General features: G+C 62.6%; 54 protein-coding genes and 1 tRNA gene (1 of these 55 only partly in view). 23 read left to right on the forward strand and 32 right to left on the reverse strand.

The features are described from left to right. The first annotated feature begins 93 nt into the window (after positions 1-93). The 15 genes from BMY31_RS07120 to hflX all read left to right on the forward strand — a co-directional run bounded on the left by BMY31_RS07120 (position 94) and on the right by hflX (position 17,768). A complete protein-coding gene (locus BMY31_RS07120; protein ID WP_078687627.1) occupies positions 94-1,755 on the forward strand; it encodes a ribonuclease J in 1,662 nt (553 codons plus the stop codon). Continuing rightward, positions 1,756-4,371, forward strand: a complete 2,616-nt coding sequence (locus tag BMY31_RS07125; protein WP_091009371.1) for an FtsK/SpoIIIE family DNA translocase — start codon at positions 1,756-1,758, stop codon at positions 4,369-4,371. 1 nt (position 4,372) lies between these two features. After that, complete coding sequence (locus BMY31_RS07130; RefSeq protein WP_091009373.1) at positions 4,373-5,935, forward strand: helix-turn-helix domain-containing protein; 1,563 nt, start codon at positions 4,373-4,375, stop codon at positions 5,933-5,935. Positions 5,936-5,948: 13 nt separating this feature from the next. Further along, entirely contained in the window at positions 5,949-6,446 is a 498-nt protein-coding gene (locus tag BMY31_RS07135) for a YajQ family cyclic di-GMP-binding protein (RefSeq protein ID WP_078687630.1), read from the forward strand. Next, a complete protein-coding gene (rimO, locus tag BMY31_RS07140) occupies positions 6,412-7,773 on the forward strand; it encodes a 30S ribosomal protein S12 methylthiotransferase RimO (protein WP_091009375.1) in 1,362 nt (453 codons plus the stop codon). Before BMY31_RS07135 ends, rimO begins: the two co-directional genes overlap by 35 nt. Before the next feature lie 7 nt (positions 7,774-7,780). After that, complete coding sequence (gene pgsA, locus BMY31_RS07145) at positions 7,781-8,377, forward strand: CDP-diacylglycerol--glycerol-3-phosphate 3-phosphatidyltransferase (RefSeq protein ID WP_078687632.1); 597 nt, start codon at positions 7,781-7,783, stop codon at positions 8,375-8,377. Position 8,378: 1 nt separating this feature from the next. Then, a complete protein-coding gene (locus BMY31_RS07150) occupies positions 8,379-8,900 on the forward strand; it encodes a CinA family protein (protein ID WP_091009378.1) in 522 nt (173 codons plus the stop codon). A 147-nt stretch (positions 8,901-9,047) separates the two neighbouring features. Continuing rightward, the gene (recA, locus tag BMY31_RS07155; RefSeq protein ID WP_078687634.1) at positions 9,048-10,142 is read left to right on the forward strand and encodes a recombinase RecA; all 1,095 of its coding nucleotides are present in this window, start codon (positions 9,048-9,050) and stop codon (positions 10,140-10,142) included. Between the two features lie 134 nt (positions 10,143-10,276). Then, entirely contained in the window at positions 10,277-10,831 is a 555-nt protein-coding gene (locus BMY31_RS07160; protein ID WP_180371378.1) for a regulatory protein RecX, read from the forward strand. Positions 10,832-11,113: 282 nt separating this feature from the next. Next, positions 11,114-12,664, forward strand: a complete 1,551-nt coding sequence (gene rny / locus BMY31_RS07165; protein ID WP_091009383.1) for a ribonuclease Y — start codon at positions 11,114-11,116, stop codon at positions 12,662-12,664. A 15-nt stretch (positions 12,665-12,679) separates the two neighbouring features. Then, complete coding sequence (locus BMY31_RS07170; protein ID WP_091009386.1) at positions 12,680-13,750, forward strand: ATP-binding protein; 1,071 nt, start codon at positions 12,680-12,682, stop codon at positions 13,748-13,750. Positions 13,751-13,854: 104 nt separating this feature from the next. After that, a complete protein-coding gene (locus tag BMY31_RS07175) occupies positions 13,855-14,172 on the forward strand; it encodes a stage V sporulation protein S (protein ID WP_078687638.1) in 318 nt (105 codons plus the stop codon). Next, positions 14,172-15,539 (forward strand): tRNA (N6-isopentenyl adenosine(37)-C2)-methylthiotransferase MiaB, encoded by a 1,368-nt coding sequence (gene miaB, locus BMY31_RS07180; RefSeq protein WP_091009389.1) that lies wholly within the window; start codon positions 14,172-14,174, stop codon positions 15,537-15,539. Before BMY31_RS07175 ends, miaB begins: the two co-directional genes overlap by 1 nt. Further along, positions 15,536-16,465: a tRNA (adenosine(37)-N6)-dimethylallyltransferase MiaA gene (gene miaA / locus BMY31_RS07185; protein WP_078687640.1), complete on the forward strand. Its 930-nt coding sequence runs from the start codon at positions 15,536-15,538 to the stop codon at positions 16,463-16,465. Before miaB ends, miaA begins: the two co-directional genes overlap by 4 nt. 1 nt (position 16,466) lies before the next feature. Then, positions 16,467-17,768, forward strand: coding sequence for a GTPase HflX (hflX, locus tag BMY31_RS07190; RefSeq protein WP_091009391.1), 1,302 nt, complete (start codon positions 16,467-16,469; stop codon positions 17,766-17,768). A gap of 39 nt (positions 17,769-17,807) precedes the next feature. Here hflX and BMY31_RS07195 read toward each other — a convergent pair whose 3' ends face one another. Both BMY31_RS07195 and lexA read right to left on the reverse strand, forming a co-directional pair. Beyond that, the gene (locus tag BMY31_RS07195; RefSeq protein WP_257612390.1) at positions 17,808-18,569 is read right to left on the reverse strand and encodes a DUF1624 domain-containing protein; all 762 of its coding nucleotides are present in this window, start codon (positions 18,567-18,569) and stop codon (positions 17,808-17,810) included. Positions 18,570-18,585: 16 nt separating this feature from the next. Further along, positions 18,586-19,230, reverse strand: a complete 645-nt coding sequence (gene lexA, locus BMY31_RS07200; RefSeq protein WP_091009394.1) for a transcriptional repressor LexA — start codon at positions 19,228-19,230, stop codon at positions 18,586-18,588. 183 nt (positions 19,231-19,413) lie between these two features. Here lexA and BMY31_RS07205 point away from each other — a divergent pair, with 183 nt between their 5' ends. The 6 genes from BMY31_RS07205 (at position 19,414) to trxB (ending at position 24,706) form a co-directional block, all read left to right on the forward strand. Then, the gene (locus BMY31_RS07205; RefSeq protein ID WP_091009397.1) at positions 19,414-19,842 is read left to right on the forward strand and encodes a LysM peptidoglycan-binding domain-containing protein; all 429 of its coding nucleotides are present in this window, start codon (positions 19,414-19,416) and stop codon (positions 19,840-19,842) included. A 107-nt stretch (positions 19,843-19,949) separates the two neighbouring features. Beyond that, positions 19,950-20,402, forward strand: coding sequence for a transcriptional regulator NrdR (gene nrdR / locus BMY31_RS07210; RefSeq protein ID WP_078687645.1), 453 nt, complete (start codon positions 19,950-19,952; stop codon positions 20,400-20,402). Continuing rightward, positions 20,395-20,841 carry a dUTP diphosphatase gene (gene dut / locus BMY31_RS07215; RefSeq protein WP_078687646.1) on the forward strand — a complete coding sequence of 149 codons (447 nt, stop codon included), beginning with the start codon at positions 20,395-20,397 and terminating at the stop codon, positions 20,839-20,841. Before nrdR ends, dut begins: the two co-directional genes overlap by 8 nt. A gap of 82 nt (positions 20,842-20,923) precedes the next feature. Then, the gene (locus BMY31_RS07220; RefSeq protein ID WP_078687647.1) at positions 20,924-22,237 is read left to right on the forward strand and encodes an NCS2 family permease; all 1,314 of its coding nucleotides are present in this window, start codon (positions 20,924-20,926) and stop codon (positions 22,235-22,237) included. Between the two features lie 68 nt (positions 22,238-22,305). Next, a complete protein-coding gene (locus BMY31_RS07225; RefSeq protein WP_091009400.1) occupies positions 22,306-23,595 on the forward strand; it encodes a uracil-xanthine permease family protein in 1,290 nt (429 codons plus the stop codon). Between the two features lie 163 nt (positions 23,596-23,758). After that, positions 23,759-24,706 (forward strand): thioredoxin-disulfide reductase, encoded by a 948-nt coding sequence (gene trxB, locus BMY31_RS07230; protein ID WP_091009402.1) that lies wholly within the window; start codon positions 23,759-23,761, stop codon positions 24,704-24,706. Positions 24,707-25,587: 881 nt separating this feature from the next. On the opposite strand, the gene BMY31_RS07235 is transcribed toward trxB, so the two are convergent. The 9 genes from BMY31_RS07235 to BMY31_RS07275 form a co-directional block, all read right to left on the reverse strand. Then, positions 25,588-27,276: a ClC family H(+)/Cl(-) exchange transporter gene (locus BMY31_RS07235; RefSeq protein ID WP_091009404.1), complete on the reverse strand. Its 1,689-nt coding sequence runs from the start codon at positions 27,274-27,276 to the stop codon at positions 25,588-25,590. Between the two features lie 108 nt (positions 27,277-27,384). Next, a complete protein-coding gene (locus BMY31_RS07240) occupies positions 27,385-27,909 on the reverse strand; it encodes an adenine phosphoribosyltransferase (RefSeq protein ID WP_078687651.1) in 525 nt (174 codons plus the stop codon). A 9-nt stretch (positions 27,910-27,918) separates the two neighbouring features. Further along, a complete protein-coding gene (gene ftsR, locus BMY31_RS07245) occupies positions 27,919-28,647 on the reverse strand; it encodes a transcriptional regulator FtsR (RefSeq protein ID WP_078687652.1) in 729 nt (242 codons plus the stop codon). Between the two features lie 3 nt (positions 28,648-28,650). Further along, positions 28,651-29,085 carry an FHA domain-containing protein gene (locus BMY31_RS07250; RefSeq protein ID WP_078687653.1) on the reverse strand — a complete coding sequence of 145 codons (435 nt, stop codon included), beginning with the start codon at positions 29,083-29,085 and terminating at the stop codon, positions 28,651-28,653. Between the two features lie 49 nt (positions 29,086-29,134). After that, positions 29,135-29,515, reverse strand: coding sequence for a RidA family protein (locus BMY31_RS07255; RefSeq protein WP_091009407.1), 381 nt, complete (start codon positions 29,513-29,515; stop codon positions 29,135-29,137). Between the two features lie 2 nt (positions 29,516-29,517). Beyond that, positions 29,518-30,750 carry a MalY/PatB family protein gene (locus tag BMY31_RS07260; protein WP_091009410.1) on the reverse strand — a complete coding sequence of 411 codons (1,233 nt, stop codon included), beginning with the start codon at positions 30,748-30,750 and terminating at the stop codon, positions 29,518-29,520. Between the two features lie 140 nt (positions 30,751-30,890). Beyond that, positions 30,891-31,748, reverse strand: a complete 858-nt coding sequence (locus tag BMY31_RS07265; RefSeq protein WP_078687656.1) for a hypothetical protein — start codon at positions 31,746-31,748, stop codon at positions 30,891-30,893. Then, positions 31,745-32,974, reverse strand: a complete 1,230-nt coding sequence (locus tag BMY31_RS07270) for a D-alanyl-D-alanine carboxypeptidase family protein (protein ID WP_257612391.1) — start codon at positions 32,972-32,974, stop codon at positions 31,745-31,747. The genes BMY31_RS07265 and BMY31_RS07270 overlap by 4 nt, the downstream gene beginning before the upstream one ends. Then, positions 32,974-33,711 carry a CDP-alcohol phosphatidyltransferase family protein gene (locus tag BMY31_RS07275; RefSeq protein WP_091009413.1) on the reverse strand — a complete coding sequence of 246 codons (738 nt, stop codon included), beginning with the start codon at positions 33,709-33,711 and terminating at the stop codon, positions 32,974-32,976. The genes BMY31_RS07270 and BMY31_RS07275 overlap by 1 nt, the downstream gene beginning before the upstream one ends. Positions 33,712-33,937: 226 nt before the next feature. Between BMY31_RS07275 and BMY31_RS07280 the strand changes: the two genes are divergently transcribed. Next, on the forward strand, positions 33,938-34,216 hold the full coding sequence (locus BMY31_RS07280; protein ID WP_091009415.1) for a DUF1292 domain-containing protein: 279 nt from the start codon (positions 33,938-33,940) through the stop codon (positions 34,214-34,216). Between the two features lie 145 nt (positions 34,217-34,361). On the opposite strand, the gene BMY31_RS07285 is transcribed toward BMY31_RS07280, so the two are convergent. After that, a tRNA-Pro gene (locus BMY31_RS07285) sits at positions 34,362-34,438 on the reverse strand. A 193-nt stretch (positions 34,439-34,631) separates the two neighbouring features. On the opposite strand from BMY31_RS07285, the gene BMY31_RS07290 reads away from it, so the two are divergent. Continuing rightward, positions 34,632-34,976 carry an MGMT family protein gene (locus tag BMY31_RS07290; RefSeq protein ID WP_078687692.1) on the forward strand — a complete coding sequence of 115 codons (345 nt, stop codon included), beginning with the start codon at positions 34,632-34,634 and terminating at the stop codon, positions 34,974-34,976. 69 nt (positions 34,977-35,045) lie between these two features. Here BMY31_RS07290 and BMY31_RS07295 read toward each other — a convergent pair whose 3' ends face one another. The 20 genes from BMY31_RS07295 to BMY31_RS07390 form a co-directional block, all read right to left on the reverse strand. Further along, a complete protein-coding gene (locus BMY31_RS07295; RefSeq protein ID WP_091009419.1) occupies positions 35,046-35,768 on the reverse strand; it encodes a Crp/Fnr family transcriptional regulator in 723 nt (240 codons plus the stop codon). A gap of 143 nt (positions 35,769-35,911) precedes the next feature. Beyond that, a complete protein-coding gene (locus tag BMY31_RS07300) occupies positions 35,912-36,298 on the reverse strand; it encodes a DUF1667 domain-containing protein (RefSeq protein WP_257612392.1) in 387 nt (128 codons plus the stop codon). Between the two features lies 1 nt (position 36,299). Then, entirely contained in the window at positions 36,300-37,625 is a 1,326-nt protein-coding gene (locus BMY31_RS07305) for an NAD(P)/FAD-dependent oxidoreductase (RefSeq protein WP_257612393.1), read from the reverse strand. After that, the gene (locus BMY31_RS07310; RefSeq protein ID WP_219334862.1) at positions 37,618-39,087 is read right to left on the reverse strand and encodes an NAD(P)/FAD-dependent oxidoreductase; all 1,470 of its coding nucleotides are present in this window, start codon (positions 39,085-39,087) and stop codon (positions 37,618-37,620) included. The genes BMY31_RS07305 and BMY31_RS07310 overlap by 8 nt, the downstream gene beginning before the upstream one ends. 147 nt (positions 39,088-39,234) lie before the next feature. Next, the gene (locus BMY31_RS07315; protein ID WP_091009425.1) at positions 39,235-41,121 is read right to left on the reverse strand and encodes an ABC transporter ATP-binding protein; all 1,887 of its coding nucleotides are present in this window, start codon (positions 41,119-41,121) and stop codon (positions 39,235-39,237) included. Next, a complete protein-coding gene (locus tag BMY31_RS07320) occupies positions 41,122-42,858 on the reverse strand; it encodes an ABC transporter ATP-binding protein (RefSeq protein ID WP_091009428.1) in 1,737 nt (578 codons plus the stop codon). A 27-nt stretch (positions 42,859-42,885) separates the two neighbouring features. After that, positions 42,886-44,712 carry an ABC-F family ATP-binding cassette domain-containing protein gene (locus tag BMY31_RS07325; RefSeq protein ID WP_091009430.1) on the reverse strand — a complete coding sequence of 609 codons (1,827 nt, stop codon included), beginning with the start codon at positions 44,710-44,712 and terminating at the stop codon, positions 42,886-42,888. A 5-nt stretch (positions 44,713-44,717) separates the two neighbouring features. After that, a complete protein-coding gene (locus BMY31_RS07330) occupies positions 44,718-45,587 on the reverse strand; it encodes a deoxyribonuclease IV (RefSeq protein WP_078687668.1) in 870 nt (289 codons plus the stop codon). Beyond that, on the reverse strand, positions 45,574-46,794 hold the full coding sequence (coaBC, locus tag BMY31_RS07335; protein ID WP_078687669.1) for a bifunctional phosphopantothenoylcysteine decarboxylase/phosphopantothenate--cysteine ligase CoaBC: 1,221 nt from the start codon (positions 46,792-46,794) through the stop codon (positions 45,574-45,576). The genes BMY31_RS07330 and coaBC overlap by 14 nt, the downstream gene beginning before the upstream one ends. Further along, positions 46,794-47,513 carry a zinc ribbon domain-containing protein gene (locus tag BMY31_RS07340; protein ID WP_091009432.1) on the reverse strand — a complete coding sequence of 240 codons (720 nt, stop codon included), beginning with the start codon at positions 47,511-47,513 and terminating at the stop codon, positions 46,794-46,796. Before BMY31_RS07340 ends, coaBC begins: the two co-directional genes overlap by 1 nt. Before the next feature lie 44 nt (positions 47,514-47,557). Continuing rightward, positions 47,558-48,736, reverse strand: coding sequence for a cysteine desulfurase family protein (locus BMY31_RS07345; protein ID WP_091009435.1), 1,179 nt, complete (start codon positions 48,734-48,736; stop codon positions 47,558-47,560). Continuing rightward, positions 48,736-49,416 carry a ribulose-phosphate 3-epimerase gene (rpe, locus tag BMY31_RS07350; protein ID WP_091009438.1) on the reverse strand — a complete coding sequence of 227 codons (681 nt, stop codon included), beginning with the start codon at positions 49,414-49,416 and terminating at the stop codon, positions 48,736-48,738. The genes BMY31_RS07345 and rpe overlap by 1 nt, the downstream gene beginning before the upstream one ends. Positions 49,417-49,474: 58 nt before the next feature. Beyond that, positions 49,475-50,494, reverse strand: coding sequence for an NAD(P)H-dependent glycerol-3-phosphate dehydrogenase (locus BMY31_RS07355; RefSeq protein WP_091009441.1), 1,020 nt, complete (start codon positions 50,492-50,494; stop codon positions 49,475-49,477). Positions 50,495-50,497: 3 nt separating this feature from the next. Beyond that, entirely contained in the window at positions 50,498-51,181 is a 684-nt protein-coding gene (gene plsY, locus BMY31_RS07360) for a glycerol-3-phosphate 1-O-acyltransferase PlsY (RefSeq protein ID WP_234970792.1), read from the reverse strand. Next, positions 51,182-52,501, reverse strand: a complete 1,320-nt coding sequence (der, locus tag BMY31_RS07365; RefSeq protein WP_091009444.1) for a ribosome biogenesis GTPase Der — start codon at positions 52,499-52,501, stop codon at positions 51,182-51,184. A gap of 99 nt (positions 52,502-52,600) precedes the next feature. Next, positions 52,601-54,040 (reverse strand): DUF512 domain-containing protein, encoded by a 1,440-nt coding sequence (locus BMY31_RS07370; RefSeq protein ID WP_078687675.1) that lies wholly within the window; start codon positions 54,038-54,040, stop codon positions 52,601-52,603. A 32-nt stretch (positions 54,041-54,072) separates the two neighbouring features. Then, a complete protein-coding gene (ispH, locus tag BMY31_RS07375; RefSeq protein ID WP_091009447.1) occupies positions 54,073-54,954 on the reverse strand; it encodes a 4-hydroxy-3-methylbut-2-enyl diphosphate reductase in 882 nt (293 codons plus the stop codon). 7 nt (positions 54,955-54,961) lie between these two features. Further along, positions 54,962-56,542, reverse strand: a complete 1,581-nt coding sequence (gene cmk / locus BMY31_RS07380; RefSeq protein ID WP_091009450.1) for a (d)CMP kinase — start codon at positions 56,540-56,542, stop codon at positions 54,962-54,964. After that, the gene (locus BMY31_RS07385) at positions 56,543-57,229 is read right to left on the reverse strand and encodes a histidine phosphatase family protein (protein ID WP_180371379.1); all 687 of its coding nucleotides are present in this window, start codon (positions 57,227-57,229) and stop codon (positions 56,543-56,545) included. Then, positions 57,222-57,671 carry the 3' portion of a pseudouridine synthase gene (locus BMY31_RS07390; RefSeq protein WP_374057312.1) on the reverse strand. It continues 384 nt past the right edge of the window, so only the last 450 of its 834 coding nucleotides appear in the window; the start codon falls outside the window, past its right edge — the gene reads right to left on this strand; its stop codon occupies positions 57,222-57,224. The genes BMY31_RS07385 and BMY31_RS07390 overlap by 8 nt, the downstream gene beginning before the upstream one ends.

Consider the following 57,671-nt stretch of genomic DNA (forward strand, 5'->3'; position numbering starts at 1 on the left):
ATATGACCAGCATGGTTTGGTCCTTCTTTCAAAGGTTAGGCGGGCTTCCGCCTTTGATATCGCAGTTAAAACGTCGAAAGGATTTTTCAACCAATGGCAAAAAAGCAGACTCCCCTGAGGATCATTCCGCTGGGTGGACTCGACGGCATCGGCAAGAACATGACCGCCTTCGAGTACGGCAGCGACATGATTCTGGTCGATGCCGGTCTCATGTTCCCCGATGACGAGCAGCCTGGCATAGACCTCATCCTGCCCGACTACTCCTACGTCCTCGAGAACGAGGAAAAGCTTCGCGGCATCATTATTACGCACGGCCACGAGGACCACACGGGCGCGCTGCCGTACGTCCTGATGGACCTCGCCAAGAAGGTCCCCATCTACTCCTCGAAGCTGACCCTGGGCATCATAGAGGGCAAGCTCGCCGAGCACAAGATCAACTCGCCCAAGTTCCGCGACGTCTCCAACGGCACGCACATCAACCTGGGTGCTTTCAGCATCGACTTCTTCTCGATGACACACTCCATCCCGGGCGCGCTGGGCGTCTATATGCGCACGCCGGCGGGCTCTGTCATGCACACGGGCGACTTCAAGCTCGACCAGACCCCGATTGACGGCGTCACACCCAACTACCAGGCCATCAACAGGTTCGCTACCCTCGGCGTTGACCTGCTCATGTCGGACTCGACCAACGCCACGCGTCCCGGCTTCACGAAGAGCGAGTCGGCCGTGGGCCCCGCCATCCGACACATCATCAAGAACGCCAAGGGCCGCGTCATTGTCGCGTCCTTCTCGAGCCACATCCATCGTCTGCAGCAGATTTGCGATGCCAGCACGGCCGTCGGTCGCAAGGTCGTTGTCACCGGCCGCTCGATGGTGCAGAACACCAAGATCGCCCGTGAGCTGGGTTACCTGAAGATCGATCCCGACGACATCATCGACGGCTTCGAGGTCGAGGACATCCCCGACGACAAGATCGTCGTCATGTGCACCGGAAGCCAAGGCGAGCCCATGAGCGCCCTCTCGCGCATGGCCAATGGCGACCACAAATCTTTCACCATCACGGCCGATGACACGGTCATCATCTCGGCCAACCCCATCCCGGGCAACGAGAAGAGCGTCCAGGGCATAATAAACTCGCTGTCCAAGATCGGGTGCGCCGTCTATGACAAGAGCACAACGCTTGTCCATGTCTCGGGCCACGGCTCCCAGGAGGAGCTCAAGCTCATGCTGGCCATGGCAAAGCCACGCTTCTTCATGCCTGTTCACGGCGAGGCCGTGCACCTGAGGGCCCACGCGAAGCTCGCCCAGGAGATGGGCATGCGCGCCGACCACATCTTTGTTGCCGACAACGGCGATACGCTCGAGATGGTCAACGGCAAGGTCGGCTGGGGCCGACCCGTCGAGTCCGGTGTCGTGTACGTCGACGGCCTCTCCATCACCGACGCGAACCCCGTCGTCTTCCGCGATCGCCAGAAGCTCGCGAGCGATGGCATCGTCACCGTCGTCTCTACCGTCTCCAAGCGCAGCCGCGCCGTCGGCAACGTCGAGATCTCCTGCCGAGGCGTCTCCTTCTCGGTCGACGACATCGCGAACGAGGCCCAGGAGACCGTCAGGCAGACGCTCCAGCGCATGGCGAGCAAGGAGGGCTCGAACGTCGAGTCCCTGCGCAAGAGCTCCCGCAACAGCCTTTCCAACTACCTTTGGAACAAGACGCGCACGCGACCCATGGTCATTCCGGTCGTGATGGAGGTTTAAATGCCCTCTAAAAGCAGATCAAACGCAAAAAAGAGGCGTAGTTCGTCCCGCGGCGCCGCGAACGGATCGGCCCTCGAGCATCTTCTGCCCGAGAGGGGCTCCGCGGTCTTCGACATCATGGGAGTTTGTATCATCGTGGTTGCCATAGCGATGGTCTTAGCGCTTGTATCTCCCAGCAACGCTCCTGTGACGAAGGCAGTCGGCGAGTTCCTGGTGCTCTGTTTTGGCGTGGGTGCCCTGCTCTGCCCGATTTCGCTCATCATATTCGCGGCCACGCTCTTTTTGGGGGAGGACGAGCCCATAGGCCACAAGGTCGCTCTTGGCCTTTTCCTCATCATCGTCTCGATTCTGGGCATGATCTCGCTGACCGTTCCCGGAACTCTCGAGAGGCCCTACATGGTCGTCGCCGAGGAGATTGTTGGCAGCTATGGCGGATACGTCGGCGGTTGCGTGGCGTATGCCCTGCTGAGCACCGTCGGCCGTGACGTGGGCTACGTCATTCTCGCTGGCGTCATCGTCGTCGGCGCGGTCATCTGTGGCTTCTCCATCTCTGGTGCCGTTGCCCGTATCCGCGGCAAAGCCGAGCAGGTCGGTGACTCCATCAGGCTCGCCCGAGAGCGCAAGCGCGAGGCCTCCCTTGCCGAGTCCGCCCGCGGCCTGCAGTCTGACGACAATCTGGCAGACGACGACGTCGAGGCTCCCACCAGCTTCATCGGCTCCAGGCGCACCAGCGTCCTTCTGCGCGGACGCCACTCCAGGGGCCGTGTCGAGGACGCTCCGACCGTCAGACTCGACGATGTCCAAGCCGATGGGAACCTCGAGGCTACCCAGCCAAAGACCCGCCTGCTCAGGCGCAAGAAACATCCCGACATCGACACGGACGTCACTCAGCCCGCCATCGACTTCGGCGGCGAGCTCGCCGGAGAAGGCGAGCCCTTGTGTGACGTGCGCGTCCAGCCCGAGCCGGACGACGAGGAGAGCGTTCCTGCCGCCGTGCCTGACTTCATTCGCAACGCACGCAGCTCTCGCGCGACCGTCGACAAACCCCATGAGGACTCCGCCAAGAGGGGCAAGCCCGCCAAGCAGGCCGTCGCAAAGCAGAAGACGACGCGCGCGAAGGCCTCGGGTTCGCGTCCTGGAGACGATGTCGACGGATATGAGCTTCCTCCGTTCAACATGCTGAGCAGCAACCCCCACAGTGCCAACGCCGCGGCCTCCAAAGAGGAGCTGGACGAGACGCGCGAGCGCCTTCAGGGAACCTTGAGGGAGTTTGGCCTGTCGAGCCGCGTCGTGGATTATATCTCGGGCCCCATCGTCACGACCTTCCGCATCGAGATGGGCGAGGGCGAACGCGTCAGCAGGATCAAGAACCTCGAGGACGATATTGCTCTTACGCTTGCCGCCGAGAAGGTTCGCATCTTCGCGCCCATCAAGGGCACGAGCTACGTGGGCGTCGAGATTCCTAACAGCAAGAGGTCCAACGTTCACCTGGGCGATGTCCTGCCCTATGCCACGGGCGGCCCCCTCGAGGTCGCCATAGGCCGTGACTCCGCCGGCAAGCCCGTCATAGCAGACATCTCGAAGATGCCCCACATGCTCGTTGCCGGCACCACCGGCTCGGGCAAATCCGTCATGATCAACTCGATGATCATGTCGATTCTCATGCGTGCGACCCCCAAACAGGTGCGCATGATTATGGTCGACCCAAAGCGCGTCGAGTTCTCGAGCTACAACGGGCTGCCGCACCTCTACGTCCCGGTCGTCACCGACCCACGCCAGGCTGCGAGTGCCCTGCAGTGGGCGGTCTCCGAGATGGAGCGCAGGCTCAAGGTCTTCGAGCGTGCCGGAGCTCGCAACATTCTCGTCTATAACGAGATGTGCAAAACCGGCAAGCTCTCCGAGATGGACAATCCCCCCGAGCCCCTGCCCTACATCGTTGTCGTGGTGGACGAGCTTTCGGATCTCATGATGACTGCTGGAAAGGATGTCGAGGCCTCCATCGTCCGCATCGCCCAGCTCGCGCGTGCGGCCGGCATTCACCTCGTAATTGCAACCCAGCGTCCCTCCGCCAACGTCGTCACGGGCCTCATCAAGTCCAACATCGACAGTCGCGTCGGCCTTAAGGTCGCCTCCGGCATCGACTCGCGCGTCATTCTCGATGAGACTGGCGCCGAGCGCCTTTTGGGCAATGGTGACATGCTCTTCAAGGACCGCGGCCTCGCCCCGAGGCGCGTGCTCGGCTGCTACACCTCTGACAACGAGATCGAGGAGGTCGTGAGCTTCATTCGCGACCAGGCGGAGCCTGACTACCACGAGGAGATTCTCTCCCAGGTGGTCCCCGGCATGCCTGGCGGCGGACGCGAAGAGGTCGGGGAGGACGACGACCCGCTCGTCTGGGAGGCCGCGCAGATTGTTGTGGACTCGCAGTTGGGTTCTACCTCTGGCCTCCAGCGCAGGCTCAAGGTGGGCTACGCTAGGGCAGGACGAATCATGGACATGCTCGAGGCTAAGGGCGTCGTCGGTCCACCCGACGGCTCCAAGCCCCGAGAGGTCCTTCTGGATAAAGAGGCCCTTGAGGACCTTAAGACGCAGGAAGCAAAGTATAGGGAGGTGTAGCATGGCGCGTCCTCGCTTCAGCGAGATGCTCGTCGACAGAAGACGCGAGCTCGGCCTTTCCATCAAGCAGGCGGCCAATGTGCTACGCCTGAGGGAGGACGTCCTCATGGCATTTGAGGACGGCGACTTCCAGATGATGCCCAAGTCAGGCTACGCCCAGGGTATGCTCTCCTCCTACGCTCGCTACCTCGGCCTTAATCCGCGCATGGTGACGGCACAGTTCTCGGCTGACTTGGCCGATTGGGAGCACGGTGGGTCGGGGCGCCAGATTGCCGGCCGCGGCGGCTCGCGTCGAGGGAGTGGGGGAGAAGGGCCTTCCTACGAACTTCCGGGCGAGGGCTCCGGGGACGGCCACTACGAAGGCAGTCGCGGGCTTCTTCCCACCTCGGGCGGCTATGCTGGAGACGTGTATGGCTACACGACCACGCGTGCGAGTGCGCGCGGACAGGGCTCGACGCCTCTGGTCAGCAGCCGCTCGGCGGCACGTGGCGACATTATTCCGCGTCGCTATAGCGGAAGGGACATGTCCAACTATTCTTCCGGTCGCGACGGCGGTAGGTCATCGCGCTACCGTCAGCAGGCCGATCGCTCCGGCTATGCTTCGCGCTACCGCGGATCCGAGGGCTATGCGGATCGCTCGTCTCGCGACCGCGTGAGCGTCCGCCGCGTCAACCCGAGCGAGTACCGCGACGACCTCAGATATGACAATGCTCGTCCCTATGAGGCTGCCTCGACGCTCTCGGGCAGGCAGTCCTCTCGCAACATCGCGCGCACTGACCGACCCAACGTCGCACGCCGTCGGCCGAGCGAGGACCCGCGTCGCTACAACCGCGCACGCAGGAACCCCAAGCCGCCACGCGGCGGTGTCATGGGCGTGATTGAGGCGTTCTTCTCGGATAGCCGCCGTGCCATCGGCTTCGGACTGGTTGCCTGTGCGGTGATCTTGACTGTGGTCGTAATCTCGTCCATCAACTCCTGCGTGAGCAAGGGGGCCAGCGGCTCGAAGACTGTTGAGGTCAGCTCCTCTTCGACCCAGACGCAGTCCCAGTCGAAGCCAAGTGACTCCAGTCCAGGCTCCTCGGATAGCAATTCCAAGGAAGAGGAGGAGGCCGCTGCCGAAGCCGTCGCTGCCAAGAACGAGAAGGATGAGCAAGACGCGAACACCGAGACCGACGTGGTCGTGAGCGTCGAAGACGGCGAGGTGTCCTGGGTAGAGATCGAGTGCGACGGGAAGAGCGAGGTGGCTGAGCAGATAACCGGTCCCTGGAAGAAGAGCTTCGTCGTTACCGACTCCATCACCGTGCAGGTGAGCAACACCTCCGCAGTGACGGTTAAGAAGAATGGCGAGACCCAGAAGTTCGACAACAAGACCTCCGGCATCGGTACCGTTACCATTGCGGGCACCAAGGTCGCTACCAAGTCCGACGGCGCATCTGATGGCTCGGATGCTTCCGTGACCTCCAGTGGCGATTCATCCTCAACCTCTTCGAGCGGCTCGAAGAGCGCGACTGCAAGCTCGGCCAAGGGCTCGAAGAAGACCGGCTCGAGCTCCCAGAAGAACTAGTGCGAGGGGAACCATGGCAAAGGAATCCAGCTTTGACATTGTCTCTGTGGTTGATATCCAGGAAGTAGACAATGCCTACCATCAGGCTTCGCGTGAGCTGACGCAGCGCTATGACCTGAAGCAGACCGACTCGAGCATCGAGTTTTCGAAGAGAGACGCGACCTTCAAGGTCGTCGCCCCCTCGGAGTTCGTTGTGGGGCAGGTTGTGGACGTGCTCAACTCCAAGCTATCTAAGCGCCTGATTGATCTCACCGCGCTCAGGTGGGACGACACCTGCTCTTCCTCGGGCACCTTGGTCTACCGCTGCGCCCGCATTGTCCAGGGGATTGACAAGGAGACCGCAAAGAAGATCTCAAAGGACATTCGCGATCTCAAGCTAAAGTGCAGGGTGACCGTCGAGGGCGACAAGCTCCGCGTCTCGTCCGCTTCGCGCGACACGCTTCAGAAAGTCATTAGCTCGCTAAAGGAAAGGGACTATGGCCAGCCTCTCCAGTTCAACAACTACCGATAACCCCATTCTCTACTGCCTCTACGTCACGCTTGGCTGCGCCAAAAATGAGGTCGACACCGACCGCATGCGCGCGCTTCTTAACGAGGCGGGCTTCGGCGAGGCCCACGACGTAGACGAGGCCGACGTCGTTCTCATCAACACCTGCTCGTTCCTCGCCTCGGCGACCTCCGAGTCCATTGACGCCACGCTCGACCTTGCCGATGACGTCGCCCAGGGCGTGCGCAGGCGTCCCATCGTCATGTGCGGCTGCGTGCCCTCTCGCTACGGTGACCAGCTTGCCGGACAGCTTCCCGAGGTCGCGGCCTTCGTCCGCGCTGACGAGGAGGATGGCATTGTTGAGGTTGTTCGTGGCGTCTTGGACATCGAGGGGCAGGGCAGTGAGGCCCTTGGCAATCGCGTTTTGAGGACCGTCGAAGGCGCGAGCGCCTTCGTGAAGATTTCCGACGGCTGCGATCGCTACTGTGCCTTCTGTGCGATTCCCTACATTCGCGGGCGCTACCACTCGCGTCCTGCCGCCGAGATTCTCGACGAGGTTGCCGAGCTTATGAGGGGTGGCGTGCGCGAGGTTGTTCTCATCGGCCAGGACACTGGTATCTGGGGCAGTGACATGGGTGACGGTTACTCCCTTGCATGGCTCCTTCGCAGGGTCGGCGAGGTGGTGCGTCCCTACAACGGCTGGGTTCGCGTGCTGTACCTCCAGCCCGAGGGCATGACGGACGACCTTATCGCAGCGATTCGCGACACGCCTGAGGTCCTGAACTACATCGACATACCCGTTCAGCACTGCGACGAGAAGATCCTCAAGTCGATGAACCGCTCCGGGTCTCTCGAACAGCTGCGTGCCGTCTTCGATAAGCTTCGCAGCGAGATTCCCGGCATGGTGCTCAGGACGACGGGTCTCGTCGGCTTCCCCGGCGAGACCGACGACCAGTTCGACGAGCTTCTTTCCTTCGTCACCGAGCAGGAGTTCGACTATACCTCGGTGTTTTCCTACTCGCAGGAGGACGGCACGGCCGCGGCCAAGATGGCCAATCAGGTGAGCGAGGACGTCAAGCTCGACCGCGCCCAGCAGCTTCTGGATGTCGCGGAGGAGATGGGCTTTGCTGCCACCGCAAAGCACGTGGGAGAGGAGGCCGATGTCATCATCGACGGCGTCGAGGAGACCGACGACGGCGTCGAGCTCATCGGTCACACCTGGTTCCAGGCTCCCGACTGCGACGGCGCGGTCCACATCGCCGAGGGCGAGGCCTCCGTGGGTGACGTCGTTCGCGTCAAGCTGGTCGATTCCTTCTGCTATGAGCTTGTTGGCGAGATCATTGGGGAGTAGTTAGTTCATGAGTTCCAACAAATCTATCTGGACGCCTGCAAACGTTGTCACCAGCGTCCGCGTCATATTCGTTCCCGTCTGGCTTGCCGTGGCCGAGCTGTGCCCCGCCTCGGATGGCTCTTCGGTCTCGTTTGCCGCGCTCTTCTCGGCCGTTTTCTTTATCCTGCTCTCCCTTACGGACAAGCTCGACGGTTACCTTGCGCGCAGCAGGGGAGAGGTGACCACCTTCGGTAAGTTCTTGGACCCCATCGCCGACAAGCTCGTTGTCATCGTCGCGCTTTGCTTCTTTTTGGAGAAGGGCATGACGTCTCCGTGGGTGCTGCTCGTCATCGTCTCGCGCGAGTTCCTTGTTTCTGGCCTGCGCATGGTCGTGGCTTCCGCGGGCACCGTCATCGCCGCGTCCAACCTCGGCAAGTGGAAGACTGCGACTACCATGGTCTCGCTTTCCGGTCTCATGCTGCTACGCTCTCTTCCCGCCGGTGTCCTCGCGTCGGGTCTTTCCGTCATCTCGTACGTCCTGCTGCTCGCCGCCGTCGTCCTGACTGCCTGGAGCGGCATTGATTACTTCGTAAAGAGCTGGGCTTTCATTACGGAGGGTGAGTAGCTTGTCGCTTTCCGACTCGGACATAGAGCTTCCTTCCGACGACGACCTCTCTCGCCTTGCGGAGGAGGTCGTTTTGCTTGGAGTATCCTCCGGCAGCCTTGTCGGCACCGCGGAGTCCTGCACCGGAGGGCTTGTCGCTGCGGCCCTCACCTCGGTCTCAGGCTCCTCGGCCACTGTTAGGGGTGGCGTCGTGAGCTATGCGATAGGGGTGAAGCACGACGTCCTCGGTGTCTCGAGCGACATTCTTGATACGCCCGGCATCGGTGCGGTCTCCTCTGAGTGTGCCGAGGCCATGGCCGCTGGTGCGCGTCTTGTTCTCTCCTGCGACGTTGCCGTTTCGGTCACGGGGATTGCGGGACCGACAGGCGCCGAGCCGAATAAGCCGGTGGGGTCCGTTTGGTTCGGAATCGCATCTGTTGGGTCGACGAAGAGCGAGCTGCATCTTTTCTCCGGAAATCGCGACCAGGTGAGGCGCAAGGCGACCTTTGTCGCCCTCACAATGCTGAAAGACGCGCTTGCCTAGTAGAAGCTGCGACTTTGTGCGCGCAGCTTCTAACCCCTCTCGCTGGGTCAGTTTCCCGCAAGTCCAATTTGCTTAACTGGAAGCATGGTTTGACACCGAACGGGTGTTCGACTACTATTTCGGTAGTCTTTCGAATTGGGAGTGATTATGGCCAAGAGCAAGGGATCCGCACGCGCTGTGCACGAGAAGACCTACGGCGAAGAGCGCGACAAGATGATCGACGCCACCACGTCCGAGATCGTCAAGAAGTTTGGCAAGGGCGCAATCATGAAGTACGGTGACGGCGGCGTAGACCTCGACATCGAAGCCATCCCTACCGGTTCTTTGGCCTTGGACGCCGCCCTGGGTATCGGTGGCGTTCCGCGTGGGCGCATCATCGAGATCTACGGCCCCGAGTCCTCGGGCAAGACGACGCTTTCACTCGAGATCCTCGCCGAGGCCCAGGCTATGGGCGGTGTCGTGGCTTTTATCGATGCCGAGCACGCGCTTGACCCCGGCTACGCCGCCCGCATCGGCGTCGACATCGACGAGGTCCTCATCTCTCAGCCCGATACCGGCGAGCAGGCACTCGAGATCTGTGACATGCTTGTTCGCTCCGGTGCCATCGACGTCGTGGTCGTTGACTCGGTCGCCGCGCTCGTCCCGCGCGCCGAGATCGAGGGTGAGATAGGCGACACCACCGTCGGCCTCCAGGCTCGCCTTATGAGCCAGGCGCTCCGCAAGCTTGCAGGCTCGCTCTCTAAGTCCAAGACGACCTGCATCTTCATCAACCAGCTCCGCGAGAAAATCGGCATCATGTTCGGCAACCCCGAGACGACGCCCGGTGGACGTGCCCTCAAGTTCTTCTCTTCGGTTCGCATGGACATCCGCAGGATCGATTCGATCAAGAAAGACGGCGACGTCATCGGCAATAGGGTGAGGGTCAAGGTCGTCAAGAACAAGGTCGCTCCTCCCTTCAAGCAGGCCGAGTTCGACATCATGTACGGCACGGGTATCTCCAAGGAGGGCTCCATCCTGGACATGGCTGTCGACCTGGACGTCGTCAACAAGAGCGGCGCATGGTTCACCTACGAGACGGAGAGGCTTGGCCAGGGCAGGGAGGCTGCCAAGGCCTTTTTGGCCAGCAACCCCGACCTTCGCGAGGAGATCGACCACAAGGTACGGGTGGCGTGCGGCCTTGACTTTGGTGACGAGCCTGTCGGCGTTCCAGTTGCCCTCTCGGACACCGCTGAGGCGAAGTAGTCGCGATGGGTTCATCTGGTTCGTTTGAGTGGAGCGTTTCCCTTCCTGGCTCCAAAGGCTCACGCTCCACTTTCTATAAGCCCAAGGCCTCCATCTGCGTTGATTCGGAGTCTTGTGGGCATGAGGAGCTCTTCGTGCCCGTTTCGGTCGCGAAGGTCCTCGCCCGTCACAGGAAGGACGGAGAGTCGCTTCCTGACTCACGTGCCGAGCTTATCTTTCAGTTGTCCTGGCTTGAGGAGACCGAATGCCGCAAGCGCGTAGAGGGCCTCATCAACCGCAGGGACTACTCGACCTCCGAGCTTACTCTACGCCTCCAGCGCGACGGGTACCCATCCGACGTGGTCAAGTCTGTTGTGGAGAGGATGGTTGAGGTCGGCGTCCTGAACGACTCGCGATATGCGGACGTCTTTATCAGGTCAAAGATCTCCTCCGGTTGGGGCGAGCTTCGGATTGAGCGTGAGCTTTCCCGAAGGGGCGTTGATGTTGAGACGCTCGAAGGCTGGCCTGACTCTTACTTCGACGCGACCAACGAGGCGGAGCGTGCTTACGAGCTTGCGTCTCGCAGGCGCTTCTCTGGAAGGGACCCTTACGCTAAGGCCGTTCGCTATTTGATTGGTCGCGGTTTCTCGTATTCCGTTGCATCTGATGTCGCCTCCCGCCTGAAGGACGAGGGTACGCTTCTCGGATAATGCGTTTCTTGGTTCGTCTAGCACGATTCTTTCGTGTATTTGGTACGTTTGGCGACGCTACTCGCCGTGCATGTTTGACAGTTTTCGGTATTCAACCTAGGATTTAATCGTCATTTGAGTATTTCTCGTTTGTCGGGCTCGTCGACAGGCGTTGTTTATCTTTTTTATTCCAGACAATGCACCTCCTTGGGACGAGATTCGCCTCAGATGGCGGGTTCCGCTGCGTATGCTGGCGGTTTCCTGAACAGACTTTATGCAATCTAATCATCTGAGGAGTGAACTATGGAAATTGTCATCGGGCTTGTGTGCCTGGTCATCGGTGCAGTTGCCGCGTACTTCATCGCCACGAGCGGCAGCAACTCGAAGATCCAGGAGGCGAACCGCACCCTCGAGGACGCCAAGAGCGAGGCTGCCAAGATCGTTGATGCCGCCGAGAAGGATGCGGCTACGGCGAAGAAGTCCGCACTCGTCGAGGCGCGCGAGGAGATCCTCCAGCTCAAGAATCAGAGCGAGGCTGACGAGCGCAAGAGGCGCCAGGAGCTCCAGTCGATGGAGAATCGCATCATGCAGCGCGAGGAGTCCCTCGACCGTCGCAACGACGCGCTCGATCGCAAGGAGCACCAGCTCTCCAGCCAGCAGGGCCAGATCGACCGCCGCCAGAACGAGGTCAACGACCTCTTCGCCCGTCAGACCTCCGAGCTCGAGCGTATCGCAGACCTCTCTCGCGACGACGCCCACCGCGAGCTTCTCGATCGCGTGCGAAACGAGGTCGTCCGGGACGAGGCCCAGATCATCAGGGACTCCGAGCAGAGGATCCGCGCTCAGGCCGACAAGACCGCGCGCGAGATCGTGAGCACTGCCATCCAGCGCTGCGCTGCCGACCAGGCCGGTGAGATTACCGTCACGTCCGTCCACATTCCCTCCGATGACCTCAAGGGGCGCATCATCGGCCGCGAGGGGCGAAACATCCGCACCTTCGAGCAGGTCTCCGGTGTCTCGCTGGTCATCGACGATACTCCCGAGACGGTTGTCCTCTCGAGTTTCAATCCTGTCCGCAGGGAGACCGCCCGCGTTGCCCTCGAGAATCTCATCGCTGACGGGCGCATCCACCCCGCGCGTATCGAAGAGATGTACAAGAAGGCTGAGAAGCTCGTCAACGAGCGCGTCCAGGAGGCTGGCGAGCAGGCTGCCTTCGATGCCGGCATCCACGACCTGCACCCCGAGCTCATCAAGACGCTTGGCGCACTGAGGTACCGCACCTCCTTTGGCCAGAATGTCCTTCAGCACTCCATTCAGGTCTCCGCTCTTTGCGGCATCATGGCATCCGAACTCGGTCTTGATGAGGCCATCGCCAAGCGAGCCGGCCTTCTCCATGACCTGGGCAAGGCCATTGACCACGAGGTCGAGGGTCCCCATGCCGTCATCGGCGCCGACCTCTGCCGCCGCTACGGCGAGCGTCGCGAGATCGTTCACGCTGTCGAGGCACACCACGCCGACGTCGAGCCCGATACCGTCCTTGACGTCCTGGTCCAGGCTGCCGACGCCATTTCCGCTGCACGCCCCGGTGCACGTCGCGAGTCTGCCGAGAACTACATCAAGAGGCTTGAGAAGCTTGAGGAGATTTCCAATGCCCATGAGGGCGTTGAGCGCACCTACGCTATGCAGGCCGGTCGCGAGCTCCATGTCATGGTCCAGCCCGAGAAGATCTCCGACTCCGAGGCGACGGTCCTTGCCCACGACATCGCCAAACAGATCGAGGACGAGATGGAGTATCCCGGCCAGGTTCGCGTCGTGGTCATCCGCGAGTCCCGTGCCGTCGACGTCGCGAAGTAGCTTGGGCGCGTTCGTATGACAAGCGACCTCGTTGACTTCGTTGCCTCCATGGGAGGCGAGCGCTCTCTGCGTGTCGAGGAGAACTTTGGCGACGGCTTCGTAAAGCTTCGCGTTTCCGAAGCGGAGCGCCGTCAGGCAAAGCACGACATCCGCTGCATCGAAGACGTTGTCGTCGAGATGCTGAGGAACTCTCGCGACGCAGGTGCCCGCCGCATCTTCGTCGCGACATTCAGGGACGGCTCCACGCGAAAGCTGACCATCCTCGACGATGGCTCTGGGGTTCCCGAGTCCATGCAGGACAGGATCTTCGATGCGCGCGTCACCTCAAAGCTCGAGAGCGTCCATATGGACCGCTGGGGCGTGCATGGTCGCGGAATGGCGCTCTTCTCGGTGAAGGAGAACGCCGAGTCCGCTCGCGTCGTGGACTCGGCTCCCGGCAAGGGGTCGTCCATCAAGGTCGTGACGGATGTCGAGAAGGTTCGCGAGAGGGCGGACCAGTCCACGTGGCCATCTCTGGGCAGCGACGATGACGGCAACCAGTCCGTCGTGCGCGGTCCCCACAACATCATTCGCACCTGCTGCGAGTTCGCCCTCGAGGAGCGCGGTAGGTGCGAGGTGTATGTTGGTTCGCCTGCTGAGATCGCGGCGACTGCACGCAGGAGGGTGAAGCCCTCCCTGGGAGGTTCCGACCTTCTCTTCGTCGATACGCTCTCCGAGCTCCCCGTGCTTGAGCGCTTCGCCGTTGCCGCGGACGCCTCCGAGCTCTTCGAGGTCTCTCGGGGCCTTGGGCTCGACATGTCCGAGCGCACCGCGCACCGCATCGTGAGCGGTCAGGTCAAGCCCCTTCGCAGCGTCTTCTCACGTCTCACGCATAAGGGGTCGCCCGATCCCAAGGAGGTCGACCTCCAGAAGGACCGCAGGGGGCTCAAGGTCTCCGTCGAGGACCTCGAGAACTTCTCGCGCGTGATGGAGAGGGATTTCTCGTCTATCGCCGACAAGTACTACCTGTGTCTTGCCGCTGACCCGAAGATTAGGGTGACGCGCAACAAGATTACTGTTACTTTTGAGATTGACGAGGGCGACTAGCTTGTCAGCCCCTCATATCTGAAGCTAAACTGTAAGATAATTGTTTGTAATTGAGTACCAAAACCATCGCACCGCAAGACTAGAAACGCACCCGGGAGTATCACATGGAGTTCCTTAAGGTCTCCAGCAAGTCGTCGCCCGCTTCTGTGGCAGGCGCTATCGCTGGCATGGTAAAGGACGGGGTCCCCGTCAATCTTCAGGCAATTGGCGCTGGGGCCGTCAATCAGGCGATAAAGGCTGTTGCCATCGCCAGGGGCTTCCTGATTCCCACGGGAGTCGACATCTCTTGTGCTCCCACGTTTGCAGACATAATCATTAACGGCGACAGCCGTACGGCCATCAGGATTGCCGTGTACGTACATCGCATTGTTCCGCAGACCGGCTCTGCGGACGACAGCAGCAGCTCGGAGTTGGTTTCTTAGTGTCTAGAGTCAAGCAGCTTGTAGGGAAGACCTACTTCGTCCGCACTTTCGGATGTCAGATGAACCTCCATGATTCCGAGAGGGTCGCAGGTCTCCTTGATGACTGCGGCTGCGTCCAGGTGGAGGGTCCCGCCGAGGCTGACGTCGTCGTTTTCATGACGTGCTCGGTCAGGGAGAAGGCTGACACCCACCTGTATGGCGAGGCTTCGAATCTGGTCCGTCTGCCTGCCGCCCCCTCTGGACGTCGCGTGGTCGCCATCGGCGGATGCATTGCTCAGCGCGACGGCGAGGCGCTCAAGGAGCACGTGCCCAATGTCGATGTCGTGTTCGGTACGAGCGCCCTGGCAGAACTTCCGGCACTTCTTGTCAGTGCCTTCGAGGAGAAGGGCGATGGCGTTTTCGTCGACGTCGTCGAGGAGGGCCGCGGCTTCTCCGCCGACCTCCCCAGCCACAGGGCGCAGCGCTTTCACGCCTGGGTGCCCATCATGACCGGCTGCAACAACTTCTGCTCTTACTGCATCGTCCCGTACGTTCGAGGGCGCGAGAAGAGCCGAGTGTTCGAGCGGATCGTCGCCGAGTGCGAGAGCCTTGTCGCGGACGGCGTGCGCGAGATCACGCTCTTGGGCCAGAACGTAAACTCCTATGGCCGTGACCTCTATGGCGAGCCTCGCTTCGCGGAGCTCCTAAGGGCTGTCGGTGCCACGGGCGTCGAGCGAATCCGCTTTACCTCGTCGAACCCCAAGGACCTTTCGGCCGAGACCATCGCAGCCATGGCTGAGACGCCCAACGTGATGCCTCACCTCCACCTAGCGGTCCAGTCCGGCTCTTCGCGCATCCTTAAGGCCATGAACCGTAGTTATGACCGCGACGAGTACCTGCGCCTTGCGAAGGACCTCAAGGCGGCCATCCCGGGCCTCTTCCTCTCTACCGACATCATCGTCGGCTTCCCTGGCGAGACGGAGGAGGACTTCCTCGACACGATGAGCCTCGTTCGCGAGGTTGGCTTCTCGTCTGCGTACACCTTCATCTACTCCAGGCGGCCTGGCACCCCGGCCGCCAAAATCGAAGATGACACCCCTCGCTCCGTCATTCAGAATCGCTTCGATCGCCTTGCGTCGCTCGTTGACGAGCTGGCCCACGAGGCGAACCAGGTCGACTATGACAAGGTCGTTACCTCCCTCGTGGAGGGCACATCCAAGAAGGATGACTCCGTCTTGGTGGGACACAGCGAGAAGAACCAGACCGTGCTCTTTTCGCTTCCCGAGGGTCACACCGCCGGCGAGTATGTCGGCAAGATGTGCGACGTCCACGTTTCCGAGGCCAGAACCTGGTACCTGCGCGGCGCGCTCGTCGGCGATCCTCGATGAGCCGCCCTCTGGTCGTTGCCATTGTGGGGCCGACCGCCTCCGGCAAGAGCGCCCTCGCGGACGAGCTTGCCGTCAGGCTGGCGACCAGCGTCATATCGGTCGACGCCATGCAGGTATATCGCGGGATGGACGTCGGTACGGCCAAGACTCCCGTGGAGGAGAGACGTGCGCCGCTCCTGATGATTGACGTCGCCGACGTCGGCGACGACTATTCGGTCCGTCTCTTCCAGCGCGGCGCGCGCGTCTGCATTGACGATCTCCTTTGCGCGCACAGGCTGCCCATCTTATGCGGCGGTACGGGCCTGTACCTCAATGCTGTCGTCGATCGCATGGAGTTTCCCGCCGGCGCGACCGAGAGTCCCGCCCGCGAGCGCTATGAGCGTTATCTGGAGCAGGAGGGCTCTGAGGCACTGTACGCGCTCCTGAGCGCGCGCGACCCGGCAAGCGCCGCGCTGATTCACCCCAACAACACGCGTCGCGTCGTTCGCGCCCTCGAGATGCTCGAGGGCGGGGTCTCGTATGCCGAGCATCACAAGGGCCTTCACGAGTGCAAACCCTTCTACGACGCCCGCATTTTCGGACTCGCGATGTCCCGCGAGAGACTCTACAGGCGCATCAACGAGCGCGTCGACCTCATGATGGAGCAGGGACTGCTCGCTGAGGTTGAGGCGCTTCTCGACCGCGGGCTCGGCTCATCCGCAACTGCCCGCCAGGCAATCGGCTACAAGGAGATTCTTGACTACTTGGACGGGGTTTGCTCCCTGGACGAGGCCGTCGAAACAATCAAGACTCGCTCGCGCAGGTATGCCAAGAGACAGCTTTCCTGGTTCAGGCGAGACGGGCGCGTCAGCTGGCTAGACATGGATGCGATGGACACGTTTGCGGCGGCAGACGCCGTTCTGGAGAGCTTGGGGGAGCGCGACTAGCATGGGAAGGTTCAAGCATTACGAGACTGCTTTTCGTCCCGAGCGTGCCATCCTCGTCGGCGTCGACTTCGGCAAGGGCGAATGGAGCATCGAGGAGTCGCTCGCTGAGCTCGAGCGCCTTGCGCAGACTGACGGCGCCGTTGTGGTCAGGACTATCGTGCAGCGTCTTGACGCGCCGGTTCCCAGGACGTTCATTGGCAGTGGTAAGGCGGATGAGCTCGCCCGGCTCGTGAGGGCGCTTGACATCGACGTCGTCATATTCGACGACGAACTGAGTCCTTCTCAGCAGTCGAACCTTGAGAGACTTGTCGGAGAGCCCGTGAAGGTGATCGACAGGACCGCCCTCATCCTCGACATCTTCGGAGAGCATGCCCGCACGCGCGAGGGACGCCTTCAGGTTCAGCTTGCCCAGCTTCAGTATGTGCTCCCTCGTCTCCGTGGCATGTGGAGCCACCTTGTGGGCGAGCAGACCCGAGGTGGCATCGGCAGCAGGTTTGGGCAGGGCGAAAGCCAGCTCGAGGTCGACCGCCGACTCGTCAGGAAGCGCATTTCGTGGCTTCGCAAGGAGCTCGAGCAAGTCGACGTCAGACGCCGTACCCAGGGCAAGGCGCGTTGGGACTCTGGCGTGTATCGCGTCTCACTGGTCGGATATACGAACGCAGGAAAATCCACGCTCCTCAACCACCTGACAGGGGCTGGCGTCTACGTTAAGGACGAGCTCTTCGCGACGCTCGACCCGACCACACGCTCGCTCGAGCTCGAAGAGGGACGAAAGATCACTATTACCGACACCGTCGGATTCATCCAGAAGCTCCCGACGATGCTCGTCCGTTCGTTCAAGTCCACCCTGGCCGAGGTCTCTGCCGCGGACCTCATCCTGCTGATTGTTGACGCGAGCGACCCCAACGCCTCGAAGGAAATAGCCGCCGTTCGCGCCATCCTGGAGGAGATCGACTCCGCGAGCGTTCCGTCGGTGCTGGTCTACAACAAGTGCGACCTACTGTCCGTCTCCGAACGCGAGGCTCTGGCACTTAGCAATCATGACGCCGTCTTCATATCGGCGATGACGGGGGAGGGGATCCGCTCCCTCACTTACAGGATCGTGCAGGAGGCATCTGCCGGAGACGAGACCGTGACCGCGCTGATCCCCTACGAGAAGGGACTGCTCATGAAGCTTGTCCACGAGCGCTGCCAAGTCCTTCGCGAGTCATACGAGCAGGGTGGCCTTCTGGTTACGGCCAAGGCCTCGAAGCGCATGCGAGAAACGCTCAGGCCCTACGAGATCGAAGGCGACGCCTTGTAGGCTTTCGCCCGCGCCTTGGCGCCGGGGTCGCCGCATGCGTTATGCGAAGCGTGCTATTGCATCCGCCAAGATGAGCAAGATTGGCTGGTGCGCCACGTAGATGGGCAGCGGTCGCCTGCCCACAACCTCGAGCGGTCCGATGCCGCATGAGAGCACGGCTGAAGTCGTCTTGCTCTCCTTCACCTTCGCGCCGGCTCCCCAGCCGGAAAGATAGAGGAAGAGGTAGGGGAGAAGGGGGTAGTAGTCCCCCGACGCGAAGCGGGGGCCAGGAAATCCCAGCCACGACAGCCAGCCCGCTTCGTATGGCGCCCTAGGCAGGCGGAGGGCATTTGCGCCCAGGCCTATGATTCCCTCCTGCAGGTTCAGGCAGACGATAAACGCCGCGGCAAGAAGCACGACGCCCATCCACCCCGGAGGCCTTACGCCAGTGCGCTCCAGTACGGCGGTTGTCAAGGTGCAGGCGCCCATGCAGTAGATGATTCCAAAGCTGATTGGTGTGTCGACGGCAGCCACGCTCGTCACGACGAATATCAGCAGGGCGACGGCGAGGTACTTTGCTGACCTCTTGAGGTTGTTGCGCGAGTAGTTGCACATCATTCCGGCTAGCAGGATAAACGTCCACGATATGGTGCATCGCCAGACGTCCTGCGTCGGCGGCCGGAAGAACGGAAGGTCGATTCCCATGATGTACTTGAGGTCGTAGCAGAAGTGAAAAAGGACCATCGATATGACCGACAGCCCTCTGATAGTGTCGTAGAGCCTCGCTCGTTCGATTCGGTTCGCATCCTTGATATCGACCAACTTGACCTCGGCTCGACTAGATTGACCTGAAGAGTCCGGTTACACGCCCCAGGATCTTCGGGTTGTCGACGTAGATCGGGTCCATGGTGTCGTTCTCGGGCTGGAGCCTGATCCTGTCCTTCTCGCGATAGAAGGTCTTCACGGTCGAAGAGTCGTCGATGAGCGCAACGACGATTTCGCCGTCACGGGCGTCGTCCTGCTGCTTCACGACAATGTAGTCACCGTCGAGAATGCCGGCGTTAATCATAGACTGCCCACGGACGCGAAGCACGAAGGAACTCGCGTCGCCGACGATGCTGGTCGGAAGTCTGAAGCTGTCCTCCACGTTTTGCTCGGCGAGGATGGGCGTTCCCGCGGCCACGCGGCCGACGAGGGGGAGAGAGACCGAGCCGTCCTCGAGATCCTGCGTGACCCTGGCGACCTTGTCTGTCGACTCGGTGTCTTCCTCAACGACCTCGATGGTGCGCGGCTTCTTGGAGTCACGCTTGATGAGGCCGCGCTCCTGCAGAACCTTGAGGTGCATGTGGACGGTTGACGGCGAAGCCAGGCCGACGGCAACGCCAATCTCGCGCACCGATGGCGGATAGCCGTGTTCAGTCGTGTAGTCGCAGATGAAGTCGTAGATTGCCTGCTGACGCTTGCTCAGTTTGTCTCTGGACATGATTCCCTCCTTCGTTTCCCCTATTTTACGCGAACGGATGGAATTAGACAAACAAATGTTCGATTATTGCTTGACCGTACGCTTGTTCTATATATAGTAGTACATGTGTTCCAATTCGTGCGTTCGAATTGTTGTCCGATCCTCTCGTCACAATGAGGTCAACAAATTCGAAAGGGGATAGAAATGAACAACGCATCCTGCGCATATGCGGTCGACGGTAACCTTGCCCTCAAGCCCGTGGAACGCCGGCGCCTCATTCTTGTTGAGGGTTCGTCTTGCGGCGGTCGTCGTGCCGACTTCGTGCCTGAGGCTCCCGCTGCCGCTTCGCCGAAGTGCGTGGGGTCGCTTCTCGTGTTCGTTACCGCGTCTCTTATGCTCCTGGGGGCCATGGCTCTGGGCTCGACTCTCAGGGCCCAGCGTCTTTCTGCCCCCTTCTCCAACGTCTCCCGTCAGACCGTGGAGGTTTCCTCTGGCGACAGTGTGTGGACGATTGCCGAGCAACATCCGGTCGAGGGTGCTTCGACCCGTTCCGTTGCTGACTGGATCATCGAGGCCAACGGCCTCGAGCAGTCTAACCTTTCCGTCGGTCAGGCGCTCGTCGTGCCTGCTTAGCTTTCGCGTGCTCTTTTTAGTGGGTTATCTGGTCAGTTTTCTGCATTGATGCTTCACGTGCTGGATAGTGTGATACCTTTCGTACTGTTTAATGTATGAGGAGGAATATGCGCTGTCCCAAATGCGGATGCGATGAGTCGAAGGTCGTTGACTCTCGCCCTTCCGAGAGCAACGATGCGATTCGTCGTCGTCGTGAGTGCATCAAGTGCGGCACCCGTTTTACGACATATGAGCGTCGCGAGGAAATGCCCATCCTCGTGGTCAAGAAGGATGGTTCCAAGGAGACCTTCGAGCGCCAGAAGCTTATGCGCGGTCTCGTTACTGCTACTGTCAAGCGCAACGTGGCGCTCGAGGACCTGAACAATCTCATTGACGACATCGAGTCCTACCTCAGGGACAACGGTATTACCGAGGTGCCCTCCCAGGAGATCGGCAAACTCGTGCTTCAACGTCTTATCGATGTGGATAAGGTCGCTTACGTTCGCTTTGCGTCTGTCTATCGCGACTTCAAGGACGTGGATGAGTTCAACGAGGAGCTGAGGAGCCTGGCTAATGAGTAGCGAGCGCATCAATCTTCCCATTATGAGACTCGACCACGAGGTTGAGCTTCCCACGTACGCCTACGAGGGCGATGCTGGGCTCGACCTTCGCTCCAACGAGGATGTCGTCCTCCAGCCCCTTGAGCGTCGCCTCATCTCCACTGGTCTCGCAATCGCGATTCCCGAGGGATATGCCGGTTTTGTCCTGCCCCGAAGCGGGCTTGCCTATCGAGAGGGCCTTTCGATGGCCAATGCGCCGGGCCTCATCGATGCGCACTATCGTGGTGAGCTCAAGCTTTGTGCCGTTAACCTTGATGGGGAGAATCCCATTAGCATCTCTAGGGGCGAACGAATCGCCCAACTTGTTATTCAAAAGGTTCCGGTCGTTAATCTCGTCGAGGTCGAAGAGCTTGATTCGACTGACAGGGGGACCGGGGGATTTGGTTCAAGCGGTGTCTAGCCGTTGAATAAGTCGCTCGTTCGGATTATCCGATCGGGCGATTATTTCTGTGTTTCGAGCTACAAGGAAGGAAAAGCATTCGATGGAGAAGTTCTTTAAGGCGGCCGAGCGTGGGTCGTCTGCGACCCAGGAGCTGCGTGCGGGTCTGACCACGTTCCTCGCGATGTCCTATATCATTGCGCTGAACCCCCTCATCCTTTCTGGCGCTGGGGTCCCCATCTCCGCCACCATTACCAGCACCTGCTTCGGCGCCGGCATCATGACGATTATCATGGGCCTGTTCTCAAACCGTCCCATTGCCCTCGCCTCGGGCCTCGGGCTCAACTCCATGGTGGCGGTCGCCACCACGACGCTCTGCGGTGGCGATTGGCACGCGGGCATGGGCATCGTCCTCGTTGAGGGCATCGTCATTCTCTTACTCGTCCTCTGCGGCCTTCGCCAGGCGATCATGGACGCGATTCCCGTCTCGCTTCGTCATGCAATTTCGGTCGGCATCGGCATTTTCGTCGCTATGATCGGCCTTTCGAATGCCGGTATCATCACGGGCAATGGCGACACGCTCCTTGCGTTGGGCCAGGTTACCCAGCCGTCCTTTATCGTCGGTGTCATTTCCATCGTCGCGACCATCATCTTCGTCGCGTTTGACGTCAAGGGTGCTCTGCTCCTCGGCATCATCGTCGCCGTCGTGAGCGGCATTCCCCTGGGCATTACCGGCACGCCGCAAGGTGTCTTCTCGCTTCCCGACTTCACGGCCTTTGGTGCTCCATTTCAGGCTGACTCCGAGGGTGTCATGGGTATCGCCAAGGTCATTGCCACCCCAGCCCTTCTTGTGACTGCATTCTCGCTCATGATGTCCGACTTCTTCGACACGATGGGTACTGCCATGGCAGTCGCCAAGGACGGCGAGTTCCTCGATGAGAACGGCAACGTCGAGGACATCCGCTCCATCCTCATCGTCGACTCGTGTGCGGCTTGGGTCGGTGGCCTCCTTGGCGCCTCTTCTGTCACCACGTTCGTCGAGTCCGCCTCCGGCGCCGCCGATGGCGGCCGCACTGGCCTCTCCTCGATCTTCTGTGGCCTCTTCTTCATTGTCTGCGCGTTCTTTGCGCCGGTCATTGCTGTTGTCCCCGGTGCGGCCACTTGCGGTGCCCTCGTTTATGTCGGCTATCTGATGATGTCTGAGGTCACTGCTATTGACTGGAGTGACTTGCTTGAGGGCATCCCCGCATTCCTTTCTATCGCTGGCATCCCCCTCACGTACTCCATGTCCTCCGGTATCGGTCTCGGCTTCATCGCCTATATAGTCGTTGCCATTGCCACCGGAAAGGTCAGGCAGATCAAGCCTCTCATGTGGGTCGCTGCGATTGCGTTCGCGGTCTACTTCCTGGTTGCCTAGCGGTCAGTTATCCCATTGGACATGTCACAACGACTGTCCTGTCCGTCCCTGATTCGAAAGGATTCTTAATGGCTGAAAAAGAACGCGAGGTCATTGGCGTCAGTGACCGCGTCTCTGTTGGAAGGGCCATTCCCCTTGGCATCCAGCACATGATGAGTATGTTTGGCTCGACGGTTCTCGTTCCCGTCCTCGTCGGACTAAATCCCAACGTCGCCATCATGTGCTCCGGCATCGGCACCATCTGCTACCTCCTCGTGACCAGGAACAAGATTCCTAGCTACCTGGGGAGCTCCTTTGCCTTCATCAGCCCCATCCTCGCCGCAGTTGCCGCTACGGGCAGCCTGCACACCGCCCTGTCCGGCGTCGTCGTCGCGGGTCTCGTCTTCCTTGCGGTCGCAGGCATTATCAAGCTCGTCGGCACCGGCTGGCTTGACCGCCTGCTTCCGCCCGTTCTCGTCGCTGCCGTAATGATCGTCATCGGCGTCGGACTCTCGGCGACCGCTGCCAAGATGGCGCTCTACTCCTCGACTGACTCTTTCGTCGCCGAGGGTGCTATCGTTGCGGCAATCACACTTTGCGCGGCCGTCATCTTCTCGGGCATGGGGGGACTTGTCGGCACGCTGCCCATTCTTCTGGCAATCATCGTCGGCTACCTCATCTCGATGCCGCTTGGGCTCGTCGACTTCCAGGGCGTCATCGACGCTCCTTGGATTGGTCTTCCGCCCATCCAGACACCGCACTTTGACCCGGGTGCGATTGCTCTGATCGCGCCCGTTGCCCTTGTGGTCGTTATCGAACACATCGGCCATCTCCTTGCGGTGGGCGAGATCGTCGGCAGGGACTACCGCGACATGCTTCCTCGCTCTCTTGCTGGCGACGGCATCTCCACCGTCATCTCCGGCCTTCTTGGTGGCACGCCTACCACGACGTATGCCGAGAACATTGGCGTCATGAGCGTCACGCGCGTTTACTCCACGCAGGTGTTCTGGTATGCGGCTGGCTTCGCGCTGCTCGTCGGTGGCTTCTGTCCGAAGCTCGCGGCCTTTATCAACTCGATTCCTGTTCCCGTCATGGGCGGCGTTAGTCTCCTGCTGTTCGGCCTCATCGCATCCAATGGCCTTCGCATGCTGGTCACCAACAACGTCGACTTCGACCAGAACCGCAACCTGATGATCGCATCCGTCGTCATCATTTTGGGTGTCGGCATGGAGACGTCGAGTATCGCGATTCCGGTGGGGGACTACACCCTTCCTGGTATGGCGACCTCCGCTCTCGTCGGCATCATCATGAACCTCATCCTTCCCAAGGCGAAGGACGATGCAGTCGAACCTGAGTCTTCCGTTGCGGAGATTGAGTAGCATCAACGTGTCGCGCGTCGAGCCTCTATTTTCAGGGCAAAGACTTTAGTTTGCATTATCGGTCTCATGCATTTTGCGTGGGGCCGATTTGTTTGTACGCGATTTAAAATTGCGAGAGGGTAGAGTGATTTTAGGATGAGAATTAGATCGAATGGAGGTCACTATGAGCTCTACTGAGTTGCTGGACCTTGTCGTCATAGGCGCCGGTCCTGCCGGCCTTTCTGCGGCCATCTACGCGCAAAGGGCCATGCTGTCCGGTGTGGTGCTCGAACAGGAATCGGTTGGCGGTCAGGTCGTGCTTACGAGCGAGGTTGACAATTATCCCGGGGTCCCGAACGCCGATGGGTATTCGCTGGTGGAAGCCATGCAAAAGCAGGCAATTGACCTTGGATCCACGATTCGCCTGGAGAACGTCGAGAGTGTCTCTCGGCTTGATGACGGCATCTTTGAGGTTGTGACGCCTCAGGACACCTATCATTCCAAGGCTGTCATCGTCGCCGGTGGCGCCTCGCCGCGTGCGGCCGGCTTCGAGGGCGAGGCTAAGTTTAAGGGGCACGGGGTCTCGTACTGCGCAACCTGCGACGGCATGTTCTATCGCGGCAAGCATGTCTTTGTCATCGGCGGCGGCAACTCCGCTGCTGAGGAGGCGTTATTCCTCACCAAGTTTGCCGACAAGGTGACGATGGTCGTTCGCAAGGATCACCTGCGTGCGCAGGCTGCGGTCGCAATGCAGGTTGAGCAGAATGAAAAGATCGAGATCCGCTTCAACACTAGCGTGGTTGCGGTCGACGGCGACAACCTGCCGAAGTCTATCTCATTCAGGGACAACGTCACCGACGAGGTCGTTACTGAGAGCTACGGTGAAGGCTCGTTCGGCGTCTTCGTGTTCGTCGGCCGCGTGCCGGCTTCCGAGCTGCTTCGAGGTCTCGTACAAGTAGACGAAGCGGGCTACATCGTTACGGACGAGCGCATGGCAACCTCGACGACTGGACTGTTCGCGGCAGGAGACATTCGACAAAAGCCTCTACGTCAGATTGTGACCGCAGCGTCTGATGGAGCGATTGCCGCGACCAGCGTGGCGGCATATTTGGGGCAGCCCATCGAAGGTTAGGCTCGCGTCGCTCGTAAATCTAACTTTCTTAATAAACGGCCGGGGAGACGCTCGACGGAGTTCTCCCGCTTTGGATGATAGTTATCGTATTATGTAAAGTAGTAGTTTCCGAACGCCACCAATCGGGGAGAAGCAGTTTGCTCTAACCTGTTCTTAGTCTGGAGCAGTTGACGCCGCTGGGCCCGTTGATTCATGAGGCATAACTAGTCGATTAGAAATATCTAGGGCCTCAAAGCGCCTTAGAATGGCTCGTTTGTATTTGTGCAGGTAGAAAGACAATTATTGGTAACAAGTCTAACTTGTTGATAGCCATTGCGTTCCGATGGCAATACCGGCTTTGAGATGCGTTTCATATTCGAGATCATCGCAGAATCGCCTGAAACGGTTGATGCGAATGCTCGTCTACAAGTTCGCTGCTGCCTAAGATTGTCTCTCATAGTTGTTAGGTGCTGTGTGTGACTTGCTCAAGAATCGTTGCGTCTGGAGCCGTTTGATGTCGTTGTGCGGCAATGCCGGTCGAGATGTTGTCGTGGCTGATTCCAACTTGCGCATTGTCAGGCTCCGTGTTCGGCGACCATTTTGTCAGAACTATTTCATGTTAACGTGCCTTGTCGTTTTGGCACGGTTGCAAGCTCGGGTTGTTGTCTGTAAGGTAGCGGCCTTCAGAGGCTCTATGTCGTTTGGGTACTGATCATCCTCAAGTATTTACGAAACCGTGATAATATATCTTATGTAAAGTATAAATGATACTTGCCTTTAATTGTCGTCGAGGTCAAGATATTCCTTCCTCAACCAAGGAGAAAGCCCGGCCTGAAACGAATATCTGTTTCAGGCCGGGCGGCTCTCATTCCCTTTGCGGTGTTTTGCGTGCTTGAAGGGCCTTACTCGTTGGCTGAGACATTTCTGTTTGCGAAGATGTCTCGAACGCGCACTCGAAGTCTGGAGGACTTGGGAGTCCAATTGCTCGTGAGCGAACTCGAGAGCATCTTCCACACTTTGTCGTACGATTCGTCCTCGCTTGACCCATCCATTAGAACCAGGCACTCGTCCAGCGACTCGAGTACGGTGTCGCCCGTTGGCGTGATGTCGCGGTTGGCCCTGCTGATCAAGACGATTCTCGTGTTGCTTGGCCACTCGATGTCGCGGAGCCGCTTGCCCTCGACCTTGGATCCTGCTCCCACGGTTATGGTGTGCAGGACCTTCTCCCCCGCCGGGGTGGCGCCAGAGCCATTGGACCCCGGTTCCTTGCGGTTTTGCGTGGCACCCAGGAGATTGCCGAGCAGGTGCTCGTAGAACGGGTCGACGCCCGTGAGGTTCGCCGTGACGTACGAGAGAACAGACACGACCGAAACCGAGAGCAGGGCCTCGAGCGAGCCGGTGAGCTCGAACGCCAGAACGACCGCAGTAACCGGCGCACGCACGACTGATGCGAACAGCCCCGCGATGCCCAGTACTACGAAGTTGGGCAGAAACTCCTGCGGCAAGCCGATTACGCGAGAAGACACGGTTGCGAAGAGGTATCCGCAGAGCGCACCCATGACGCAGAGCGGAAAGAGCGTACCGCCGGGCGCCCCAGACGCAAAGGCAAGCGTCGTCGCAAGGTACTTTCCAATAAGGAGGAACGCCACAGCTGCGACCGCCAGTGCCTGCGGAGACTCAAGGAGCTTCAGAATCTCCTCTCCACCACAGGTAAACTGGGGTGCGAAGAAGACCAGGACGGCGGATGCCGCAAAGGGTACCACCAGGCGCGCGTAGGGCAGGAAGCGGTCGACGCGCGCGTACAGGCGCTCGCTTGCGAGGAACATCCCCCTGTTGTGCGCGGCACCAAGCAGGCCGCAGAGCACGCCGAGCGCGATGACGTAGAGGTAGCACGCGTGCGGGAGGCTCTGCGCGAGGGGGAACTTGAGCACGGGCTGCAGACCGAGCACCTGCGACGCGATGAAGTCGGACGAGACCGCCGAGGCCATCACCGAGATGATCAACGGCGCGGTGAACTCCTTGTGGATCTCCTCGATCGCAAAGAGGACTCCGGTCAAGGGCGCGCTGAAAGCGGCTGACATGCCCGCGGCCGCTCCGCAGGTGACAAGCAGGCGCTCTTCTCCCCTGCCCCTTCCGATGATCTTCGAGACTGCCTTGCCGCCCATGGCGCCCAGCTGAACGCTCGGTCCCTCTCGGCCGAGCGAGAGGCCGCCGAGGCAGCAGAGCGTTCCCTCGATGAACTTTGCGAGCGTGACGCGCCACCACGGCATGTCGAGCTGGCCCATGACCTCAGCATCGACCTGCGGAATGCCCGATCCTTGCGTGTATGGCTCCCATACGAGCAGCTTGCAGGTAAGGACGCAGAGGAGAAGTGCACAGACGACCCAGGCCGCGATGAGCACAGGCTGTTCGCGCGCGACGCCGACGAAGACCCTCAGGAGCGACTCCGAGCCGCTGAGCACGTAGCGATAGAGGGTGACGATTGCCCCTCCTACGATGCCGACAAGCACGCCCTCGCCAATCATGTAGACCTGGAACCACCTTGACATGCGGCGCTCCAGCAGGGTGCCACCCGAGTCCGAACCTCTCATGCAAAGACCTCTCTGGTGGGACGGCCACCATAGCTGCTAACCTAAAAAAGCAGCGAGGACAAGCCTCGCTGCAGACGTGACACGCTATGTCGCGCCGTGGTGCGGGCGCTAGTGCACCTGGATGATGGTGAAGATCTCCTGCTGGAAGTCCTTCTTCACGACATCGCGCGGGTTGAGGTAGCACAGCTCGAGGCCGAACGCGAAGCCCTCGACCTCTCCGCCGGCCTGCTCAATGAGCTTGGCGCATGCGACCGCGGTGCCGCCCGTGGCGATGAGATCATCGACGATGAGGCACTTGTCGCCGGACCTGATGGCGTCCTTGTGAATCTGGAGCTGGTCGGTGCCGTACTCCAGGTCGTACTCCTGACTGTAGACCTCGCGGGGAAGCTTGCCGGGTTTGCGGGCGGGAACGAAGCCGACGCCCATGCGGTATGCGACGGGAGCTCCGATGAGGAAGCCGCGCGCCTCGGCGCCGACGATCTTGGTAACGCCGGCATCCTTGAAGTGCTCGGCAATCTCGTCGACCATGCCGCAGAAGCCCTCTGCGTCTGCAATCAGGGGCGTGACGTCCTTGAAGATGACGCCGGGCTCTGGGTAGTCGGGAATGTCGACGATGAACTTGTCGTAGTCCATTGTTCTCCTCTACTTCATCTGGCTAAAGGTGCTGCCGATCTGACGCCTGATAAGGCCTTCCCTTACCTGGCCGGTGAGGAGAAGCATCTGACTGAAGGCGTGCTCGAACTGCTGGCGGTCCTCCTCGGTGGGATCCACCTCGACGCCGCCGGCCTTGCGAGCATACACCATGAGAGCCTGCTCGAACATCAGACTCTCGCGGTTCACGGAGGTAACGTATTGGCGCAGGTTCTTCGGTCCGATACCGAAGTGCTGCAGCTGGTCGCAGATGCGAATGAGGCTGAGGTCGCGGCCGTCGACGAGGTCGCGACCGTGCGGCGACCTCTTTAGCGAGATCAGCCCGACCTCCGCGAGCTGGCGGACGAAGCTGACCGAGCAGTTCGCGACCTCGGGCATGCGGTCGATGGGATGCAGCTTGTCGGCATCCTCGTCCTCGGACTCGACCGAACGGTACCCGATGGCGGGCGACGACTCGAGCTCGGGGGAAAGCCCTTCTCCCCCATCGAGCTGCTTCTTGATGACCGAAAGCGGGAGGAAGCGGTTCTTCTGCAGGTAAAGGATGGTCTCGAGCCTGTGGAGGTCCTTCTGGGAGTACAGGCGGTAGCCTGCCGGCGTGCGCGAGGGGTTGAGCAGCCCCTCGTCCTCAAGGTAGCGGACCTTGCTGATGGAGAGGCCTGGGTACTGCGACTGGAGTCGCTTGACCACCTTGCCAATTGTGAGATATCCGGCTTCAGGCATGGCTTAGTTACCGGTCTCGATTCGCGTGGGCCTCTGGTTGGTATGGAACACCATGCGAAACGTGCCGATCTGGATGGTGGAGCCGTCCTTGAGCATTGCCTTGTTGACGATGGCACCGTCAACCCAGGTGCCGTTGAGCGAGCCGAGGTCCTCAACCGTAGCGAAGCCCGACGAGATGCCGGAAAGGTCAACGCGCGCGTGGTGGCGCGAGACGGTCATGTCGTTCAGGAACACGGAGTTGCTCGGGTCACGGCCGATGGTAACGATGGAATCGGTCAGCTCGAAGTTGGACCCCATCTGGGGACCCTTGACGATTACGAGCGAGGGGTTGGCGGGCGTCGCGTCGCCCATGAGGTCAGGAGACGTGGCATCCGACGACGGCATCCTGAAGATGCGGGTTGCGCCGGAATCGGGCTCGTTGTTGTGTGTGGGCTGCATGTGTCGTATCTCCCATCTATATCTGCGTAACGCTCACTATCATACACCCTTATCTGCAGGCAACGCAGTCCATCTCGATGAGTGCCCCCATGGGAAGGCGCGAGACACCCACGACCGAGCGTGCCGGCGCGGGCGTCACGAAGCGCTTGGAATAGACCTCGTCCACCTTGTCGAGGTCGTCCAGATTCACGAGGTAGAGGGTTGTTTGGGCGACGTCGGAGAGCGTGCAGTCGCATTCGGCGAGAATTGCCTCCACGATATCGATGATGCGCTCGGTCTGCTCGGCCACCCCAGCCTGAATGACCCTCTTGCAATCGTTTGGGTCGATGGCGACCTGTCCCGATGCGAAAACGAGCCTTCCTGCGGTGGTGCCCTGCGAATACGGACCCTGCGCGTCGGGGGCGTACGGTGCGTTGATCGAGTATTTCATGTCTACCTTCCGATGGTATCCAGCTTGCGTTCGTGAGCGACCGAGACGAGCCTCTCGAGCGCGCCCTCGATGACGTCGCTGGGGCAGGCGAGATTGAGCCGCTCGAAACCCGAGCCCTGCGTGCCGAACTTGGGACCGTGGTCAAGAAAGAGCATGGCCTCTTGCTCAAGGATACGCCTGCGCTCTGCGTCGGCAAGGCCCCATGCCCTGAAGTCCATCCAGGCTAGGTAGGTGCCCTCGAGGGGCATTACCTTGACGCCCGGCAGGTAGGCCTCGATGGCGCCGCGGAGGATGCCGTAGTTATTCTCTACCACGCCAAGCAGCTGCTCGAGCCATTCGTCGCAGAGCGTGTAGGCCGCTATCGTGGCCGGATAGGCGAAGGCGTTCAGCTGGAAGAAGGCGGCGTCGGCCATGCCCTCCTCGAAGCGCTCGCGAAGATGTTCGTCGGGCACGAAGATGGCTGAAGACTGGCAGCCTGCGATGTTGAAGCTCTTGCTGGGAGAGGTGCACACGACGATGTGGTCGTAATCGCTCGGGTCGGCGACGCCCATGATCGAGGTGAAGTCGTGCCCCGGCATCGTGATGTCGCCGTGGATCTCGTCGGACACGACGATGACGTCGTTCTGGACGCAGATGTCAAGCAGTCTGCGGAGCTCAGCGGGCTCCCACACGCGCCCGACGGGGTTGTGTGGGCTGCAGAGCAGAAGCAGACGCGCTCGCGGGTCCGCGGCTTTTATGGCGAGGTCTTCGAAGTCGATGCGGTAGCGCGGTCTGCCGGCGGTGCCGAGCGCGTTCCCGTCGGGCGGCAGGAGCGGGTTTTCTACGACACGCCTCCCGCCGCGCTCGATGGCGTCTCTGAAGGGGCGATAAACGGGTGGCTGGATGATCACGCCGTCGCCTTCGGAGGCGAAGCTGCGAACGGCGTTGAAGAGGGCGGGCACGACGCCCGGGGTCGTGGCGATCCAGTCCTTCTCGGCTGGCCATCCGTGCCTGCGACGCTGCCAAAGCACGCAGGCCTCGTAGTACTCGTCGGTAGGATCGGTGTACCCCAGGCAGCTGGTCTGGGAGAAGCGCGAGAGCGCCTGTGCGATGGGGGGCGCAAGCGGAAACTCCATGTCCGCGACGGATAGGGGAACTATGCCGTGAAAGGCGGACGGGTTGATCTTGAGCATCGAGTTCCACTTGCTGGAGCCTGACTCCGACCTCTGGGGACGCGTGGTGAAGTCATAGCGCATTGGGTCCCTCCTTAGCTGATGCCACGTGCGCGCTAGCGGCGCGCCTGGCCTCAGCTTATCCCACGTCTTGGAGAGACTGCCTGCCAACTCGACGAGTGCCGGGCTCCTTCCGCGCGCGGTCGAAGCGGATCGTCTTCCACCTACGAGAAGAGCGCACGCGCGCCCACGTAGTCGCGTCCGTCGCGCAGGAGGTCGTGCGCAAGCAGCTTCTTGCCCTCTAGCTCGAGGCGCCCCTCGGTCGCAAGGTGACGCGACCACGGCAGCCCGTCATGGCATAGGGACCCGAAATCGCCCACGCCCAGGGGTGCCACGGACTCGAAGGAGAGCATGCTCCTCCAAAGCGTACGAGCAAGGGCGGGCGAGACGAGCATGAGGTACGCGGGCTCCTGCGCCACCTCTACGCAGATGGTGAGCGCGGCGATGCGCTTGTCAAGCAGGAGGCTGCGCACTTCTTCGGATTGCGGAAGCTCGTTCACGCCGTCAACGTAGTCGGCGAGCACCGGCGTGGCCGAGCGACCCCACAGCAGGAGTGGCACGAGCTTGTGCGAGACGTCGTCGGTCTTGAGGCCGTCGTAGGGGCGGTAACCCTTTTGCTCCACGGTCGAGAGGAACGAGAGCCAGGCACCGAGCATCTCTGCCCTGGGTGACGCGTCGATGGCCAGGTACTCGTGGTCTCCAGTCCTTACGGTCAGCGGGATGGACGCCACGCTGCCGTCGCCGACGAGGACCGCCTCGAAGGCCGCGGCGCCAACCGAAAGCGTCTTGCCGCCGAATGCGGCATTCCCGAAGCTGGCTGCGGGCTCGCCGCCTGCAAAGAGCATCGTCGTTCCCGTGAGGTCGGCCAGCAGGCAGCCGTCATGAAGCCTTTCGCTCAGGCTCTCGGTTGTGGGGTACGAGAGCGGGCGCTGGGCTCCCCTCCACTCCCCCATCTGAGCTCCAAGGAGCTCATGCTCCTCGAGTAGGACACTGGTTACGATGCCGTCATTGTTTTCGCTCATGCTGCGGTCAGCTCCGTCATGTCATAGAAGAGTGGTAGTGCGAACACGTTGAAGGACGAGACGTTCGTGATGACTCGCCCCGTGGAATAAGTCGCGTAGGCAAGCGGGCGCCCGTTCTGGTACCAGCTTGCGTAGCCCGTCGGTCCGTTGGCGTCGGCGAGGGTAGACTTTGCAAGCGTGCAGGAGTAGGTGATCCTGCTTCCAGGAAGGTAGCGACCCTGTGCGTCTGACTGGGAAGTGGTGACCACCTTGCCCCAGAAACCCAGCGAGTAGGTCGAGAGGCGAATGGGCCAGGACTTGCGCGTGAAGGTCACGCCCTTCATGTAGCTGTCGTACACCCAGTCCATCAGGATGGCGGTGTCGCTGAAGCGACCCTCGTGCGTCTTGCACCCGAGCACGCACGAGAAGGTTTGGATGCCGTGTCTCCTGCTCGAACCGAGGAACGTCGTGCCGGACTCGACGGCACCCGTCTTGATTCCGCAGAGCCCGGCATAGCTGCCCATGAGGTCGTCGGTCGATTGGAAGGTCTTGGGCTGCCCGCCGACCGTAAGCGTCACACTGTGCGTGGTGACGGCCTGCGCGATGAGTGGGTAGTTCTCGAGCGCGTAGCGACCCATTATCGCAAGGTCGTGGGCGCAGGAGTAGTGCCCGTCGGCCTCCAGCCCGTGCGGGTTCACGAAGTGTGTGTTCGTCATGCCCAGTTGCGCGGCCTTCGCATTCATGAGCTCGGCGAAGGCATCCTCGCTGCCCGCGACCGCGATGGCGATGTAGGAGGCTGCGTCGTTTCCCGAGTAGACGAGCATTCCCATGATCAGGTCGCGCAGGGTCGGGGTCTCTCCCGGCTTGAAGCCGCAGAGCTGCGCGTCGGCTTGGAAGCTGAGCCCGTCGGGAATCGTGACGGGCGTGTCAAGCGAGATGCCCGAGTCGAGGGCGACCATTGCGGTCATGATCTTGGTGATGGATGCCATGGGCATCTGGGCCTGGGCGTTGTGACTCGACAGGACGTTGCCGTCCTGGTCGATGATCTCCCAGGCTTGGGCCTCGGCGGGATGCGGACCGTTCTCGCCGTCGTTCGCGTCCGCGGCGAGCGCGCGGACCGGCATCGCTACGATGAAGAGAAAGGCGACCAGCACGACGAAGGCCGTCAGGAGCGCAACGCGTCTGCAGACGCGAGAATCGGAGGACCCATGGATCCCCCGTACGGCCAAACAGGTTGAGAAGGACATTAGAACACCTCGTCGATGCGATGGCCCACCGAACGCGCCTTGTGAACGTAGAAGGCGCCCTTGCACGTGTACTCGAGGGCTGCAAGTGCCGAAAAGAGCACGCCGGCGTAGACGAAGAAGATGCCGAGGCACGAGGAGGACCCGTTGAGTCCCGGAAGCCAGGAGGCGGAAACGAGCCCGAGGCCATCGACGTGCGGGATGCCCAGGAGCATGAGGGTGAAGCCCGTCATGAGGCAGGCGGTCGCCGCCTTGCCGACGTAGACCACGTCAACGGGACGGCCTCGGTACTTCTGCAGGTAGATCCCGCCGAGGAACAGGTAGCTGTCGCGGCAGACGATGAAGATGGCGATCCACAGGGGAAGGTCTCGTGCGATGATGAGGCCGAAGACTCCAAGGAACAGCAGGAGACGGTCCATCACTGGGTCCATCATCTTCCCGAGCCAGCTGACCGTCTGTGTGCGTCGCGCCACCTGGCCGTCGAGGAAGTCGGTGACCGCGGCGACGGCATAGCACGCGAGAGCGAGGTAGCGGTTCTCGCCGTTGATGTAGAGGAAGAAGAAGACGAGCGTAAGCACGAGACGGCAAAAGGTGATGAGGTTCGCAAGAGTGAAGGTCTTATGCGACGGGTTCTCGGATGACCCCACCGGTGCGCTGGTGCCCTGCTGCTGCGCCCTGAAGGCGTCCGGGTCGACCTGGTTCTTCACGTTTTGCTTGATTCGCGTGCTTGTCTGGGACACGTATTGCTCCTTGGGTATCGTCCAACGTCCTGTATATTACCCGTTTAGGCCAATGCGGAGCCAATGTGCGGAGCTTCTCCACCGCCCAGCGCGTCCTTCGCTGCCGATTTGCCGCCGTACAGCGGCTTGAGACGAGATTTTGCGCACGGGGGCGAGCCGTCGTGAGAACATTCGAGAAAATTGTGAGCTCGTTTGACGAGCGGGTTTTTAGCGGTCGGAGGTTTTCATGGCAGACGGTCTTGACGGCATCGAGGACGAGGAGACTACGATCATCACCCTCAACTACGACGATGGAACGAGTGAGGAGTGTGAGGTCATTGGTGTGTTCGGCCACGACGGAAGCGATTACATAGCGCTTGGCCCCGTCGAGGACGAGGATGACGTCTATCTGTATCGCTATCACGAGGGCGACGACGAGACGTTCAGCATCGCCGAGATCGAGGACGATCTGTTCGATTCCGTGGCCGAGACCTACACGCAGATCATGGAGGAGGCCACGGCCTAGGGGGCTGGCGCTCGCCCGTTCTTCGTATCTTGGTCAATATTAGATATACGACGGCGTCGGACACCCATTGTCGAAATGACAGCTTGTCATCTCCGAAGTTTTGCGCAAAGAAAAAGACCGCACAATGTGCGGTCTCATAATAATCTGGTCGGGTGGACTGGATTCGAACCAGCGACCCCTTGACCCCCAGTCAAGTGCGCTACCAAGCTGCGCCACCACCCGTTGCTTTGACGTTTGCGAATTCGCTTCGCTTCCCGCCTGCGGTTGAATACAATAACGAACATCATCTTGATGTGCAAGCAAAAATTGAAAAAGAATTTTGCAGTCCCATTTTTGTGAACAAGACGAGCGATCTACCTGTGGGTATTGACGTACTTTCAGATGCGGCAATTGTAACGAGGCGATGTACACACTCATGAAGGACCAAAGCGCGACGGGCGAAGGCCCCAACTTCTTCGAAAGGGCCTTTGACGTGGTAAGGCAGATCCCGCAAGGGCGCGTGGCAACCTACGGTCAGGTGGCCACGCTCATGGGCGAGCCGCGCAAGGCGCGCTTAGTTGGCTTCGCCATGCACCAGTCGCCCGGATTATCTGGAGGTGTGCCCTGCCATCGCGTCGTTTACGCGGATGGCTCGTTGACTCCGGGGTTTGCCTTTGGCGGTCCCGGCGAGCAGCGAAGGCTCCTGGTCACCGAGGGGGTCACTTTCACGAAGGACGGAAAGGTCGACCTTGAGAAGCATCGTTGGGAGGCCGGGGTCTAACAGAGGTCCTTATGGCGGCGGTGTCTAGCGATTTGTTGCCGTGTGGTCGGGCCTGGGCCAAGCCTAGCGCTAGCGAAGCCTGAAGCCACAGCCCTCAATCGCAATGCTGCCCTCGCGCTGCATGAGCGACAGCTCGCGCGAGAGCGCCGACCTGTTGGCGCCAAGGTACGCGGCGAACTGCGCCCTTGTGAGCGGTACGGAAATCACTTCTCCTTTGCTCTTGCCTTGGCGTGCGGCCTCGATGGAGAGGTAGGTCAGGACCTTCTGCCTGAGCGTGCGCTGCGAGACGACCTCAAGCCTCTGCATCAGGAGCACGTTCTTCTGGCAGAGCATGGAGACCATGTTCGAGGCGAGGCGCTGGTGGAATCCGCAGGAACGGGAACAGGAGCGGTTGATGCGGCTGAAGTCCAGAAACAGGAGGCTGCTCTGGCTGGCGGCCCGGAACGTGACGCGCGAGGTCCGCGTCGGTCCGCAGGCGAACGACTCGCCGACGAGTTCCCCAGGATAGAGACAGGCGAATATCGACTCGTTTCCGTCGATGTCCTGGGTGACCATCTGCACAGAGCCCTCGATGATTGCGCCGACTAGGCTCACCCTCTGCTCGGCGAGGATGATGGTCTGGGACTCGTCGAAGTCGCGCCGTGACAGTGACAGGCAGCCGGACATTAGCATGAGCTCTTCGAGCGAGATGCCCTCGAAGAGGGGAAGGCGCGCCAGCTCGGGTTCGCTTACGGGGATGGTCCTTGACGGGAGGACGAGCGGCCTGGGAGCTCTGCCGTCAGATGATGCCACTTGCAACTCTCCCCTCTCCGCCGGTCTGCTCGCGACCTCCTGTCGGCACGGTCGAGAAGGGCGAGCCGTTCGCGCCTGGTAGGCCTGGCGGGATCGTCGGGCCTTGCGAACTGCTAAGAGTATACGCAAGGAGAAGTACGTGGTTACGGGTACGAGGCGGTAGCGACGACGTCCACGCCCGTCCCACAAACGTCCGCGAGGACGACCTGGCCCATTCGAACCGGCGGGCTCACGCGGACGGAAGCAAGGGCCTCCATGACGTCGCGAACGAGGTCCTTGGGGACGTCTTGCGCAGTCTTGACGGGCAGCATGGGCGCGGGAGTCCTTCCCGCCACACGGACGGTGCTTGTCACGACGCGCGTGGGGTTGGTAAGCTCCTTGCGGGCATAGGCGTCCCCGCGCGGACAGGCGTTGCCCCCGACCGACGCGACCTCTGTCCCCGAGAGCCGCGCGACGAGGCGACAACCCCTGGGACACCGGATGCACGTCAGTTCTCGCATGATGCCTGTCGATGTCGCCCGGTCAGTCATGTCAGCCCTCTTCCAGCGCAATCGTGATGACGTCGTCACCCGAGAGTCCCTCGAGGTAACTGGCGCGAATCCGTACGGTCAGCATCTCGGCCGGCACGAGCGCCACGTGGCGGCGATGGGAGACACGGCGGCCACCGACGTAGACGCTGACGCAAACGTCCCGGTAGACCGCGTCGACACGAAAGCGCAGCGTGAGAGCGTCTTCGACCGCAGATGGCCTCACGAACGACGGAACGGCGCAACGGACGCCCCGCGCGCACTCAACCGGAAACGACCCTTCGCCCGACATGGGGGCCGTCGGCGCGGAGGGAGCGTCCTTCTCGATGGCCGCACGTAGGGCAAAGCGAGCGGCGCAGGAGCCGGCGTGTGCCGACTCCTCACTCACGTAGTCGACCAAATCATGCACGTGCAAGACGTTTCCGCAGGCGAAGATGCCGGGCGCGGAGGTCTCGAGGCTCTCGTTGACGCGGGCGCCGTGGGTGGTCGGATTGATGTCGATTCCCGCCTGCTGGGCAAGTTCGTTTTCGGGAAGGAGGCCCACCGAGAGCAGCAGCGTGTCGCACGGCACGCGGCGCTCCGTACCCGCAATGGGACGCAAGTCCTCATCTACCTGCGCTATGGTGACCGCCTGGACGCGCTCCGCGCCCTCGACGTTGACGACCGTATGCGAGAGGAGGAGCGGAATGCCGAAGTCCTCGAGGCACTGGACGATGTTTCGCTTGAGTCCGCCCGAGTAGGGCATGATCTCGCACACACAGCTGACATGAGCACCCTCGAGGGTCAATCGGCGCGCCATTATTAGGCCGATGTCGCCCGAACCGAGGATGACCACCTCGCGTCCGGGGAGGAATCCGTCCACGTTGACCAGGCGCTGCGCGGTGCCCGCAGTATAGACGCCGGCAGGCCGCGTGCCGGGGATGTCGAGCGCACCACGCGGGCGCTCGCGGCAGCCCATTGCCAGCACGATGGATCCCGCCGCGACGCGGAAGACGCCGTCTCGGGCGTTTACGGCCACCACCTCCCTGTCTGCGGACAGGGAGAGCACCGTCGTGTTGAGGAGGTACTCCACCTTGAGCTCCCGGGCGCGCTCGACGTAGCGCGCGGCGTACTCAGGTCCGGTGAGCTCCTCGTTGAAGGTGTGTAGGCCGAATCCGTTGTGGACGCATTGGTTGAGTATCCCGCCCAGGCGCCCGTCTCGCTCGAGGATAAGGACGGAGCGCGCGCCCCGCTTCCGCGCCGAGATGGCGGCAGCGAGGCCCGCAGAGCCTCCACCAACGACGAGCACGTCGACGGAGCGACTCACCATCGGTTCGCTCGAGCTAGCCATGGGGTGCAACCTCCTTGGTGTTGCCGGCTAGGTAGCGGGAGGCCCCGCCCTTTTTGGTGACCATCGCAAAGGGGATGTCGGGGTGCTCCTGCGAGATGATCTGCATGATGCGCGGGCAGCAGAAGCCGCCCTGGCAGCGTCCCATGGTTGCCCCGGTGCGGCGCTTGACCGCATCGACCGAGCGGGCGCCGCGTCGGCACGCTTCGCGAATCTGCCCCTCGCTCACGAGGCAGCAGCGACAAACGATGTTGCCGTAGCTTGGGTCGCGCGCGATGAGCTCGTTCCATTCCTCCGGCGAGATGCAGTTTAGGTTGACGTAGCCTCGCCTGCGAGGCTGAAAGTCCGGGCGGGGCCCGCGGGCCCGCCCCATGCGCGCGAGGGCCCGGAGCACCTCAGACGCGACCATGCGGCCGATTGCGGGACACGCCGTGAGGCCCGGGCTCTCGATGCCCGCGCAGTCCACGAAGCCCGGGGCCTCGGGCAGCTCGCCGATCGCGAAGTCATGCTCCGGACGGTGGGCGCGCAGGCCCGAGAAGGACGCGATGACTTCGCGAAACGGGATGTCCCGCACCCCGAGAGCGCTCCTGCACCTTACGGCTCCAAGGCCCGCGGCGGTGGTCTGGGTGCCTTCGCGGTCGTCGACGTCGTCCGCGGTTGGTCCGACCAGCAGGTTGCCGTGGACGGTGGGCGTGACGAGCACACCCTTGCCCATCTTGGTGGGAAGCGTGAAGACCGTGTGGCGCACGTGACTACCGGCAGAGGTGTCGAGAAGTTCGTACTCCCCGCGCCGAGGCACGATCACCATTCGGTGGGGGCTCACCATGTTGTGGATCTGGTCGGCGTAGACGCCGGCGGCGTTCACGACGCAGCGGGAGCGCACGACGCCTCCGCCGGCGTGGACCAGCCAGAGCCCTCCCTCCCGCTCGACGGACTCCACGCGCGACCCGAAGGAGAAGCCGACGCCGTTTTGGCGGGCGTTTTCGAAGAGCGCGATGACGAGCCCAAAGGGGTCGCAGATGCCGGCCGTGGGCGCCCACAGGGCGCACGTGGCGGCATCGGACACGTTGGGTTCCATGCGACGGAGCTCATCCTTCTCGACCACGCGAAGGCCGGGCACGCCGTTTGAGCGGCCGCGCTCCAAAAGCGCCTCGAGGGCGGGGCGCTGGTCCTCGCACGTGCACACGACGAGAGAGCCTACGGGCATGAAGGCGAAGTCGAGCTCTTGGGCGAGCCCTGGGAAGAGGGCGTTTCCCTCGACGTTGAGGCGGGCCATGAGGGTCCCGGGATGGGCGTCGAACCCAGCGTGGACGATGGCGCTGTTGGCCTTGGAGGTGCCGCAGCCGACGTCGTCGGCCGCCTCTAGCACCAGATAGCGCCCGTCCGTTCGGGAGAGCTCGCGCGCGGCGGCGCAGCCGCTTGCCCCGGCGCCAACAATGACGCAGTCCCAAATGACGTCCTCCATAGCACCTCCGTGGCGGGCCGCCCAGCGATAGCGTGACTATCGCACGTAAGACCATCATAGCGAGCCGCACCGAGGCACCGGTCCCAGGGGCGGCGGATGGCCCGGATGCGGGCGTAGGTGCGCGCCCGGCGCGAGGCGCCAAGGTCACTAGCTGGCGAACTGGCTTCGGTACAGCTTCGCGTAGAAGCCGCCCCTCGATAGGAGCTCCTCGTGCGTGCCGCTTTCGATCAGCCGTCCGTCGCGCATGGCCAGGATGCAGTCAGCACCCTTGATGGTCGAGAGCCTGTGGGCGACGACCAGGGAGGTGCGACCCTCCATCATGCGGTCGAACGCATCCTGAACCTGCAGCTCGGTGCGCGTGTCGATGGAGCTCGTGGCCTCGTCGAGCAGCAGCACCGCCGGATCGGTCAGCATGACGCGGGCGATGCAGAGAAGCTGCCTCTGACCCTGCGACAGGCTTCCACCATCCTCCCCCACGACGGTGTCGTAGCCCTGGGGGAGCTGCATGATGAACTTGTGCGCGTGGGCGCGGCGGGCCGCCTGCTCGATCTGCTGGCGCGTGGCGCCGGGGCGGCCGTACGAGATGTTCTGGGCGACGGTGCCCTCGAAGAGCCAGCTCTCCTGAAGCACCATGCCAAAGGCCGAGCGCAGCGTTTCCTTGGTCATGGTGGCGGTGTCTCGCCCGTCAAGCAGGATCCGGCCCGCATCGAGCTCGTAGAAGCGCAGCAGGAGATTTATGAGCGTGGTCTTGCCGCAGCCCGTGGGACCGACAAGCGCGAAGCGCTTGCCAGCCGGGATGTGCAGGCTGAGGCCTGTGATGAGCGGATGGTCGGGTGCGTACGAGAAGGACACGCTCTCGAAGTCGATGCGTCCCTCGAAGCGCTCGGGGCAGGCGGAGGCCGCATCCGCAGGGGGCGTCTCGGGCGCGCGGAGGACGTCCTTCTCGTCCTCTGCGTCCAGCAGCGCGAGGACCCTTCGGGCGGAGGCGAAGGCCGTCTGGACCTGCGTCACGACCGACGAGATCTCGTTGAAGGGCTTCATGTACTGGTTGGCGTAGCTCAGGAAGCTTTGGACCTGGCCCACCGTGAGCGCGGACGGCCAGGAGCTGATGACGCAGGTGAAGCCCAAGAGCGCGACGGCAGCGTAGATGACGTTGTTCACTAGGCGCGTCGAGGGGTTGGTGAGTGAGCTCACGAACTGAGCGCGCTCACCTCTTGCGTACAGGCGCTGGTTTATCTGGGAGAAGCGCTCGCACTCCGAAGTGGAGCGGGCGAAGGCGCTCACGAGCTTCTGGTTGGTGATGGTCTCCTCCGCGAAGCCGCCGAGCTCGCCCTGGATGGCCTGCTGCCGCGCGAAGGACTTGGCCGAGAGGCGCGCGATCAGGGCGGCCGCACCGACCGAGAGTGGCGTGAGCACGATCACGAGGGCCGCGACGGGCAACGAGATGGACAGCATGAACGCGAGCGTCACGACGATGGCGACGATGCCGTTGAAGAGCTGGTTGAAGCCCTGCAGGAGGCCGTCTCCCAGCTGGTCGACATCGTTCACGACACGCGAGAGCAGATCGCCGTGCGCATGAGAGTCGACGAACGACAGCGGAAGACGCTCGAACTTAGAGAAGGCGCAGGTCCTGAGGTCGCGCACCGTCTCGTAGCTCAGGCGGTTGGTGCAGTAGCCCGCCGCCCACTGAAGGGCGGCCGCGAGAGCGACGGTGAGCGCGAGCCGCTGGAGGGTCAACGTGAGGGCGGCAAAGCCGACGCTGCCGGGCGCCACCAGGCAGTCGATGGCACGGCCGGTAAGGATGGGGACGTAAAGCTGCAGCACGACCGAGACGGTCGCCGCCACGAACGATATGGAGAGCGAGACGATGTGCGGACGGACGAACGAGAGCATGCGGAGAAGGACCTGTCCGACGGAGTAGGAGCTCGCCTCGAGCTCAGGCGAGGCGCTGCCGCGAGGTCCCTTGCCCGAGCCGCCACGTACGGTAGCCATGGCAGCGGAGGCGCTGCCGCCGCCGGTGTAGGGATTGGGCATCTAGGCCACCTCCCCTTCGGAGAGCTGCGACAGGCAGATCTCACGGTAGAGATCGCAGCTGCTGTAGAGCTCCCTATGCGTGCCGAGCCCGGCGACGTGGCCATGGTCCAGAACGAGTATCTCGTCGGCACCCATGACGGACGAGACGCGCTGCGAGATAACGATGCGGCTGAGGCCGGAAAGCGATCCGAGGGCCTCGCGCAGACGCGCGTCGGTCGCCAGGTCGAGGGCCGAGGCGGAGTCGTCGAGTATCAGCAGGCGCGGGCTTCCGACGAGCGCGCGGGCGATGGTGAGCCTCTGCCTCTGGCCGCCCGAGAAGTTCTTTCCACCGGCCTCGACAGGGGCGTCGAGCGCACCTTCCTTGGCGAGGACGAAGTCCGCAGCCTGGGCACGCTCGAGGGCCTCCATAAGCGCGGATTCGTCGGCATCGGGGCACCTCCAGCTGAGGTTCGAGCGTATGGTGCCGGAAAGGAGGCTCGCCTGCTGGGGCACGATGGCGACCGCGCGGCGCAGCGAACCGAAGCTGAGCGTTCGGACGTCGTGACCGAAGACGCGAACCGTCCCGGCGCCCGCGTCGTACAGACGTACCACGAGATTAGCGAGCGTTGACTTGCCCGAGCCCGTTCCGCCGATGATGCCAAGCGTTTCTCCCTGGCCAAGCGAGAGGCTCACGCCGCTGATGGCCGGCTCGCGCGCGCCCTCGTACCAGAACGACACGTCCGCGAGCTCCAGGGCGGGGACGGCGGCGTCGGTTGCGTCTGCGTCGAGCTCCTCGGATCCGGGCACGAGCGAGGCGGGGCACGACAGCACCTCACCCACGCGCTGCGCCGAGGCGGCCCCACGCGTGAACACAACGACGAGGTTCGCGACGAATACGACGGAGAGAAGGGCCTGGCCCATGTAGTTCACGAATGCGATGACCTGGCCCTGCGTGAGCTCGCCCTCGAAGACGCGCTGGCCGCTCGCCCAAAGAATCGCTACGACGCCGAGGTTCATGATCAGAAGCGTCGAGGGGTTGAGTACGGCAGAGAGCCTGCCGACCGAGATGGCGGTGTCGGCCTGCGCAAACGCGGCCTCGCGGAAGCGCTTGCGCTCGGCGTCGCCTCGCCTGAACGCGCGGATGACGCGCGCACCCGAGAGCGCCTCGCGGCACACGAGCGACACCCGGTCGAGCCTCTGCTGCATGACGCGGAAGTACGGGACGGAGCGTGACATGACCAGCCAAAACACGAGCCCCACTACGGGGATGCACACGAAGAAGACCAGACCCAGTCCCACGTCGATGCAAAGCGCAGCGACCATCGAGCCGACGGCCAGAACCGGCCAGCGGACGAGCTGGCGAATGCCCAGGGCGATGGCGACCTGGATCTGGTTCACGTCGTTGGTGAGCCGCGTCACGAGCGACGGCGTCGAGATGCGGTCGACGTCAGCGGCCGAAAGCGACATGGCCTTCTGGTACAGCGCATCGCGAAGGTCGGTGCCGACCCCCTGCGCCACGAGGGCCGCCATCTTCTGGCAGACCAGCGTGAAGCAGTAGCCGACGATGGCCAGGCCCATGAGGAGAAGGGCGTAGCGCAGCACGACCGAGGAGTCATGCGCCGCGACGCCCTGGTCGATCATGCGGGCAACGATGACGGGCGTCGCGAGGTCGAAGAAGACCTCGACGACCTTGGCACTGACCCCCAGTGCCAGTCGCACCCGATACGGAGCGACGAACCTTGAAAGCAACTCTCTCACGCGCACTTCCTAACGGGGGGGCCGTCCCTAGTCCAGACCAAGCCTCTCCGCGAGCTCGAGCCACTCGTTCTCGAGCTCGTCGATCTCGGACAGCACGTCGTCGATCTTCTTCTGCTGGTCCAAGAGGCCAGCGTAGTCTGAGGGGTCCATGGCAGACATCTCGGCCCGCAGTTGGTCGGGCTTGCCCGACAGCTTGTCGATGCGACGGGTGACCGAGTCGTAGCGCTTCTTGAGCTCGCGGCGCTCGGAGTTCGAGAGCGTCGGCTTTGCCCCGGAGTCGCCTGAGTCGGGCGCGCCGTCAGAGGCAACCATAGACCCGCGGGTTCCCGGAGTCGAATTCCTCTTTTGTATGGACTCATTCAAGAGTCTGAGATACTCGTCGGTACCTCCCGGAACGTGACGGATCTCGCCGTCGATGATGGCGAACTGGTCGTCCGTGACGCGCTCCATGAGATAGCGGTCGTGGCTCACCAGGATGAGCGTGCCGGGCCATTCGTCCAGGAGGTCTTCAAGAACGGCGAGCATGTCGGTGTCCAGGTCGTTGCCGGGCTCGTCGAGAATAAGCACGTTGGGCTCGTCGAGAAGGACGCACAGTATCGAGAGGCGACGGCGCTGCCCGCCCGAAAGGTCCCTGATGAAGGTCGGGAACTCCCGACGAGAGAAGCCCAGTCGCTCCAGCAGCTGCTCCGCCGACTGCATCTTCCCGTCGATCATGTAATACTTTTTGTAGCTCGCGATGAGCTCCGACACACGCCAGTCGTCCTTCTCGTGAAGTTTGTCAAGGTGCTGCGAGAGGATGCCGAACTTTACCGATTTGCCGATCTTCACGTAGCCCTTGGTCGGAAGGAGCTTGCCGGTCATCGCCTTGAGCAGGGTCGACTTGCCCACGCCGTTGGCGCCGAGTATGCCGTAGCGGTCGCCGGGGCCGATGAGCCAGTTCACGTCGTGAACGACGTTCTTGCCCGGGTAGCCGACGCTGACGTTCTTGAACTCCATCACCTGCTTGCCCAGGCGGCTTACCGCAAGGCGCTTGAGCTCGATGGTGTCCCTCAGTGGCGGGTCACCCGCAAGGAGCTCCATGGCTGCGTCTATGCGGAACTTGGGCTTCGAGCTGCGAGCCTTGGCCCCATGCGCCAGCCAGTTGAGCTCCTTGCGCAGGGTGTTCTGGCGCTTCTCCTCCGCGACGGCCGCCTGGCGATCACGCTCGACGCGCTGTTGGATGTAGGCCGAGTAGCCGCCCTCGAAGGGGTCGATCTGCCCGTCGTGAACCTCCCACATGTGCTCGCAAACCTCGTCGAGGAACCAGCGGTCGTGCGTGACGACGAGAAGTGCGCCATGACCCGAGGGCCAGCGGCGCTTGAGATGGTTTGCGAGCCATGTGATGGCGTGAACGTCCAGGTGGTTGGTGGGCTCGTCCATTAGCAGGACGTCCCAGGTACCCGTGAGGACGCGCGCAAGGTCGACGCGGCGGCGCTGGCCTCCAGAGAGCTCGCCCACGGCCCCCCTCCAGTCGACGTCGCTCAGGAGCTCGTCGATGATCGAGCGCACACGCGGGTCGGACGCCCACACGTACTCGGGGACGTCTCCCACGACCGCGTGTTCGACGCTCTCGTCGTCGGAAAGGGAGTCCTCCTGCGCCAGGACGCCGACCTCGATGCCGTTGCGGTAGGTGACGTCGCCGGAATCTGGCTGGATGCGCTTGGCGACAAGCTCGAGAAGGGTCGACTTTCCGTCGCCGTTCTTGCCGACTATGCCGATGCGCTGGCCCTCGTTGATGCCGATGGTCTGGTCAACGAGGACCGTCTTGCCGGGCCATTCGTGCGAGACGTGCTCGCAGCCTATGAGTATGCCCACTCTCTCTACTCCTTTTCGCCTGTCGCGAGGGAGCGCAGCAGGGCGATTTCGTGCTTGTAGCCATCAAGATCGTTGGGCGTCTCTAGAACCATGGGAAGCCCCCTCAGGAGGGGGTGGTTCACGATGCGGGCGAAGGCACGCTCTCCCAGGCAACCCTCGCCGATGCGCTCGTGACGGTCCTTGCGCGCGCCCACGGCATTCTTCGAATCGTTCAGATGTAGGGCCTTGAGCCGGTCAAGGCCGATGCAGCGGTCGAACTCCCCGAGCACACCGTCAAGGTCGGAGGCGATGTCGTAGCCGGCATCGCTCACGTGACAGGTGTCGAGGCACACGCCCACGAGCTCGTCGTGGTCCACGCCATCGATGATGCGCCTGATTTCCTCGAAGCTGCGTCCGACCTCGGTGCCCTTGCCCGCCATGGTCTCCAGCAGGAGGAGGGTTGACTGGCCGGGGCGAAGCGCCTGGTTGATGCCATCGACGATGAGCTCGACCCCGCGGTCGACGCCCTGCTTCACGTGGCTGCCAGGGTGGAAGTTCAGGTAGTTGCCGGGCAGTGCCTCCATGCGCTCGAGGTCCTCCCTTAGGACGCGGCGGGCGAAGTCGCGGGTCTCCTCCTTGCTGGAGCAGAGGTTCATAGTGTAGGGGGCGTGAGCGACCAGCGTTCCGAAGCCCTCTCGCCCCAGCAGCGCGCGAAGCGCGGCCGCGTCGTCGGGATCTATGGGTTTGGCGTTGCCCCCGCGGGGGTTGCGGGTGAAGAAGGCGAAGGTCGTCGCGCCTATCTCGAGCGCGGTTCTCCCCATCGCCTCAAGTCCCTTCGATGTGGAAAGGTGGCAGCCCAGGGCAAGGTCCTCGCCCGAAAAGCTAGCGTGCTGCATGAGCGGAAGCCCCCTCGATAAGTGCAGAAACACGACCCAGAAGCTCCGAGGCGACATCGTCAAGCGGAAGCGTCTCCATTTGCTCGACGCCCTCATGCGTCACGAACGCCACCCGGTCGGTGTCCGACCCGAAGGTAGAGTCGGCACGCGAGACGTCGTTTGCGACGATCATGTCACAGCCCTTGCACTCGAGCTTGCGCTTGGCGTTAGCGAGAAGGTCGTTCGTCTCGGCGGCAAACCCGACCACAACACGCGACCCCTTCAAGGCGGAAAGCGAGGCGAGGATGTCTGCGGTCTCGACGAGTTCGATGCTATCGAGGTGCACGTGGGATTTCTTGAGCTTGTAGTCAGCGGGGTGCGCGGGAGTGTAATCCGCGACGGCCGCCGCGCAGATGGCGGCATCGGCATCTGCGAACGCGGCAGTGGTCGCCTCGAGCATCTGCGCCGCACTCACGACGTCAACACGCTCGACGCCGGCAGGTGCTGCGAGGGAGGTGGGGCCGCTCACCAGCGTCACCTGGGCACCCAGCGAGGCGGCGACGCGGGCAATGGCGTATCCCATCTTGCCAGTGCTCGCGTTGGCTATGTAGCGAACCGGGTCGATGGCCTCGTGCGTGGGCCCCGCGGTCACAACGACCTTCCTCCCGCAAAGCACGCCGCCCTTGGAATCCGTCTGACGAGCCACATCCAGCAACGCAAGCGCTGCGGAGACGATGTCATCCACGGAGGCGAGCTTGCCCGCGCCGTCATAGCCACAGGCAAGGTGACCCTCGTCTGGCTGCACGAAGCGGATGCCGCGGGCGCGAAGCGTGGCAACATTGGCCTGCGTCGCCGGGTTCGCCCACATATGCCCGTTCATGGCGGGGGCCACCAGAACGGGGCAGTGCATTGCCAGAAGCGACGAGCTCACCAGGTCATCGGCGATTCCCGAAGCCATCTTCGCCATGACGTTCGCGGTGGCGGGGACCACGACCGCAAGGTCGGAGTCATCGGCCAGCGAGATGTGAGGAATCGGCGTCTCGCAGTCGTAGAGCGAGGTATAGACCTCATGATGCGTCAGGGCGGCAAAAGTGGTCGGGCCGACAAAGCGCGTGGCGTCGTCGGTCATGGCAACGACAACGTCGCAGCCGGACTTTTGGAGCCCGCGAAGCACCTCACAGGCCTTGTAGGCGGCTATGCCGCCGCAAACGAAGAGGGAGGTCCTCATTACTGAGCGACCTCCTCGGTCACCAGCATGCGGTGGCAGTACGGGCACTCCGCGATGGAGGTGCCCTTCTTGATGTCGTTGTAGAGGCTGGGCTGGAGCTTGACGCGGCAGACGGAGGGGACGTTGCCGTGCAGTTGCTCGACGCAGAGGCCGTCAAATCGCTTGCCGAGCCGCTCATAGGTGGCAAGCGTCTCAGGCTGGATGTCGGCGAGAACCTGCTTGCGCTCGGTGGCGAGCTTGCGCACCTCGGCCATGATGTTTGCGGAGTCACGCTTGAAGGACTCCTCGAGGGACTTCCTCTCGGCATCGAGCCTGGCGTCGAGGTCGCGTGCGTTCTTCTCGGCCTTGCTGGCCTTCTCGAGCGCCTCCATCTTCTGGCCGTGCGTGAACTCGAGCTTCTCCATCTTCTTGGCGAGCGAGGTGAGCTGCTGCTCGATGCTGCCGATCTCGCGATAGCCCGTCTCGCCGGCATTGAGCTTGGACTTCACCTCGTCGCGCACGTCGACAAGATGCTGGTAGGCAGCCTCGGAGTCGCTCACGTCGATCTCGCAGTCCTTGCGCTGGCCGACGATCTTGGTGAGCTGGACGGCGAGTTTCTTCTTCGCGGCGTCCAGCGCGGCAAGCCTCTTCTGCTGGGGCATCGCCTTGAGCTGGCGGCTATACCTCATGAGCTCGATGTCTATGCTCTGGAGCCTGAGAAGCGCCTCATATTCGTTCATGTGTTCCTCCTTGCGGTCGAATGGCGACCCGTGTTCCTTGACGCCTACAGGCGGCCGTTCTGCTGTCTGACGATGTCGAGAAGGGCTTGCGCGAATCGATCGAGGTCGTCCTCGGCAATGCGTTCGTCGAACGAGATCCTGAGAGCTCCGAGCGCCTGGTCTCGAGGGATGCCCATGGCCGACAGAACATGGCTCGGGTCGAGCGAGCCAGAAGAGCAAGCCGAGCCAGCCGAGACCTCGAACCCCGCCCGGTCGAGCTTGAGGATGAGCGTCTCGGAGTCGACGCCCGGGCACATGATCGAGACCATGCCCGGGAGTCTCCCTTCGTCAATCGTAGCCGAGGTGGTGGGAAGGATGCCCGTCCCTTCGGCGCAAAGCGTCTGGTAGAGGCGGTTGGCGCGAGCGGAGACGAGGGCACGCCTCTCGGAGAGGTTCTCGCACACGTCAAGGGCGGCAGCGGCGAACGCGAGCGCAGAGCGCACGTTCTGGGTGCCGGCCCTTCTCCCCTGCTCCTGTCCCCCACCGAAGCCCTGCGGCCTGAACGGGGTGCGACCGCGCATCGCCAGTACGGCTATCCCCACAGGGCCACCAATCTTGTGGGCCGCCGCGCTCACCGCGTCGACTTCGTCGAGCTCCAGGGGAATGCGGCCGAACGCCTGCACGGCGTCGGTGTGGAAGAGCGCGCCGTGAGCGTGAGCGGCACGACAGAGCTCAGCCACGGGCTGGACGACGCCGGTCTCGTTGTTGGCGCTCATGACCGAAACGAGTGCCACGCGGTCGTCGAGCAGGGGCTCGAGGGCCTCGGCGGTCACTCGGCCCGAGCGGTCGGGACGCACAAACTCGACGTCGAAGCCACGGCCGCGAAGGCTGGGGGCGACGTCGATCTCGGAGTCGTGCTCAATCGCCGAGATTATCACCCTGGTGCGCTTGCGATCGCGGGCGCGGACGCCCTCGGAGATGCCATAGAGCGCGATGTTGTTCGACTCGGTGCCGCCCGAGGTGTAGACGACGTCAGAGGGACGGAAGCCGCCGCCTAGGCAGCGAGCCAGGTCGCGGCGGGTCTTCTCGAGAGCCTGCTGGGCCTTGCGGCCAAGCGTGTGGAGACTGTTGGGGTTTGCCCCGGCGATGTCAGACCCCTCGTAGGCGAGCTCGGCGGCGCGCGCAGGCTCACTCATCGGCGCGGAGGCGGCGTAGTCGAGGTACACGAAGCCGTTCTGATCCATTAGCGCCTCGCCTCGAGACCGAGCCTGCCCTGGGCACGCAGCCCGGCAATGGCCTGGGCGCGATCCTGGGGCTTGAAGACGGAGCTGCCAGCGACGAGCACGTTGGCTCCCGCCTCGACAATATCCCGAGCATTGCCGACGCCGATGCCACCGTCGACCTCGATGGCGGGGCTCACGCCATGCTCGCGGCAGAGCTCGGAGAGCTTCCTGACCTTCTGGACGGAGTTGGGGATGAAGCTCTGGCCGCCAAAGCCGGGATTCACCGTCATGACGAGAACCATATCGACGTCCTCGATCACGGAGTCGAGCAGGCAGACGGGCGTGGCGGGATTGAGGGCGACGGCTGCCTGGGCGCCGGCCTCGCGAATCTGCGCGCACAGGCGGTTCGCATGCGTGGCGGCCTCAAGGTGGAACGAGATGATGTCGGCACCGGCCTCGAGGAACCAGGGAACCTGGACCTCGGGGTTCGAGACCATGAGGTGAACGTCGAGAGGGAGCTTGGTCGCGGCCTTGACCTGCTTCAGGATGGCCGTACCGTAGCTCAGGTTAGGCACGAAGTGGCCGTCCATCACGTCGTAGTGGACCAGGTCGGCGTCGCGTACGGCGTCAAGCTCCGCGCCGAGCTTCGTGAAGTCGGCGGAAAGAACCGAAGGTGCGATAAGCACGTCTTCGTTGAGCATAAGTGCAATCCCTCTCTCTATTCGTTTGTTCCGGCCTGGGGCCGGCTCGTTGCAAAGACTAGCGAAGGCCGTAGAACTCCTGGCGCGGGCTGCGCTCGAGGAGAAGGTCAAAGGCCTCGGTAGCTCCAATGTTCTCATACAGGACGGCGTGGACCGCGTTTGTGAGCGGCGTCTCTATGGAAAGCTCGGAAGCGAGCTCCCAGATGCTCTGTGCCGCGCGAGCACCCTCGACGACCATCCCGCTGCGCTCCTCATACTCGGCGAGGGTCACGCCGCGCGAGAGCAACTCGCCGAAGCTGCGGTTTCGCGAGTGCGGACTCGTGCAGGTCGCCACGAGGTCACCCATGCCGGCAAGCCCCATGCAGGTCATCGGGTCGCCGCCGACTGCGGCGACGATACGGCTGATCTCAGCGAGGCCGCGCGTCATCACGACCGCCAGGGCATTGTCGCCCATGCCGTTTCCGGCACAGGCGCCACAGGCAATGGCCACGACGTTCTTGGCGGCAGCGCAGACCTCGACGCCCGTGAGGTCAGACGAGCAGTACGTGCGGAAGGTCTTCGAGTGGAAGAGGCCCTGCAGCCTCAGGGCAAGCTCAGCATCGCCCGCCGCCACGACGGCGGCAGACACCATGCCCTGCCAGATCTCCTCGGCGTGGTTCGGGCCAGATAGCGCCGCGACGCGCGAGGGGTTTCCCAGCTCGTCGGCCACGACGTCGGTCATGAGCTTATGCGATCCGCCCTCGACGCCCTTCGTGAGAACCACGACGGGGCAGCTCTGGTCGGCATGGGGCGCAAGATCGTGCATGACGCCGCGAACGAAGGCCGAGGGAACCGCGACGACGATGCAGTCGGCACCGGCGGCCGCCCCCTCAAGAGAGTCCGTTGCGACGACGTTTTCGGGCAGCACGTAGTCCGAAAGGTGCTTTGGATTCACATGGCGCTCGCAGATCGAGTCCGCGACGGCGACCGTGCGGGCCCACACGCACACCTCGTCGCTGTTGCGGGCTACAAGTCCGGCGGCGGCGGTTCCCCAGCTGCCCGAGCCGATAACGGCGACGCGCCTGAACTCCGAGGCCATGGGCTACCTCCCGTCCTCAGAGGAATCCTTGTGACGAACCGAGAACTTGCGCTCGCTTCCCGCAAGGAGCTTCTTGATGTTGGAGCGATGGGCCCAAACGACCGTGGCGGAGACCAAGCAGAGCGGGACAAGCGCCATGCCCCTCACACCGAACGCCGCGGAGAAGAACGAAAGCGACAGGGCCGCAAAGATCGAGCCAAGGGAAACGTATCCCGAGGGCACGGCCAGAACGATGAAAACGCCAAGCATGGACAATGTGGCATTCCAGCAGAAGCCAAGGCCCGCGCCCAGACCGACGGAAATGCCCTTTCCGCCATGGAAGCCAAGGTAGGGCGAGAACACGTGCCCGAGCACGCAGAGAGCGTAGAGCGACGTGGTCATCCAGCCGAGCTCGGCAGTGGGAAGGGTGCTCGCCCAATCTCCCCCAAAGGCGAAGTGTGCCAGGGCAAGGCGCGACAGCATGATCGCAAGGAAGCCCTTGCCGGCATCGCAGAGCAGGGTAGCCACTGCCGCACCGGCACCCGCAGAGCGAGCGACGTTGGTCATGCCGATGTTTCCGGAGCCGACGTCACGCACGTCAATGTGCGCAGAGACCCTGGCGATGATCAGTCCACAGGGAATGCCACAAACGAGGAAGCAGCCAATCGCGCAGAGCGCGAAGGTGAGAAGAGCGTTGGGGGTGATCACCTAGTCGTCCTTCCTTCGGAACTTGAGCCTGATGGGCGTGCCCTCCAGCGAAAACGTCGCGCGCAGGCGGTTCTCGAGGAAGCGCTCGTAGTTGTCATCGATGAGGTCGGGGGCGTTGCACCAGAAGGTGAACACGGGCGGCTTGTCGCCGGTCTGCGTCGCATAGTGCACCTTGAGGCGACGGTTCTTCTGGGTGATGGTGTGGCCGCTCTCGCGAATCTGGGTGACCAGCTGATTGAGCTGGGAGGTCTTGATGTGGTTCGCGTGGTTCTGTGCCGCGTGCACGGCAGCGGCCAGAACCTTGTCGGTGGCGCGACCGGTGAGGGCAGAGACATTGACGGAGGGGGCCCAGGTAGCGAAGGTCATGCGGGCGTCCAGCGAGTTCACGACGGCGTCGCGCTTCTCGTCATTGTCGATGAGGTCCCATTTGTTGAGGACGATCACGATGCCGCAGCCGCGGTCGATGGCCATGCCGGCGAGCTTCTGGTCCTGCTCCGTGACGCCGATGGAGGCGTCCACGACGAGCAGGCAGACGTCCGCGCGGTCCATGGCGCCAAGGCCGCGGACGAGGCTGTAGTACTCGACATCCTCGTGCACCTGGGTCTTCTTGCGCATGCCGGCAGTATCGACCAGGCGGAACTTTTGGCCCTTCCACGAAATCATGATGTCGACGGCGTCTCGCGTCGTGCCGGCGACGTCGCTGACGATGGAGCGGTTCTTCTTGGCAAGCCTGTTGGTGAGGGAGGACTTTCCGACGTTCGGGCGACCAATGATGGCGATGTTCAGGGCGTCGTCGTCGAGGGGCTCCTCCTCGACGACGTCTGGGAACGCCGCGACGACGTCGTCCAGAAGGTCGCCGGTGCCGTGGCCGTGGCCCGCGGAGAGAGCGCGCGGCTCGCCGACGCCCAGGGAGTAGTAGTTCCAGTCGTCGAGCATGGTCTCGGGGTTGTCGATCTTGTTGACGACGAGGAAGACCGGCTTCTTCGACTTGCGGACGACGCGAGCGACCTCCTCGTCCTCGTCGGTGACGCCGACGGTTCCATCGACTACGAATACTATGACATCGGCCTCGTCGCATGCCGCGAGGGCCTGCTCGCGGATGCGAGGGGCAAAGACGTCCTTCGACTTGAGAGACTCGATGCCGCCGGTGTCAATAAGGACGAACTCCCTTCCGTTCCAGTCGCAGTCATGGTAGGAACGGTCGCGCGTGACACCGCGCGACTCGTGGACGATGGCGTCGCGGTTGACCGAAAGGCGGTTGACCAAGGTGGACTTGCCCACGTTGGGCCTTCCCACGACGGCAACGACAGGCTTAGACATAAGACTCCTTCGTAGAAATTCTCATCTTGGTCAGTCTACCATCAGTGCAGCTAGGCTATGCACCCGCTCGACGTGCACACCAAGAGTGCGGATAGGCGCTCAGGACTGGCGGAGGGACTCGACGATGTGGGCGGGAGACGGCACGGAGACGACTCCCCTGCCGCCGCGGCGCTCGATCTCGGACATGACATGCGCCTGCGTGTCGCCGTCGAGGGTCATCTTGTCGAAGTTGAACATGACCTCGGGAAGCAGCACGGTCTTTCCCGAGAGGTCCTGCGGAAGCTGGGCGAGAAGGTCGCAGGAGACAATGAGTCCGGTGACGTTGACGTCGCCGCCGTAGTAGTCGTTGCGGATGGCCTGGGCCTCGATGGCAAAGGGGACGCCCGCCTCGCGGGCCACAGACTCCCAGAGCTCAAGGAACACCTGGGTCACTTCGAGCGCGGCCTCGCCACACACGAGCAGGGCGCCGGAGCGGCCGCCTTCTTCGGCCGAGCAGACGCGGAGCGCGGCTTCAGCCAAAAGCTCCGGACGAGATTCCGCGATGTCGGCCCCCTCGTCGAGGAAGCTGCGAAGCATGCCGATGCCATCGTAGAACTGCGGGTATCCGTCATAGCTCTCGGCAGGCGGAACGGGCAGCCTCGCGTCGACGTAGAACTCGTCCGAAAGCTGAAAGCGCGTGATGCCAAGACGCTCGCGGGCACGTTGCTGATACGGCTCTATGAGCCTAACGACGGCGCGCGACGCCTCGACGTCCTCGGAGAAGGACTCTGAGAACATCTTCGAATACTTCGTGTAGCCCATGGGGACGAGGGCGAGCGAGGTGACGTTGTCGTGGGCCTCGACCCAGGACAACGTTTTGCGAAGCTCTTCTCCGTCGTTGATGCCGGCGCAGAGTACGATCTGTCCATGGACCTCGATGCCCGCCTCGCAGAGACGCTCAAGCACCTCGATCCCGCGGTCCGCGTTGCGGCCGATGAGTGAGCGCCGGACGTCGGGGGATATTGCGTGGATCGAAACGTTCATGGGCTCCATGCGACACTCGATGATGCGACGCAGGTCCTCGTCGTCGACATTGGTGAGCGTGACAAAGTTGCCCTGGAGGAAGGAGAGGCGGAAGTCGTCGTCGCGAAGCGTGAGCGACGCGCGGGCGTCTTCGGGAAGCATGCGCATGAAGCAGAACTTGCAGGCGTTCCTGCACGTGCGGATGCCATCGAAGAGGACGTCGGTAAACTCGACGCCCCAGTCTTGCCCCAGATCGCGCTCGAGCGTGCAGGCAAAGGCTCCCGACTCATCGAGGCCGAGCGCCTCGGGAACGAACACCTCAAGCTCGGCGATCTGGTCAGAGGCCTCCCAGCGCCAGGAGATGATGTCGGTCAGCCTCGCACCGTTGACCGAGTCGATGCGCATGCCGGGCTCGAGCCCTGCCTCCCAGGCGGGGCTGCCGTCCTCGACAAACTTGATCCAGGCGCCGTCGGCGCGCTCCCTGGTCGAGGCGTAGTCGCTTCTCTGCTTGCCGTCGTATGCGAGGTCGCTCGACACGTGCCCCCCTCTCGCTTCCTAAGTGTAGCCTGCTAGTCGTCGGACTCCGCCGCGGGTACCGACTCTGCGACGGAGCCGCCGGTAAGAGCCCCTATGGTCCTGACGACGTGGTCGATCTGATCCTGCGGGGTGCTCGCGCCGGCGGTGACGCCGATGGTCTGCGCGCCCGCGAACCAGGATCCCTGGAGTTCGTCGGCGTCCTCGATGTGATGCACGCGAGAGCAGGACCCGAGGCAGATCTGGGCCAGCCGGCACGTGTTTGCCGAGACGCGCCCGCCCACCACGACCATGACGTCGGCCTCTGCGGCAAGTCGAGCGGCGGCGGCCTGGCGTCTGGAGGTCGCCTCGCAGATCGTGTCCATAACGCGAACCTCGTCGACCCGACCTATGAGCGCGCTGACCAGCTCGCGCAGACGCGCGCGCGACTGGGTCGTCTGGACGACGAGGCCCACGCGCCTCTTGAGCCTGAGCCCTTCGAGGTCCTCAGGTGCCTGGACAACGGTGGCGCCCGGCGCGTGCCCGAGAGTGCCGAGCACCTCCGGGTGACCTGGCTCGCCGAAGACAAGCACGTCGTAACCCTCGTTGGTAAGCGTCTCGGCCGCGCGATGGGCGCGCACGACGAAGGGGCAGGTGGCGTCGAGGACGGCTTCCGCACTCGAGCGTGCGAGTTCCTCCTCGGCGGGCGTCACCCCGTGCGTGCGGAGCACGAGCGTGCCGCCATCGTACTGGTCGGGAGCGGAGGCGACGCTCACGCCGGAAGCCTCGAGCTCGCCGACGACCTTGGGATTATGGATGAGGGGACCCAGCGTGTGGATGGGACCCCGCGCGTTTGCGGCGGCCTTGCGAACGAGTTCAAGTGCACGGTTGACGCCGTAGCAGGCTCCCGCCTCGCTGGCAATGACGATTCTGGGCATTTCTCACCTACATCTTTCCGGGATGCTCGCGGCGCAGGTCGTCACGAATGGCGTAGACGCGCTCCATGGCAACGCGCTCCATCTGGGCGCACTGCAGCTTGCGGCCCCTCACGCCGAGGGACGAGAACTCGATGGGCTCGCCAGCCCTGACGAAGACGCGACCGAGGCGCTTGAGGTGCTCGCCGCGCGGGGTGATGTCGCGGGCGCCGACGATGGCGACGGGCTGGACGGGGGCCTTGGCCATCTGTGCGATGAGCGCGAAGCCACCATGGATGGTGACCGGCTCGTCGTCGGACTTGACGCGAGTGCCCTCGGGGTAGATGAGGACATCCTCTCCCCTCTCGAGGGCCCACTGTGCGCGGCGGACTGCCTTGAGGTCGGCGGTGCCGCGAGCTACGGGGATTCCGCCGACGCGCGAGAAGAGCCAGGTGGCCGGGGCGATCTTGTCAAACTCGCTCTTGTAAATCGGACGTATGCGCCTACCGTGGAACCATGCGGAGACAACGACGATGATCGGCTCGAGCATCGAAACGTGGTTCATGACGATGACGCGGCCGTGCTCGCCGTCCCAGAGGCCGTCGGACCCCTCAATATGCCAGGGCCAGAGAATCTTGGTGAGCAGGCCGAGCAGGCAGACGACGAAGCCCAGCAGCGCGCGAGCGGGCAGCGGGTACTCGCGCATGGCGTGGTCGTAGTAGTCCACGTAGGCGTTGCCACGGAAGGCATGCAGGCGGCCCGAGGGAGCGCCGCCGCGCTTGGACACGTGCCTCGAACCGCCGGAGCCGGATCGATTGGGCTTGGCAGCGGACTTGGAGGCACCATTGGGGGCGAGATTCGCCTTGGGAGCGGACTTGGAGGCACCATCGGGGGCGAGATTCGCCTTGGGAGCGGACGATGCCTTGGCGCGAGCGGCCTCCATCAGATCTACCACGCGCTGGATCACCTGCTCGAGCGTGAGGTCGGACGAGTCGATGACCACCGCGTCGTCGGCAGGGCGCAGCGGGGACTCCTTGCGAGTCGAGTCAAGTTGGTCGCGACGCCTGAGGTCCTCGAGTATGCGCGCCTCCTGGGCAGCGTCGGCTGCGGCGGAAGCGTCCCTGGCGGCATCGCCGCCCTCGCGCTGCACGGCCCTGCGATGCGCGCGGGCCTTTGCGTCAGCGGTGAGAAACACCTTGACCTCGGCATCGGGAAAGACGACGGTGCCGATGTCGCGACCCTCGGCCACCACGTCGCCCGAACCGGCAATCTGGCGCTGGCGATCGACGAGGGCGGCTCGAACCGCAGGGACGGCGGACACGGCGGAAACGTTGCGGTCGACCTCGGGGGTGCGAATCTGGTCGGTAACGTCCTCGCCGTTCACGATGACCGTCTGGCCGGAGGCAGAGCTGCCAAACAAGATGGAGCAGTCCTTCTCGACCGACGCGACGGCCTTGGCGTCCGACACGTCCACGCCCGCACGCAGGCACAGAAGCGTGACGGAGCGATACATCGCGCCCGTGTCGAGGAAGGTGAGGCCGCAGCGCCCGGCGATTGCGTGGGCCACGGTGGACTTGCCGGAGCCGGCGGGTCCGTCAATTGCGACTATCACTTATCTATCACTCCCGGAGATATTGGTGGTTGAGGTGCTATCGGCACCCAAGAGCTGCGGATTCTGCGTGCGGCGAATAACTTCCTCGGGGGCAAGGCCAAGACCAGCGAGGGAGAACGTGTCGCCGTTGCAGGTAAGGACCTGCGAGCTGACGTTGGGGATCACAAGGTTCCAGAACGTCTGAAGCGGCGTGTCGAAGGCCGCCCCCAGGAAGGCGCGGGTGAATGCGCCGTGCGCCACGAGCGAGGTGCGACCAGAAAGAGGCCTGAGCTCGTCGAGCAGACGCTTGCAGCGCTCGTACATGTGCTCGAACGACTCCGCGCCCGGTGCCGCGACGGAGTGGCCGTCCTCGTCGAGCCTCCAGGGGAAGTCATAGCCCATCTGACGCGCCTCAAGGACCGTCTTGCCCTGGAGCGAGCCGAACTCGATCTCGGCGAGGTCCGGCTTCACGACGCACTCGATGCCGAGGCGACTGGCGGCCTCCTCGGCGATGGACTTGCAGCGAGAAAGCGGCGAACACCAGATGCGGTCGGGTTCCCAGGCGACGATGGCCTCGATGGCCCGGTACATCTGCTCCTCTCCCTCAGGCGTCAGGTCGACGTCATCGCGTCCCGACAGCTGCAGAGCCTTGTTAGCCCGCGTCTGCGGATGCCTGGTGAGAAGAATGCGATGCTCTGTTCTAGCCAAGATGGTCCTCCTTTGCCCGCGCTCGGGCGTCAGGCGCCTTGCCCGAGCGAGCGATCCCAAGTATTTCCTGCCGTTCGCGCTCGTTGAGCGGGCGCCACTCCCCCGGAAGCAGTCCCGCGAGTTCAAGGGGTCCAAACTGGTCGCGATGAAGCCTCACGACCTCGTGACCCACCTGTTTGAGCATGCGCTTCACCTGGTGCTTTCTGCCCTCGTGGATGCGCAGCGAGACGACCGAGTGGCCATAGGGAAGCCCCTCAGGGATGACGGGGGTGGCCCTTGGGTCGTCCGCGGCGAGAGATTCTGCCTCGGCGGGAGCCGAGACGCCGTCGTCGAGCGGCACGCCCTCACGAAGGCGACGGAGCTGGTTGGGGGTTGGCATTCCCTTTACCAGCGCGACATAGCGCTTCCACACGTGATGCGACGGGTGGAGCATCTGGTTGCC

It is taken from the genome of Parafannyhessea umbonata (assembly GCF_900111255.1).
Taxonomy (GTDB): domain Bacteria; phylum Actinomycetota; class Coriobacteriia; order Coriobacteriales; family Atopobiaceae; genus Olsenella_J; species Olsenella_J umbonata_A.

Coding starts and splice junctions, on each gene's coding strand:
- BMY31_RS07355 (WP_091009441.1), bottom strand. CDS start 50,494: ATGGCCTCGGAGTTCAGGCGCGTCGCCGTTATCGGCTCGGGCAGCTGG.
- BMY31_RS07300 (WP_257612392.1), bottom strand. CDS start 36,298: ATGACTGACCGGGCGACATCGACAGGCATCATGCGAGAACTGACGTGC.
- miaA (WP_078687640.1), top strand. CDS start 15,536: ATGAGCCGCCCTCTGGTCGTTGCCATTGTGGGGCCGACCGCCTCCGGC.
- recA (WP_078687634.1), top strand. CDS start 9,048: ATGGCCAAGAGCAAGGGATCCGCACGCGCTGTGCACGAGAAGACCTAC.
- BMY31_RS07120 (WP_078687627.1), top strand. CDS start 94: ATGGCAAAAAAGCAGACTCCCCTGAGGATCATTCCGCTGGGTGGACTC.
- BMY31_RS07240 (WP_078687651.1), bottom strand. CDS start 27,909: ATGGACTACGACAAGTTCATCGTCGACATTCCCGACTACCCAGAGCCC.
- BMY31_RS07330 (WP_078687668.1), bottom strand. CDS start 45,587: ATGCAGCACGCTAGCTTTTCGGGCGAGGACCTTGCCCTGGGCTGCCAC.
- BMY31_RS07260 (WP_091009410.1), bottom strand. CDS start 30,750: ATGCGCTATGACTTCACCACGCGTCCCCAGAGGTCGGAGTCAGGCTCC.
- BMY31_RS07310 (WP_219334862.1), bottom strand. CDS start 39,087: ATGGAGGACGTCATTTGGGACTGCGTCATTGTTGGCGCCGGGGCAAGC.
- BMY31_RS07175 (WP_078687638.1), top strand. CDS start 13,855: ATGGAGTTCCTTAAGGTCTCCAGCAAGTCGTCGCCCGCTTCTGTGGCA.
- BMY31_RS07280 (WP_091009415.1), top strand. CDS start 33,938: ATGGCAGACGGTCTTGACGGCATCGAGGACGAGGAGACTACGATCATC.
- coaBC (WP_078687669.1), bottom strand. CDS start 46,794: ATGAGGACCTCCCTCTTCGTTTGCGGCGGCATAGCCGCCTACAAGGCC.
- rny (WP_091009383.1), top strand. CDS start 11,114: ATGGAAATTGTCATCGGGCTTGTGTGCCTGGTCATCGGTGCAGTTGCC.
- ispH (WP_091009447.1), bottom strand. CDS start 54,954: ATGCCCAGAATCGTCATTGCCAGCGAGGCGGGAGCCTGCTACGGCGTC.
- nrdR (WP_078687645.1), top strand. CDS start 19,950: ATGCGCTGTCCCAAATGCGGATGCGATGAGTCGAAGGTCGTTGACTCT.
- BMY31_RS07130 (WP_091009373.1), top strand. CDS start 4,373: ATGGCGCGTCCTCGCTTCAGCGAGATGCTCGTCGACAGAAGACGCGAG.
- ftsR (WP_078687652.1), bottom strand. CDS start 28,647: ATGCCTGAAGCCGGATATCTCACAATTGGCAAGGTGGTCAAGCGACTC.
- BMY31_RS07270 (WP_257612391.1), bottom strand. CDS start 32,974: ATGTCCTTCTCAACCTGTTTGGCCGTACGGGGGATCCATGGGTCCTCC.
- BMY31_RS07255 (WP_091009407.1), bottom strand. CDS start 29,515: ATGAAATACTCGATCAACGCACCGTACGCCCCCGACGCGCAGGGTCCG.
- hflX (WP_091009391.1), top strand. CDS start 16,467: ATGGGAAGGTTCAAGCATTACGAGACTGCTTTTCGTCCCGAGCGTGCC.
- rimO (WP_091009375.1), top strand. CDS start 6,412: ATGGCCAGCCTCTCCAGTTCAACAACTACCGATAACCCCATTCTCTAC.
- dut (WP_078687646.1), top strand. CDS start 20,395: ATGAGTAGCGAGCGCATCAATCTTCCCATTATGAGACTCGACCACGAG.
- pgsA (WP_078687632.1), top strand. CDS start 7,781: ATGAGTTCCAACAAATCTATCTGGACGCCTGCAAACGTTGTCACCAGC.
- BMY31_RS07205 (WP_091009397.1), top strand. CDS start 19,414: ATGAACAACGCATCCTGCGCATATGCGGTCGACGGTAACCTTGCCCTC.
- trxB (WP_091009402.1), top strand. CDS start 23,759: ATGAGCTCTACTGAGTTGCTGGACCTTGTCGTCATAGGCGCCGGTCCT.
- BMY31_RS07125 (WP_091009371.1), top strand. CDS start 1,756: ATGCCCTCTAAAAGCAGATCAAACGCAAAAAAGAGGCGTAGTTCGTCC.
- BMY31_RS07235 (WP_091009404.1), bottom strand. CDS start 27,276: ATGAGAGGTTCGGACTCGGGTGGCACCCTGCTGGAGCGCCGCATGTCA.
- lexA (WP_091009394.1), bottom strand. CDS start 19,230: ATGTCCAGAGACAAACTGAGCAAGCGTCAGCAGGCAATCTACGACTTC.
- BMY31_RS07305 (WP_257612393.1), bottom strand. CDS start 37,625: ATGGCTAGCTCGAGCGAACCGATGGTGAGTCGCTCCGTCGACGTGCTC.
- rpe (WP_091009438.1), bottom strand. CDS start 49,416: ATGCTCAACGAAGACGTGCTTATCGCACCTTCGGTTCTTTCCGCCGAC.
- BMY31_RS07265 (WP_078687656.1), bottom strand. CDS start 31,748: ATGAGCGAAAACAATGACGGCATCGTAACCAGTGTCCTACTCGAGGAG.
- BMY31_RS07340 (WP_091009432.1), bottom strand. CDS start 47,513: ATGAACGAATATGAGGCGCTTCTCAGGCTCCAGAGCATAGACATCGAG.
- BMY31_RS07315 (WP_091009425.1), bottom strand. CDS start 41,121: ATGCCCAATCCCTACACCGGCGGCGGCAGCGCCTCCGCTGCCATGGCT.
- BMY31_RS07170 (WP_091009386.1), top strand. CDS start 12,680: ATGACAAGCGACCTCGTTGACTTCGTTGCCTCCATGGGAGGCGAGCGC.
- BMY31_RS07345 (WP_091009435.1), bottom strand. CDS start 48,736: ATGGATCAGAACGGCTTCGTGTACCTCGACTACGCCGCCTCCGCGCCG.
- der (WP_091009444.1), bottom strand. CDS start 52,501: ATGTCTAAGCCTGTCGTTGCCGTCGTGGGAAGGCCCAACGTGGGCAAG.
- BMY31_RS07250 (WP_078687653.1), bottom strand. CDS start 29,085: ATGCAGCCCACACACAACAACGAGCCCGATTCCGGCGCAACCCGCATC.
- BMY31_RS07220 (WP_078687647.1), top strand. CDS start 20,924: ATGGAGAAGTTCTTTAAGGCGGCCGAGCGTGGGTCGTCTGCGACCCAG.
- BMY31_RS07225 (WP_091009400.1), top strand. CDS start 22,306: ATGGCTGAAAAAGAACGCGAGGTCATTGGCGTCAGTGACCGCGTCTCT.
- BMY31_RS07290 (WP_078687692.1), top strand. CDS start 34,632: ATGAAGGACCAAAGCGCGACGGGCGAAGGCCCCAACTTCTTCGAAAGG.
- BMY31_RS07135 (WP_078687630.1), top strand. CDS start 5,949: ATGGCAAAGGAATCCAGCTTTGACATTGTCTCTGTGGTTGATATCCAG.